Genomic DNA, 54,923 nt, shown 5'->3' with positions numbered 1-54,923 from the left:
CGCTCCGGCGGGATCAGGTGCCCGATATTGAACTCGAAGGTCTTGCGCTTCTTGTTGAGCACCTCGTGGAACACGGTCATGTCGCGCAGTTCCGTCGAATATTTAGACAGCCAGTAGAAGAGACCCGAGTTGCGGGCCGACATATGCACCGGCAGGACCGGAAGATTGTAGCGCCGCGCCAGGCCGACGGCGGACTGTTTCCACGGCCGTTCGTTGAGCTTGCCATTGGCCCAGTAGGCGATGCGGCCCGACGGGAACAGCACGGTCGCCTTGCCTTCCTCGACCGCCCGGTTGGTCAGCCGCAGCGTCTCGCGCGCCTTCAGGTTGCTCTTGTACTCCTCGCGCCACTCGACCGGAATGAGCATCTCGACATAGCGCGGGTTGACCCTTAGCGCGTCCCGGTTGGCGAAAATCATCATATCCGGCCGCCGGTCCTTCAAAAGATCGAACACGGCAACACCGTCCGCGATACCGGTCGGATGGTTGCAGACCAGCACGAATCCGCCGCTTTCCGGAATGCGGTCCTTGTTGCGGACGTGCAGCTCGAGATTAAGCAAATTGCTCGCATACTCCATCGCATCGTAACCGGGCAGGTTGGCAATGGCGTCGGCGAACGCGATCGCCTGCCGGTAGTGCAGCACCGTGTGCAGCAGCGGCCGCATGATCGGCCACAGCGGGTTCTTGACGATCTTCTGGCCGCGCTCAGCGATCAGCTCATCGACGACATGACCGGGCTGCCCGTAGGACACGAGCGCGATGCGGTCAGCGAGATCGTCGAAATTCATCAGCTGAAAGCGTTTCTGGGCCATATACTATCCCCGCAACGATGTAGAGTCTCTATTGCAGTCAAATGTGTACTCACCATGACAGGAGCCGCCCCGCATCCATTCACCTGCTGAGTTAACAGTAGCATAACCGAGGTGCGCGACAATGCCACTGCTATCAACTGGTGGTCACGTAATGCTTTTGGTTACCACCTTCAAGCGGCGATTGCATGTCCGCGCCGGCACCTTGCCGGCCGTGCACAAAATATGGTTCACGACGGGTCATGAAGGACGAACAATTTTTGATTGCCGCGCGGCCGGATCTGGCCGAGCAACTGCAGGCCTGGGCGGCAAACCTCAGGCAGGAGCGGCGCCTTTCGGCGCACACGCTGGACGCCTATCTGCGTGATGTCCGCCAGTTCCTGACCTTTCTGACCGGACATCTGGCCGGCGCACCGGGGCTCGCGGATATCGGCGATCTCCGGCCCGCTGACATGCGTGCTTTTCTGGCCCATCGCCGCCGCGACGGCGCCGGGGCCCGCACCCTTGGCCGAAGTCTTGCCGGAATCCGCTCTTTCCTGCGGTTTCTGGAAAGGCGCGGCCTCGCCAATGCCGCCGGAATCCAGGCGATGCGGGCACCAAGGCAACCGAAATCCCTGCCGAAGCCGCTGACCGACAATCAGGCGGTCGCGGTGACGAAAAGCGGCGAACAGTTGGCCGAGGAGCCATGGGTCGCTGCCCGCAACGCCGCGGTCCTGTCGCTGCTCTACGGCTGCGGTCTGCGCATATCGGAAGCGCTGGCGCTTAACCCACAGGATTTCAACGGAAATCCGGCATCTTTGTACATTGCCGGCAAGGGCGGCAAGACCCGCATGGTGCCGCTCATTCCCGCCGCCACGGCGGCCGTCCGGCAGTATCAAGACCTCTGCCCATGGGATCTGGAAGCGGGCGAACCCCTGTTTCGCGGCGTGCGCGGGGGCCGGCTTCAGCCGGCGATCATCCAGAAGGAAATGCGCAGGCTGCGCTCGGCGCTCGGCCTTCCCGACACCGCGACGCCGCATGCGCTGCGGCATTCCTTTGCGACCCATCTCCTGGCCGGCGGCGGCGACCTGCGCTCCATCCAGGAACTGCTCGGCCATGCCAGCCTGTCGACCACCCAGATCTATACCGGCGTTGACACGGCGCGCCTGCTCGAAGCCTACCAGAAGTCCCATCCGAGGGTTTGAACGGCTTTCTCCGCGTCCGGCCGCGGAATATAGTGGTCTCCTAGGATTCGCGCCCGCACCCGGAGCCGCGCTGCTGCACCATGGGAGGACAAAGCCATGTCGCAAAATACCACACCCGCCGTAGACCTCGCCGAGGCCGAAGCTGAAGTCGACCTGCCCGAGATCGGGTCGCGCGAGCGCTACGACGCGATGATGCAGGTGATGCGAAACCGGGTCACGGTGCGCAAATTCGATACTTCGTTCACCGTTCCCGAAGACCATTACGACCTGATCCTGGAGGCCGCCCGGCACGCGCCGTCCGGCGCCAATGCGCAGCCCTGGCACTATGTGATCGTGCGCGACCAGGCCGTCAAGGACGAGATCACCGACTATTTCGTTTCCGAGCAGCGCTTTCGGGCCAAGGCGAAAATGAAGTTTCCGACGCCGGATTATCGCGGCCTGGCGACGGCGCCCGGCTTCATCGTGGTGTGCTCCGACATGCGATGGGTCAACGCCTTTCCGGTGCTGAACGACGACAGCGAACTCGACCGCATGTACAAGGAGAACGCCGAACGCATCCTCCTGCAATCGGTCGCGGCATCGACCATGTCGGCCCATCTGGCCGCCGCGGCGCTCGGCTACAATGTCTGGTGGGTCACCGCGATCGGCCAGGAAAACGCGCAAAAGGCCATGAAGCCGCTCTTGGGAATACCCGAACAGCTCTCGGTGCTCGACATCTTCCTGTTCGGCCCGCCGGCGCAAAAACCCTACAAGCGCTGGCGAAAGCCGCTCGACGAGATCGCCAACCGCGACCGTTTCGATCCGCGCCACTTCATGACCGACGAGGAACTCGACGACTGGATCCGCAACCGCCGCCACCGGGTCATGTACAAGGACGCCTCGAAAATCGATTGACTAGACCGGTCGTCTAGCGCCCGTGCCACGCCCTCAGCGGGTCTTTAACGACCGCCTTGGAGGGCGGAGATACACGGCGCCAAGGATTTGTTAACCCAATGCCGCCAATCGGCGAGGCTGAAAGGCCCCGTTAACCGTTTGGCACGCAATGCGCGGCTAATGTGGCGGCAACCCTGTCTTCGCGTGGAAACGGCCATGACATTCATCTCACCGCCGCTGGTCCGTATGCCGGCGGTCCGCTTCAACTGGGCCCTCGCGGCGGCCATCGCGCTGCATCTTTTGCTCGTGCTGTCCTTTGTCGCCGCCCTTCTGGCGGCCACCGGCCGCGCCGAGGCGCAGGAAATCGCCTGCCGGGGAGACAACCTGGTGGAGGCCCTGGCCCGCGACAATCCGGAGCTTCTTGCCGGAATTCGCGAAAAGGCGGCGGAAATTCCCAATGGAAACAGCCTCCTGTGGCGCATCGAGCGCGACGGGAGCGCACCGTCATGGCTGTTCGGAACCATGCACGCCACCGATCCCCGGGTGCTTGAGATGTCCGAGGCGGCGCGCGCGGCATTCGACAGCGCCGGCACCGTGGTCGTCGAATCGTCGGAGATCACCGATCTCGAGGGTGCCATGGCATCGCTGATGACGGATCCGAGCCTGACCATGCTCGATGCCGGAACGACGCTTCAGAGCCTTCTCGAGGAAGCGGATCTCGCCGAGGTGGAGGCTGTGCTCAAGGAGCGCGGCGTTCCGATCACCTTTGTGTCGCGCATGCAGCCCTGGATGGTCTTCAGCCTCATATCGGTGCCCGAATGCGAACTGGCCCGCCGGGCACAAGGCGTGTCCTTCCTCGACAAGCAACTGGCGGACGACGCGCTGCACGGCGGCAAGACGCTCGCCGGCCTGGAAACGCTGAAGGAACAGCTCTCCGTGCTGTCGGAGCTTCCGCTCGACGTCCAGGCGCAATTGCTGGCCGACACGGCGACGCTGGGCGACCTGCTGGAGGACGTGACGGCGACCATGACGGAACTTTATCTCGACGGCCAGATCGGCATGATCATGCCGCTCGTCGAGGCGACCACCATAGAGTCGGGCGCGGCCGAGACCGGCGCCTACGCGGAATTCGAAAAGAATCTCGTCCTGAAGCGCAACCACACCATGGCCGAACGCGTGCTGCCCATGCTTGAGGAAGGCAACGCGTTCGTCGCCGTGGGAGCGCTGCACCTTCCCGGCGACGAGGGCCTGGTCAAACTGCTGCGCGAGCGCGGATACACCGTCACCGCCGTCCGCTGACGCCGGCGTCCCTACATGTGAATGGGCTTGTCGAAGGCGGCGAGCGCCGCCTCCTTGACCGCTTCCGACATTGTCGGGTGGGCATGGCAGGTGCGGCCGAGATCCTCGGCGCTGCCGCCGAACTCCATCAGGACGGCCGCCTCGTGGATCATCTCGCCGGCGCCGAAGCCGAGGATATGCACGCCGAGCACCCGGTCGTTCGCCTTGTCGGAAAGCACCTTGACGAAACCGTTCGGCTGCAGCATGGCGCGGGCGCGGCCGTTGGCCGAGAACGGGAACTTGCCGACCTTGTAAGCAACGCCCTCCGCCTTGAGCTCCTCTTCCGTCTTGCCGACCGAGGCGACCTCTGGCTGCGTGTAGACGACGCCCGGAATAACGCCGTAGTTCACGTGCCCCGCCTGTCCGGCCATGATCTCGGCGACCGCGACGCCCTCGTCCTCGGCTTTGTGGGCAAGCATCGGCCCTGCGACGACGTCGCCGATAGCGTAGATTCCCGAGATATTGGTGCGGAAATGCTCGTCGATGATCACCCGCCCCGCCTCGTCGACGATCACGCCAGCCCTTTCCAGGCCGAGGCCTTCGGTATAGGGCTTGCGGCCCGTCGCCACCAGCACGACATCGGCGCTGACGGTCTCGGCGTCGCCGCCCTTCACCGGCTCGAACGTCACCTTGGCCGAGCGGCTGGTCGCCTTGACGTCGGTCACCTTGCAGCCGAGCTTGAAGGTCAGCCCCTGCTTGCCGAGCATGCGCTGGAACTGCTTGGAGACCTCGCCGTCCATCGAGCCGAGAATCTTGTCGAGGAACTCGATGACCGTGACTTCCGAGCCGAGCCGGGCCCAGACCGAACCGAGTTCAAGCCCGATGACCCCGCCGCCGACGACAACCAGGTGTTTCGGGACCTTCGGCAATTCCAGCGCACCGGTGGATGAGACGATGATCTTCTCGTCGAATTTCACATCCACGCCGGGTATGCCCGCGACGTCCGACCCCGTGGCGATGACGATGTTCTTCGTGTCGAGTTCGACGCTGTCGCCCTTGCTGTCGGTGACCGAGACCTTGCCCTTGCCGACGATCTTGCCGGTTCCCGTATAGACGTCGATCTTGTTCTTCTTCATCAGGAAAGCGACGCCGTCGACATTCGACTTCACTGTCGCGTCCTTGTGCGCCATCATCTTTTCCAGATTGAGCTTCGGTTTTCCCGTATCGATGCCGAGCTCGGGAAAGGCATGACCGGCCTCCGAGAACATCTCAGAGGCGTGAAGCATTGCCTTGGACGGGATGCAGCCGATATTTAGGCAGGTGCCCCCGAGCGTATCGCGTTTTTCGACGACGGCCGTCTTCAGGCCCAGTTGCGCCGCCTTGATCGCGCACACATAGCCCCCCGGACCGGTCCCGACCACGATGACATCGTATGGTTCAGCCATCAGACTTTCCTTTTCATCCCCGTTTGCCGCCTATTCGAGGCAGGCCAGTAGCGTTAGTTTCTCGATCTCGTCGGCCGGCAACCCGGCCGTCAGGTCCGGCGTCCATTCGTTGAGCGCCGCAGAAAGGCCGTCGAGCTGCAGATAGCCCGCGGCCGGCTGGTCCGCAGCCGGTAGGTCGCCGGTATTGCCGTCCACGTCGACGGTCCGGACCGGGCCTTGCCATATCGTGCAGGCATCGAGTTCGGCGCCGGTTACGTCGCCCTCGGGACAATCGTCAAGGATGACGCCGGCCATGCCGCCTTCTTCCTCCGCCGGATAGACAAACCCGTTGAACCGCCCGTCCCTGCCCTCGACGACCACGCTGAAGCTCAGATCGGCCGATCCGGAAAACTCCAACAGCATGCGCTGGTCCGTCGTCCCGTAACCCGCAAGCGCCTGCGGACAGGTGCGTCCGCTTGTCCCCTCCGTCCAGCCCGGGGCAGCGGTCAGCACGACCGCCGCCAGGACCATCGGTTGGAGGAGAAGGTGGTTCATCTTGCTCTAGAGGTCCAGGACAAGCCGTTCCGGATCCTCCAGGCTTTCCTTGACCCGCACGAGGAACGTCACCGCCTCCTTGCCGTCGACGATCCGGTGATCATAGGAAAGCGCGAGATACATCATCGGCCGGATAACCACCTGGCCGCCGAGCGCGACCGGCCTTTCCTGGATCTTGTGCATGCCCAGGATGCCCGATTGCGGCGCGTTGAGGATCGGCGACGACATCAGCGATCCGTAGACGCCGCCGTTGGAGATGGTGAAGGTGCCGCCCTGCATGTCGGCCATGTTGAGCTCGCCGTTGCGGGCCGCAAGGCCCAGCCGCCCGATTTCCTGTTCGATCCCGGCGATCGACCGCCGGTCCGCGTCGCGCACGACCGGAACCACCAGCCCCTTGTCGGTGCCGACCGCGACGCCGACATGGCAGAAGTTCTTGTAGATGATCTCGGTGCCGTCGATCTCGGCATTGACGGCGGGGATTTCCTTCAGCGCGTGGCACACGGCCTTGGTGAAGAAACCCATGAAACCGAGCTTGACGCCGTGCTTCTTCTCGAACAGTTCCTTGTATTTCTTGCGCAGCTCCATCACCGCGGTCATGTCCACCTCGTTATAGGTGGTCAGCATCGCGGCCGTGTTCTGCGCGTCTTTGAGCCGGCGGGCGATCGTCTGGCGCAGCCGGGTCATCTTGACCCGCTCCTCGCGCGCCTCGTCCTCGCTGCTCGACGGCGCCCGTGCGCTCGCCGGTGCCGGCTCGGCGATCCCCTTGGCCAGGGCGTCGATGACATCGCCCTTCAGAACCTGGCCGCGCTTGCCGCTTCCCGCGACCTGATCGACGGAAATGCTTTTCTCCGCCATCATCTTGGCAGCTGAGGGCGCCGGCGGCATGTCGGTGTCCTTCGGCGCGGCGGGAGCCGGTGCGGGTTCGGCCGGCGTGGCGTTTGCGGCCGGTGCGGCCGCGGCAGCTTCCGCCGGCGCGGCGCTGGCTGCGGGCGCCGCCGCGCCTTCGCCCTCGGCGATCTGACCGAGCAGCGCATCCACTTCGACCGTGTCGCCCTCGTTGGCGACGATTTCCGAAAGCGTGCCGGCGGCGGGCGCCGGCACCTCGATCGTCACCTTGTCGGTTTCCAGTTCGACCAGCGGCTCGTCCGTGGCGATTGCATCGCCGACCTTCTTGAACCAGGTTCCGATCGTCGCCTCGGTAACGGATTCCCCGAGGGTGGGAACGCGAATTTCTGTGGCCATTTTATTCAGTTTCCATTTGTCGTTTCAGGACAGGATTCGAGAGCATTCATCAGCCGAGCGCGTCTTCAAGGAAGGCGTCAAGCTGTGCCTTGTGTTTCGACTGGAGGCCCGTCGCGGGCGACGCGGCGGCCGGCCGGCCGGTGTAGCGCACGCGCTGGTACTTGGCGTCGATATGCGCCAGAACCCATTCCAGATACGGGTCGATGAAGCCCCAGGCACCCATATTTTTGGGCTCTTCCTGGCACCACACCATCTCGGCGTCGCGGAAGCGCGACAATTCGTTGATCAGCGCCTTGGCCGGGAACGGGTAGAGCTGCTCGAGCCGCAGCAGGTAGACGTCGTCCGTGCCGCGCTGCTCCCGCTCCTCGTAAAGATCGTAGTAGACCTTGCCGCTGCACATCACGACGCGCCGGATCTTGTTGTCCTTCTGCAGCTTGATGGCCTGGTCCTTGCGCACCTCGGCATCGTCCCACAAGAGTCGGTGGAAGGAGCTGTCGCCGGCCATTTCGGATAGCTGCGAGATCGCCCGCTTGTGGCGCAGCAGCGATTTCGGGGTCATCAGGATCAGCGGTTTCCTGAAATTGCGCTTCATCTGCCGGCGCAGGATGTGGAAGTAGTTCGCCGGCGTCGTGCAATTCGCCACCTGCATGTTGTCTTCCGCGCACAGCTGCAGGAAACGCTCCAGACGGGCGGAGGAATGCTCGGGCCCCTGGCCCTCGTATCCGTGGGGAAGCAGGCATACGAGGCCCGACATGCGCAGCCATTTGCGCTCGCCCGAGGAGATGAACTGGTCGAAGACCACCTGCGCTCCGTTGGCGAAATCGCCGAACTGCGCCTCCCAGAGCGTCAGCGCGTTCGGTTCGGAAAGCGAATAGCCGTATTCGAACCCGAGCACCGCCTCTTCCGAGAGCATCGAGTTGATCACCTCGTAGAGCGCCTGGCCCTTGCCGAGATTGTTGAGCGGAATGTAGCGCTCCTCGTCCGTCTGGCTGTAAAGCACCGAGTGACGCTGCGAGAAGGTTCCGCGCTCGCAGTCCTGTCCGGACAGGCGCACCGAATGGCCCTCGAGCAGCAGCGAGCCGAAGGCCAGCGCCTCGCCGGTGGCCCAGTCGATGCCGTCGCCGGTATCGATCATCTTGGACCGGTGATCCATGAAGCGCTGGACCGTGCGATGCACGGCAAATCCTTCCGGGACGGTCGACAGCTTGCGCCCCATCTCCTTGAGGTTCTTCACCGTCAGGGCGGTCTTGCCGCGCCGCTGTTCGTCCTGGTTGTCAGCGACCCGCATACCCGACCACACACCGTCCAGCCAGTCGGCCTTGTTGGGCTTGTAGGAATTGCCGGCCTCGAACTCCTGCTCCAGGAAGGCGCGCCAGTCGGCTTTCATCTTTTCGACGTCGCCAAGGCCGAGCAGGCCCTCATTGACCAGCTTCTGCCCGTAGATCTGCAGGGTTGTCTCGTGCGAGCGGATCTTCTTGTACATGATCGGCTGCGTGAACGCCGGCTCGTCGCCCTCGTTGTGGCCGAAGCGGCGGTAGCAGAACATGTCGAGCACCACCGGCTTGTGGAAGGTCATGCGGAATTCGGTGGCCACCTTGGCGGCATAGACCACGGCCTCCGGATCGTCGCCGTTGACGTGGAAGATCGGCGCCTCGATCATCTTGGCGACATCGGACGGGTAGGGCGACGAACGTGAGAAGCGCGGATTGGTGGTGAAGCCGATCTGGTTGTTGACGATGACATGCACCGTGCCGGCGACCCGGTGGCCGCGCAGTCCGGAAAGGCCCAGACATTCGGCAACCACCCCTTGCCCGGCAAAGGCCGCGTCGCCGTGCAGCAGCAGCGGCAGAACCCGCACCCGCTCGCTCAGCGGCACGATCTCTCCGCGCGGATGGCCGGCCAGCAGATCCTGCTTGGCGCGCGCCTTGCCCATGACCACCGGATTGACGATCTCGAGATGCGACGGGTTCGCCGTCAGCGACAGGTGCACCATATTGCCGTCGAATTCGCGGTCCGACGACGTGCCCAGATGGTATTTGACGTCACCGGATCCCTCGACGTCGTCGGGCGTGAAGGAGCCGCCCTTGAACTCGTTGAAGATCGCCCGGTGGGATTTTCCCATGACCTGCGAAAGCACGTTCAGGCGGCCCCGGTGCGACATGCCCAGGACGATTTCCTTGAGGCCCATCTGGCCACCGCGCTTGATGATCTGCTCGAGCGCCGGGATCAGCGACTCGCCGCCGTCGAGGCCGAACCGTTTCGTGCCTTTGTACTTGACGTCGATGAACTGCTCGAAGCCCTCCGCCTCGACCAGTTTCTGCAGGATCGCGATCTTGCCGCGCGGCGTGAACTCGACACCCTTGTCGGGGCCCTCGATGCGTTTCTGGATCCACCCTTTCTCTTCGGGGTTGGAGATATGCATGAACTCCACGCCGATCGTCGAGCAGTAGGTCCGCTTGAGGATGTCAAGCATCTCGTTGATGGTCGCGTATTTGAGGCCGAGCACGTTGTCGAGGAAGATGCGCCGGTCGAAATCGGCTTCCGTGAAGCCGTAATTCTCCGGCGACAGCTCGTTGTAGTCCTCCTTTTCCTCGGCAATGCCGAGCGGATCGAGCTTGGCGTGCAGATGGCCGCGCATGCGGTAGGCGCGGATCATCATGATGGCGCGCACCGAGTCGCGCGTGGCCTGCTGCACCTCGTCATGGGAAAGGACCGTGGCGCCGTTGGCGGATTCGTCCTTTATCCGGGATTCGAAGTGTTGCTCGACGGCACCCCAGTCGCCGTCGAGTGCCGACACCAGCTCGCCGTTCTCTGTGACCGGCCAGTTGTCGCGCTTCCAGGACGCGCCCTGCGCCGCCTTGCGCACATCGTCGGCATCGTCCTTGAGGGCGGCGAAGAAGCTCTGCCACTCTGGCGGCACGGACGATGGATCGTCCTCATACCGCGCGTAGAGTTCCTCGATGTAGGATGCGTTGCTGCCGTAAAGAAATGAAGTTGCCTGGAAGGTTTCGTTGGCTTCCTGTCTTGCCATCTGCCCTTTGCGAGGTATCCCCGCCTCCTTGGTACGTTGCGGCACTGCCGCCCGGCGTTGTGTACCCGTTACGGGTACGGCACGTTTCCACCCAAAGATCAAATATGCAGTGTGGGCCTTTGACTGTGTAGTCCCGCCTTGCATATTCGCCGGCTCCCGCCGCCATTGCGGTTCGGGAACACCGGAATTGCGCCGCTTTCGGCGCTTCGTTAGCCGGACACTTTTGTGTGTTCCGGGCCGTTGAAGGGCGGCACCGCGATGCCGCCCTTCGTCAATCTCAACCGTTCAGCAATCCGACCAGAGTCTTGCCGAGCTGGGCCGGCGATGGCGACACGCGGATGCCCGCCTCCTCCATCGCGGCGATCTTGTCCTCCGCACCGCCCTTGCCGCCGGAAATCACCGCGCCGGCATGGCCCATGGTGCGTCCGGGCGGCGCCGTGCGTCCGGCGATGAAACCGACCGTCGGCTTGGAGCGCCCTTTCTTCGCCTCGTCGGCGAGGAACTGTGCCGCCTCCTCTTCCGCCGAGCCGCCGATTTCGCCGATCATGATGATCGACTTGGTTTCCTCGTCGGCAAGGAACATCTCCAGGACGTCGATGAACTCGGTTCCCTTGACCGGATCGCCGCCGATGCCGACGGCGGTGGTCTGGCCGAGACCCTCGTTCGTGGTCTGGAACACCGCCTCGTAGGTAAGCGTTCCCGACCGGGACACGACGCCCACCGAGCCCTTCTTGAAGATATTGCCCGGCATGATGCCGATCTTGCATTCTTCCGGTGTCAAAACGCCGGGGCAGTTTGGGCCGAGCAGCCGCGAAGAGGATTTCTCCAGCCGCCGCTTGACCTTGACCATGTCGGAGACCGGAATGCCCTCGGTGATGCAGACGATCAGCGGGATCTCCGCGTCGATCGCCTCGATGATCGCCGCCCCGGCGCCGGCCGGCGGAACATAGACCACCGACGCGTCGGCGCCGGTGCGCTCCTTGCCTTCGGCGACGGAGGCGAAGATCGGCAGGTCGACGGTGCCGTCGCCGACGTTGCCGGTCCAGACCTGGCCGCCCTTCTTCGGGTGAATGCCGCCGACCATCTTGGTGCCGTAATAGGCCAGCGCCTGCTCGGTATGGAAGGTGCCGGTCTTTCCGGTCAGGCCCTGGACAAGGACCTTGGTGTCTTTGTTGACGAGAATCGACATGGATCAGGCCCCCTTCACCGCTTTGACGATTTTCTGGGCGGCGTCGTCCAGATCGTCCGCGGCAATGACGTTGAGGCCGCTTTCATTGATGATCCTCTTGCCCTTCTCCACGTTGGTGCCCTCCAGGCGCACCACCAGCGGCACCTTGAGGCCCACTTCCTTGACCGCCGCGACGACGCCCTCGGCGATCGTGTCGCAGCGCATGATGCCGCCGAAGATGTTGACGAGGATGCCCTCGACCGCCGGATCGGCGGTGATGATCTTGAAGGCCGCGGTGACCTTTTCCTTGGAGGCGCCGCCGCCGACATCGAGGAAGTTCGCCGGTTCGGCGCCGTAGAGCTTGATGATGTCCATCGTTGCCATGGCAAGACCGGCGCCGTTGACCATGCAGCCGATATTGCCGTCGAGCGCCACATAGGCGAGATCGAACTTGGAGGCCTCGATTTCCTTCGCATCCTCCTCGGTCGTATCGCGCAGCGCGATGATGTCATCGTGGCGGAAAAGCGCGTTGCCGTCGAAGGAGACCTTGGCGTCGAGAACCCGCAGCCGGCCGTTTTTCATGACGATCAGCGGATTGACCTCGAGAAGGCTCATGTCCTTTTCGACAAAGGCCTTGTAGAGGACCGGAAACAGCGCCATGCCGTCGGTGCGCGCCTCGCCGGAAAGCTCCAGCGCGTCGCAAAGCCGCGCCGCGTCGGCCTCGGTGACGCCCGTATCCGGGTCGATCGGCAGGGTCAGGATCTTGTCCGGCGTCTCTTCCGCAACCGCCTCGATATCGACGCCGCCTTCCGTGGAGACGACGAAGGCCGGGCGGCCGACCGTCCGGTCGACGAGAATGGAGAGATAAAGTTCGCGGTCGATGTCCGCGCCGTCCTCGATATAGAGCCGGTTGACCTGCTTGCCCTGCGCGCCGGTCTGCTTGGTGACCAGCGTGTTGCCGAGCATCTCGGAAGCATGGGAAACGACCTCGTCGGCCGAGCGGGCGAGCCGCACGCCGCCCTGGGCATCGGCCGGCAGTTCCTTGAACTTGCCCTTGCCGCGGCCGCCGGCATGGATCTGGGTCTTGACCACGTAGAGCGGTCCGGGGAGCTTGGCCGCTGCATTTGCCGCCTCGTCGGCGGAGAAGATCGGCACGCCCTCGGCGACCGGTGCGCCAAAGCTCTTCAACAGGGCCTTGGCCTGGTATTCATGAATGTTCATGGATGGAAATCCCGTATTTCCGGCTATTTCAGGTTGGGCGCGATGGCGATGCAGGCCTCGCACAGTCCGGCAACGGCACCGACGGATTTGTCGAATGCATCCTTCTCGGACTTGTTGAGGTCGATCTCGATGACGCGCTCGACGCCGCCGGCGCCGATCACGGTCGGCACGCCCACATACATGTCCTTGACGCCGTACTGGCCGGACAGGTACGCGGCGCAGGGCAGCACCCGCTTCTTGTCCTTCAGGAACGCTTCGGCCATCGAGATCGCCGAAGCCGCCGGCGCGTAGTAGGCCGAGCCGGATTTCAGCAGGCCGACAATCTCGGCGCCGCCGTCGCGCGTGCGCTGGATGATTTCCTCAAGCCGTCCCTTCGACACCCAGCCCATCTTGACGAGGTCGGGCAGCGGTATGCCGGCAACCGTCGAGTAGCGGGCCAGGGGCACCATCGAGTCGCCATGGCCGCCGAGAACGAAGGCGGTGACGTCCTCGACCGAGACATCGAACTCGTCGGCCAGGAAGTGGCGGAAGCGCGAACTGTCGAGGACCCCGGCCATGCCGACGACCATGTTCTTCGGCAGACCGGAGAATTTCTGCAGCGCCCAGACCATCGCGTCGAGCGGGTTGGTGATGCAGATGACGAAGGCGTTCGGCGCGTATTTCTTGATGCCGGCGCCAACCTGTTCCATCACTTTCAGGTTGATGCCGAGGAGGTCGTCGCGGCTCATGCCCGGCTTGCGCGGCACACCGGCGGTCACGATGCAGACATTGGCGCCCTCGATCGCGGCGTAGTCATTGGCGCCCGTCAGTTCGGCGTCGAAGCCGTCCACCGGCCCGGATTGGGCGATATCGAGGCCCTTGCCCTGTGGTATGCCCTCTGCGATATCGAACAGGACGACATCGCCCAGTTCCTTCAACGCCGCCAGATGGGCGAGCGTGCCGCCGATCATGCCTGAGCCGATTAATGCGATTTTGTTTCGCGCCATAAAATGACACCTCCGAGATCCGTTTGTCCCCGCGGCAGGCTGCGTCAGCATGCCGCAAACCGGAAAGTTGATTAGACTCCCAGATCGATTTTGGCAACTCAAACTTTCGATATAAGAAAATTCAAACGGTTAGATGCACAAACTCTTACGTAAACGTAAGAGTTTTCGAGGTGCTTTCACATCTGGTTGAGCAAAGTCAGGCGCTTTCGGCGACGTCGGTGACCGCCCGGCTGGCGGCAAGATAGTCGGCGCTCTGCATTTCGAAGAGCCGGGACGCCGTCCTGGCGAACTCGAAACTCTCGGCCCCGCGCTTGCCGACGTACAGATCCTCCGGCGCGGCGGCGGCGGAAACGATCAGCCTCGTGCCCGCATCGTAGAGCATGTCGACGAGATTGATGAAGCGCTTGGCCTCGTTTCGCCGGTCCTCGTCCATGATCGGGACATTTTCCAGAAACACCGTGTGATAGCGATGCGCGATGATGTGGTAGTCGCTCGCCGCGAGCGGCCGCGCGCACAGCTCGTCGAAGGTGAAACGGGCAATACCGCCGGCCTCCAGCGGCACCTCGATCTCGCGGCCCTTGACGCTGATCGTGTGCGGATGAGCGATGTGGCCGACGGTCATTTCGCGCCACGCCTTGGCCATTTCAATCTTCGTCGCGTCGTTGATCGGCGTCAGGTAAACCGGCAGCTGCTTCAGCTTCTCCAGCCGGTAGTCGGTCCGCGCATCGAGGTTGAAGACGTCGACCCGCGACTTCAGGAGATCGATGAAAGGCAGGAAGAGCTGCCGGTTCAATCCGTTGTGGTAGAGGTCGTCCGGCTCCACATTGGAGGTCGCAACAAGGACGCAGCCGCGCTGGAAGAGCTGTTCGAAGAGCCGCGACAGGATCATCGCGTCGGCGATGTCGGTGACCGAGAACTCGTCGAAACACAGGACCCACGCCTCGGCGATAAGCTGGGACGCCACCGGCGGAATCGGATCCTCCTGCTTCGTCTCGCCGCGCTTGAGCGCCTGGCGGTGCGCGTAGATCCGCTCATGCACATCGGCCATGAAATCGTGGAAGTGCACCCGCCTTTTCCGCTGCGCGACGATCAGCTCGTAGAAAAGGTCCATGAGCATCGTCTTGCCGCGACCGACGGCGCCGTGGATGTAAAGTCCCCGGATGGGGGGAAGCTTCTTGTGCCGCCGCGCGAAAAGCCAGCCGAGATGGCTGGACTTGCTGGTCAGCCGCCGCTCGCCGATTTCCGAAAGCACCCGGTCAAGGGCCTTTGCCAGCGACTCCTGCGCAACGTCGCTCTCGATTTCACCGCTGTCGACCAGCGCGCCATAGCGCTCGGAGACGGTGATCCGGTCGGCGATGCTCATAGGGAAGTGTCCACGCGCACGGTGCGGTTTTCGCAGCTTACCTGTTGAGGCTGATCGGCTGGCCTGCCGCCGTCGTTCCGTCAAACCGCTGTTCGCCGGACTTGTAGAGTGCCGCGAACTGGTTGCCGGACGAGTCGTTGAGGATCACCTGCTTGCCCTGCACGTCCCAGGCCGAGATCAGGGCCGCCTGGTCGTTGCAGCCGCGTGAGGCGGCGCGATAGCCGCCGGTCCACTTGGTCAGCGCCAGGAAGACATCGCAGCTGTTGCCGCCGGTCGAGATCGTCCAGCGGCCGACCATCGAATCGCGGGTCACCTCCGGTGCATTCGCGGCAACGGCCTGCAGTTCCTGCTCGCTCGGACCCTGCGTTGTCGGCGCGTCCGGGAAATCGCTTTGCCCGGCCGGTGGCAGCTGCCCGCTCTGGATATCGCCGACCGGAGCCGGAGACAGGGGCGACGGCTGCCCGAACCCGCCGCCGAAACCGGTTCTTTGGCATCCCGCCACAGCGACCGTCGCACACAGCGCGATCACGACTATTCCATTCCGCATCAATTCATCCCCACATGCAAAACCCGGGAATCACCCTTGCCCCATATGTCAACACCTATATCGGGTTGACGGGATTCAATACACAAAGATGGCAAAATTTGTATTAAATTTGCACAAATCTTCCTACGCCGCAAAACCGGCAACGGATCATCGCGCCGATTCCGGGCCGGTTTCTCGCGGGGCCGGCCCGTTGCAACCCACCGCAATTCGGCCCGGCCGATGGCCATCCCGGGCGGTGCAGCCCACACATTAAGAAATGTTAACTTGTCATGGCCGGGCCGCGGTCCGCATGCTTGTGTTTCCTGGATCAACACCACGCCCTGGGGGAAAGCCATGCCGGAAGCAAGCAGTATGCGACGGGCCTTGCGGGGCAGCCTTTCGAACTCCGCGACCGCTGCCGTCTTTCTGGCCGGGGGCCAGGCAGCGCTTTTGGCCGGGGGCCTTCATGCCGCGTCCGCGCATGACCTGCCGCTGGGCGATGACAAGATCACGGACGCGCCGAGGGCCGGCTACGTCTTTTCCTGCCAGCAACGCTTCAACAAGAACACGCCGGGCGCCCATTCATCGGGCGACTGGCTCGGCGCATCCACGTGGAACCCGGAGAAAAAGCCCCATGTCGAGGGATCCGTCACATGGCCGGCGCGGATATCGATTGAACTGGAGGGGGACAGGCGCGTGGTCCGCGCCAACAATCTGCCCACCCATCCGACCGGCGTCTTTCCGATCCGGCGCAGCGATCCGGCCTACCGCTACGACAGGAACAACGGGCGCATCACCGAGCAGGATATCCTGCTGGAACTGCCGGCCGTTCCCGCCGTCGCGGCCGCGCCGAGCTGTGTTCCCATGGGCATGATCGGCTTCTCGCTCACCAACGCGGCACAGTACAACGCGCTCGACGGACGCGGCGACGACGCACCGGCACATGAGATGCAGGACAGCTGCGGCGGCCATCCGCAGGAGAGGGGTCAGTATCACTATCACAACATGACGCCGTGTATCGACGACACGCGGTCCCAGCCCGGCGGCCATTCGGATCTCGTCGGCTATGCCATCGACGGGTTCGGCATGTTCGGAAAGTACGGGCAGGACGGCAAGACGCTGACCAATGCCGACCTGGACGCCTGTCACGGCCACGCGCACGTCATTGACTGGGACGGCCAGCAGCGCAGCCTCTACCACTACCACATGACCGACGAGTATCCCTATTCGATCGGCTGTTTCATGGGAACGCCCGTCAATGTGCCCGGGTCGGTAAGCGGCGCGCCGCAGCGGCCCCGGGAGGGTGCGGGACGGCGACCGCCCGAAAGAAGGGGCGGTCCGGGCGGGCGCGAACAGGTGCTGTCGAAAGCGGCTGCAGAGCTTGGCGTGTCAACCGAAACGCTGCGCAAAGCAGTAGGACCGCCGCCGCCGGACTTCCAGCAGGCATCGCGCCTGCTCGGTATCCCCGCGAACGAAATCAGGCGGGCCCTTGACGCGGCGCGCGGCAGGTAACCCGGTTATTTGGCGATGCCGCTGTGGGCTTCCTCGCCCCACAGGGACTCGATGCGCGCGTCGCGCCGGCATCCGAGCCGGTAAATGCGGTACCGCACCGGGTTCTTCAGATAATAGTCCTGGTGATACTGCTCGGCCGGGTAGAACATCTCGGCCGGGACGATCAGCGTCGCGATTGTCTTTCCGAGCGCCTTCATGGCCTCGGCGCTGGCCGTTTCCGCCTGCATCTTCTGCTGTTCGTCGAGGGTGAATATCGCCGTTGAATAGCTCTCGCCGCGGTCACAGAACTGGCCGTCCGGATCGGTCGGGTCGACGCTGCGGAAGAACACGTCGAGAAGCTGCTGATAGCTGACCTTTTTCGGATCGTAAGTGATCTTGACCGCCTCACGATGCCCGGTCGTCTCCGAGACGACGTCCCGGTAGGAGGGATTGTCCAGATGGCCGCCCGTATAGCCCGAGATCGTCTCGATGACCCCCGGAACATGGTCGAAGTCCGACTCAACGCACCAGAAGCAGCCGCCGGCGAAGATCGCCACTTCGACATCCTCCGGGCGTTCGCCCTGCGCCTGAACCGGTGTCATCGGCGCATAGCCCGCCACCGCCGCGACGGCGGCACCGGCGGCAAGAGCGGCAACGATCAGGACTTTACGCATGGTTTTTTCGCTCCGGTCTGTTCGAATTCCGTTTCCGGCCGCCATAGGCGCAGAAGCCGCGACGGCGCACAAGTCAATCCCGGTCACGAGCACGTGACATTGCAGCGCTGCGTCGCCGCGACCGCCGTGCGCAAAGGATTGTTAGCCGAAAAACATGCCCCCTGTCCAAGCGCCGCAATTGAATGCATAGTCACCGCACAACGCACGGCGGGGAACGGAAATACATGCAGCAACCCAGTCTCAAGCGGGAAATCGGCCCCTTCGGCCTCATCGCCCTGGCCGTCAGTGGGATCATCGGCTCAGGCTGGCTGTTTGCACCCATGCTGTCGGCGCAGCTCGCCGGACCGGCCGCAATCGTCGCCTGGATCATCGGCTCCTTTTCCATGCTGCTTCTCGCCCTGACATTTGCCGAGATTTCGGCCATGTTCCCGCTTCCGGGCGGCATCGCCAGCATCCCGCAGGTCACCCACGGTAACGTCGTCTCCATCGCCATGGGATGGACGGCCTGGCTCGGCTACCTGCTGACCGCGCCGGTGGAGGTGGAGGCGACGCTCCGCTACCTCGGCCGTTACGCGCCGTTCATGTTCGAGGGAACAAGCTACGAAAGCCTGTCCTTTTCCGGATCGGTGGCAACACTGGTGCTGATGGCAATTTTTGTCGTGCTCAACGCTTTCGGCGTCAAGCTCTTCACAGCCATCAACAACGCGGTCACCTGGGTTAAGGTGATCGTGCCCATGGTCATCGCCATCATGTTCATCGCATCCGCTTTCGAGCCGGCCAATTTCACCGCCGCCGGCGGCTTTGCCCCCGATGGCGCCCGCGGGGTTCTGTCGGCCGTGTCATCCGGCGGCGTCATCCTGTCCATGATCGGCTTCCGCCACGCGATCGACATGGCCGGCGAGGTGCGCAATCCCGGCCGCAACGTGCCGCTGTCCCTGATCGTCGCCATGCTGATCTGCCTGATCATCTATTTCGGATTGCAGGTCGCCTTCATCGGCGCGCTGCAGCCCTCAGACCTGTCAGACGGTTGGAAAGGACTGCATTTCAACCACCCGGGCGGACCGCTCGCCTCGATCGCAACCGCCCTCGGCCTGTTGTGGCTTGTCAGCCTGATGAACGCGACGGCGGTCATTTCGCCCTTCGGTTCTGCCCTTGTCGCAGTCGGCGCCAATGCGCGCCTGGTCATGGCGCTCACGGGGTCCGGCTTCATGCCGGCGGTGTTCGCCAAACTGTCCCGCTTCGGGGTTCCGTTCAATGCCCTGTTGCTCAATCTGGCGGTTGGCTGGGTGGCGGTCCTCTTCCTCGATTTCACCGAGCTTGTCGCCGCCCACAGCTCGCTGGTGGTGCTGTCTTTCATCGTCGGTCCGGTCGCCGTCGTGGCGCTGCGTTCGCTTGCCTCCGACTACCGGCGCCCGTTCAGGCTGCCGGCGGTCAAGGCCGTCGGCTACGCGACCTTCATACTAGCGACATTGATCGTCTACTGGAGCGGCTGGCAGACCATCAGGGTTCTCGGCATCGCCATGCTGGTCGGCGCGGTGCTGTTCGCCGTCCGCGCGCGAACCCTGGACCGGGATGAGCTCGACCTGCGCCAGGCGGCCTGGCTCCTGCCCTATTGTCTGGGCATCGGCATCATCTCATGGCTGGGCAGCTTCGGCGGTCTCGGCGTGATACCGGAAGGCTACGACATCCTTGTCTGTGCGGCCTTTTGCGCGGTGATGTACAGGATTGCCCTGCGCTCGGCGTTGACCCAGTACCAGTTCGACGAGCAGGCCGATACGATCCTTGCACGCATCGGCTACGACAAGGCCGTGCTGCGCGACCTGGAAGTGTGACTGCCCGCCGTCAGACGCGGCGCTCGACCATCATCTTCTTGATTTCCGCGATCGCCAGCGCCGGGTTGAGCCCCTTCGGACAGGTCTGCGCGCAGTTCATGATCGTGTGGCAGCGGTAGAGCCGAAACGGGTCTTCCAGTTCGTCGAGCCGCTCGCCGGTCGCCTCGTCGCGGCTGTCGATCAGCCAGCGGTAGGCCTGAAGCAGCACCGCCGGGCCCAGATAACGGTCGCCGTTCCACCAGTAGCTCGGGCACGAGGTCGAGCAGCAGGCGCACAGGATGCATTCGTAGAGCCCGTCCAGCTTGAGGCGATCCTCATGCGACTGCAGCCATTCGGTCTCCGGCGCCGGCGTGGTGGTCTTCAGCCACGGCTCGATGGACCGGTGCTGGGCGTAGAAATTGTTGAGGTCCGGCACCAGGTCCTTGACGACCGGCAGGTGCGGCAGCGGGTAGATCTTCACCGTCCCGTCGATCTCGTCCATGCCCTTCGTGCAGGCGAGCGTGTTCGTGCCGTCGATGTTCATGGCGCAGGAGCCGCAGATCCCCTCCCGGCAGGAACGGCGCAGGGTCAGTGTCGGATCGACCTTGTTCTTGATCCACAAGAGGCCGTCGAGGACCATCGGGCCGCAGTCGTCGAGATCGACATGGTAGGTGTCGATGGACGGGTTCTTGCCGTCGTCCGGCGACCAGCGGTAGATGCGGAATTCGCGCAGGTTGGTCGCACCCTCCGGCTTCGGCCAGGTCTTGCCGCCGGTAATCTGGGAGTTCTTTGGAAGTGTGAATTCAACCATCTTGCAAGAATCTCCTCAGTAGACGCGCTTCTTCGGCGCGATCCGGGCAAGCGCGATGCCGCCTTCTTCTTCGCTGGTCAGTGTCTCGGTATGCACCGGCCGGTATTCGAGCCGGACCTTGCCCTTTCCGTCGATCCAGCCGAGCGTATGGACACGCCATTTCTTGTCGTCCCGGTCCGGGAAGTCCTCATGCGCGTGGGCGCCGCGGCTTTCCTTGCGCGCCTCGGCGCCGTGGACGGTCAGCAGTGCGCAGTCAGCCAGATTGTCGAGCTCCAGGGTCTCGACCAGGTCCGAGTTCCAGATCATCGACCGGTCGGTTACGTGCACGTCGCCGAGCTGCTTGTAGATCTCGTCGAGGCGCCGGCAGCCCTGTTTCAGTGTTTCCTCGGTCCGGAAGACTGCGGCATCCTCCTGCATGGCATGTTGCATCCGGTCGCGCAGCTCGGCGGTGGGGATCGAACCGTTGGCGTGCCGGCGCCCGTCGAAGCGGTCCATGATCCTGTCGAGGCAGGCCTGCGGAACGGGCGGGATCTCCTCGTCCCTGTCGACCACTTCGCCGGCCTTGATCGCTGCCGCCCTGCCGAACACGACGAGGTCGATCAGCGAATTGGAGCCGAGCCGGTTGGCGCCGTGAACGGAAGCACAGCCGGCCTCGCCGACGGCCATCAGACCGGGCTGGATCCGGTCGGGATCGTCCTTTGTCGGGTTCAGCGCCTCGCCGTGATAATTGGTCGGTATGCCGCCCATGTTGTAGTGGACCGTCGGCAGCACCGGAATGGGATCGCGGGTCACGTCGACGCCGGCGAAGATCTTGGCCGATTCGGAAATGCCCGGCAGCCGCTCGGCGAGAACGGCGGGATCGAGATGATCCAGATGCAGGAAGATGTGATCCTTCTTCTTGCCGACGCCGCGTCCCTCGCGGATCTCCATCGTCATGCAGCGCGAGACGACATCGCGGGAAGCCAGGTCCTTGGCCGACGGTGCATAGCGCTCCATGAAGCGCTCGCCCTCGGAATTGACCAGATAGCCGCCCTCGCCACGCGCACCCTCGGTGATCAGCGTGCCGGCGCCGTAGATGCCGGTCGGGTGAAACTGCACGAACTCCATGTCCTGCAGAGGCAGCCCGGCGCGGATGACCATGCCGTTGCCGTCGCCCGTGCAGGTATGCGCCGACGTTGCGGAGAAATAGGCGCGGCCGTAGCCGCCGGTCGCCAGCACCACCATCTTGGCGCGGAATACGTGGATGACGCCGTCGTCGAGGTTCCAGGCGACGACACCCGTGCACACGCCATCGTCGCTCATCAAAAGGTCAATGGCGAAATACTCGATAAAGAACTGGGCGTGATGGCGCAGCGACTGGCCGTAGAGTGTGTGCAGGATCGCATGGCCGGTGCGGTCCGCGGCGGCGCAGGTGCGCTGAACGGGCGGGCCCTCGCCGAATTCCTGCATGTGGCCGCCGAACGGGCGCTGGTAGATCTTGCCTTCCTCGGTGCGCGAGAACGGCACGCCGTAGTGCTCAAGCTCGTAGACCGCGGCCGGTGCCTGGCGGGCCAGATATTCCATGGCGTCGTTGTCGCCGAGCCAGTCCGAGCCCTTGATGGTGTCGTACATGTGCCACTGCCAGTGGTCGGGCGTCATGTTCTGAAGGCTGGCCGCGATGCCGCCCTGTGCCGCCACCGTGTGCGAGCGCGTCGGAAAAACCTTGGTTATGCAGGCTGTGCGAAGGCCCTGCTCCGCCATGCCGAGCGTGGCGCGCAGGCCGGCACCGCCGGCGCCGACGACGACGACATCGAAGCTGTGTTCGGTGAACTGGTAGGCCGGTTGCGTGTTGTTCGCCATCGCGGGGTCAGCCTCCAAATCCGAGTTTCAGGACCGCGAACAGCGACAACGCGCCGACGACGATCGTAAAAAAGCTGTTGAGCATCAATAGGACGATCTTGGCGCCCTCGCCGTGCACGTAGTCCTCGATGATGACCTGCATGCCGAGGCGCATGTGGATGAGGCACGACAGGACCGCCAGCCCCATCAGCACCGCGATCAGCGGATTGCCCAGCGCGCCGGCGACGGTCTCGTAGGACTCGCCCTGATAGACGAGGATGAAGAAGATGAAGAAGACGATCAGCGGGATATTGGCGACCGAGGTCAGGCGCTGTCGCCAGAAATGATCGGTACCCTCTTTTGCCGAGCCCAGCCCGCGAACCCTGGAGAGCGGTGTGCGCAAATCCATGACAAGGCTTCCTTTATGCGATGATGAGGGCGATCGCCCACAGAATGATCGTCAGCGACACCGAAAGAACCAGCGTCGCCCAGGCCATCCTGGTCGTGACATGCTTGTCCAGCGCGCGCCCCGTGTCCCAGATCAGATGGCGGATGCCGCCCAGCATGTGATGCACCAGCGCCCAGGTATATCCGAACAGGATGAGGCGCCCGATGATCGATCCGAAGATGGCGTTGGTGAACTCGAAATAGGACGGTCCGGCGGCGGCCGCGATCAGCCACCAGGCGACCAGGATCGTGCCGAAATAGAGCGCCGCGCCGGTGATGCGGTGAACGATCGACATCACCATGGTCGGGATCGGACGATAGATGCTCAGATGCGGGGAAAGCGGTCTGTTCTGTGAGGCGTTGGCCATGGGGCCTCCGAATTGAAATCAGTATCTAGAGCAACCTTGCGGCCGAAAGGCCGCGCCAATTCTGGATGTTAATAGTGTCTTTGCGGCGGTGCGTCAAAGCGTGCCCGCGGCCGCCGCATGACCCAGACTCCGGCTAAGTTGTTTTAGAACGCTTCCAAATCGATTGAAAGCAGTCAATAGTCTAAAATCCGCCGTCCTGAGGGTGCCGCAAAATTATTTTGCGTTGCGGCAATGAACGCGCTTTTCAGCGCTCGAAATGAATGACGAAAGCGGCCCAGTCTCCGGTCGCGGCCAGGCTCTCATAGAGCTTTTTTCCCTCGTCGGGCTGGCGCGGCGCATTGAGGACAAGCTTGCTCCAGCCGCGCGATTCGCCGTCTTCGGAGAGCACGTCGATCATCGCCTTGGCGATGCCCTTGCGGCGCTGCTCGTGGTGCACGTAAAGGTGATCCACCTGGCCGAACCGCCTGCCGGTGACCGGGTCCGGCAGGTCGTAGAACACGATGAAACCGACGAGTTCGCCGTCGAGCCGCGCACCCAGAAGCTGCGCCACGCGATCCTGCAGCAGCGTTTCGGCATAGAATTCATCCGGTCTCCTGGGCGCCCCGCGCTTGAGCGACTGCGCGTAGGCGGCAATCAGCGGCGCCAGCTCACGCGCATCCTTCAGGCGCAGCAGATCGATCTCGATTTTCGGTTCGCCGGTCATGGTGCCTATTCTTCCTTCGCATGCAATGTCGGTCGCCGACTCTTGTAGCCGGGATCACCGCGCGCGTCACCCGCCCGTCCCGCTCCGGCCCTCGCGTTAACCTTAACAAAATGTTTATTTGCGGCTTTATGGTAAACGGAACACGAAATCTCTAGATTAAACAGCAGGATATCCGCGGCCGGTCGAATGAATCGACAGGGCGGGCGATCCTGATTCGTTAACGAAGCGAGCACAGTTATGCCAAACCGTGTAATTAAGTACCTGGCAATCGCCGCCGCAATGACTGCGCCGGTATTGGCCGCAGCACCCGCACTTTCCGACGACGGTCTGCCGACCCGCATCAAGGGCCTCGGCACCTACTCCGGCGCCATCTCGGCGCGTCAGTTCAAGGGCAACGGCATCTATTTCTACGTCGACAACGGCCGGCAGTATTATGCCCCGCCGGAGCCGAAGAAGAAGGCGCTGCCGCGTCCCGGCGCCAAGATCATCGATGTCGGTGAAGCGCAGTCCGCGATGGACTGCGACGAGAAGACGAAGATCTGCATCATCCGGCCGTGAGGCGCATTCGCCGGGCGGTCTAGCCCGACGATCGCGCGCTGAAGCTGATGCCCGACAGTTCGGCGGAATCTCCGACGGAACGCACGCAGTTCCTGCCCTCGCGCTTGGCCCTGTACAGGGCCTTGTCGGCGCGCATGTAAGCGGCCTCGACCGGTTCGTCGCCGCCAATCTGCGTGACGCCGAAACTGGCCGTAAAACGAATGTTCGCGTCGAGCTCGGGATAGCTCGTCGATGAAAACGCCACCCGTAGCCATTCGGCGAAGAGGCGCGCCGCACGGGCGTCGGAATTGTGCAGGTAAACGCAGAACTCCTCGCCGCCGACCCGGCCGCAAATATCCCCGTCCCGCGCTCCCGCCCGCACCAGCCTGCCGAAGGCGGCGATCACGCGGTCGCCGACATAGTGGCCGTGCTGGTCGTTGATCGATTTGAAACGGTCCAGATCGCAAATGATCAGCGAGGCCGGCGCAACGCTTTCCGAGAGCTTGCGCGCGCGGTTGACGGCGGCCTGGAACCCGTTTCGATTGAACAGGCCGGACAGGCCGTCGGTTTCCGATTGCCCCTTCATGTCTTTCAGGAGCCGCGTCGCCAGGCGCAGCATCAAGAGGTTCGCAAGGCCGATCATCACCAGCGTGTTGTTCACCTGCACGGCAACGGCACCGCCGCCCGGCGCAAAAGCCTCGATCAGCGGACGCGACGCGAAATTCAGCGTGGCGAGCACAAGAACGGTGGCGAAGACGCGGTCGCGCCTGCCGCGTTTGCTGCTCAGCAGAATGTAGATCCCGACCGCCTGCGCGCCCGCCAGAAGCAGCGCCGTTGTCGACGAGGCGAGGACGGTGCCGGCAAACGTCGTGCCGACGACGAAATTGACGACCATCGTTGCGACGAGGACGGCATCGATCAGCCGCCACGGCACCCGGCTGCCGAAATAGGCGGCAATGCCGACATTCAGGCAACTGATCGCCATGGCGCTGAGGGCGAAGGGAATGAAACCGGAGACAGGCTGTGCAAAGGCCAGCGGAGCGGCGACCGAGGCGACGCCGTGCAGCATCAGGGCAACAAAGGTGAGCATCCACCAGAAGGCAGCCTTGAGGCTCCGATCGTAGAGGTATTCCGCCGCAATTCCGCAAATGACCGCGGCGGCAAGCCCGATATTGACTGCATGAATGTAAGACACGCGTGCCCAGTCCCCCTTAGACTACGGAGTAACAGACAGGACCTAATTTGAAGTAAACAGCTGAATACGCACGCGATACGTGTAGGGGCGAAAACCGTTGAAAAACGGGCGAAACAAAGATTCGCCCGCTAATTGTTCGGTTGGTGGTTTACGAATGGTTACCAGTCGCGAATATCGACGAACCGACCCGCCACGGCGGCGGCGGCGGCCATCGCCGGCGACACCAGATGGGTCCTGCCCCGGTATCCCTGCCGGCCCTCGAAATTGCGGTTCGAGGTCGATGCACAGCGTTCGCCCGGCTTCAGCCGGTCATCGTTCATCGCCAGGCACATCGAACAGCCCGGCTCGCGCCACTCGAAACCGGCATCGATGAAGACCTTGTGGAGGCCCTCTTGTTCCGCCTGGGTTTTGACCAGGCCGGAACCCGGCACCACCATGGCATTGACGCGTTCGCTGACCCGGTGGCCGCGCAGGATGGCCGCGGCGGCGCGCAGGTCCTCGATGCGCCCGTTGGTGCACGATCCGATGAAGACGCGGTCGATCTCGATATCGGTTATCTTCGTTCCCGCATCGAGGCCCATATAGTCGAGCGCCCGCCACTTGGAGGCGCGCTTGGTCTCGTCCTCGATCTCGTCGGGGTTCGGCACATGGCCGGTGACCGAGACGACATCTTCCGGCGACGAGCCCCAGGACACGATGGGCGGCAGGTGCTGCGCATCGAGCACGACCGTACGGTCGAACTGCGCCCCCTCGTCCGTCTGCAGCGTGCGCCAGTGCTCCACCGCCTTTTCCCAGTGGTCGCCTTTCGGCGCCATCGGACGGTTTTTCAGGTAGTCGAAGGCCTTGTCGTCCGGCGCGATCAGGCCGGCGCGCGCACCGCCCTCGATGGTCATGTTGCAGACCGTCATGCGCCCTTCCATGGAAAGGTCGGTGATCGCCTGGCCGCCATATTCGATGACGTGGCCGGTGCCGCCCGCCGTGCCGATCTCGCCGATGATGGCGAGGATGATGTCCTTGGCGGTGACGCCTTCGGGTGCCGCATTGTCGACGCGCACCAGCATGTTCCTGGCCTTCTTCTGGATCAGCGTCTGCGTGGCGAGCACGTGCTCCACCTCGGAGGTTCCGATGCCGTGGGCAAGCGCCCCGAAGGCGCCGTGCGTGGAGGTGTGGCTGTCGCCGCACACAATGGTCGTGCCCGGCAACGTGAATCCCTGTTCCGGCCCGACGATATGCACGATGCCCTGGCGCACATCGGCTTCGTGGAAATACTCGACGCCGAATTCGGCGGCATTCCTGGCCAGCGCCTCGACCTGGATGCGGCTTTCCTCGTTCTTGATGCCTTCCTTGCGGTCCGGCGTCGTCGGCACGTTGTGGTCGACCACGGCAAGGGTGCGCTGCGGATGGCGCACGCTGCGGCCGGCGTCGCGCAGTCCCTCGAAGGCCTGCGGGCTGGTAACCTCGTGGACGAGGTGGCGGTCGATATAGAGCAGGCAGGTTCCGTCCTCCTGCTCGTTGACGACATGCTCGTCCCATATCTTGTCGTAAAGTGTTCTTGGCTCAGTCATGAATCTTGTCCGAATGAAACGGTTGTGTTGTGCGGCGGGCGAGGGCGGGCAGTCAGAGGCAGCCGTCGGAGTGCCGCAGGCGCGCAAAGAACCGTCCCGGCAGCCGCTTGTGATCGTGCACCGGCAGATAGGCCGTCGACGTCCGGTGGCGGACGCGGCCGAGATAATTCATGCCGGCGATGATCATGTTTTCCGTCATTGGAACCGTTCTTATCAAGCTTTTTGCCGTGCGGCAATCAGGCTGGCTCATCAACATTTCCGGCCTGCCGCAGACGCCGCTCCAGCGCCCGCAATGCCAGCGAAAGCCCCACCGTCAGAAGCAGGTACAGGTAGGCGACGATGGAATAGGTCTCGAAGAAGCGGAACGAGCCGGACGCGTAGACCTTGCCCATCTGCGTGAGATCGGCGACGCCGAGCACCGAGACGAGCGAGGAGTCCTTGACCATGGCGACGAAATCGTTGCCGAGCGGCGGCAATATGGTGCGCAGCGCCTGCGGCATGATGATCAGCCGGAAACGCTGCCAGCGGCTCAATCCAAGCGCCTGAGCCGCCTCGATCTGGCCCTCGTCGACCGCCAGGATCCCGGCGCGGAAGACCTCCGCTATGAAGGCCGAGTAGCCGATCGTCAGCGAAATGATCGCCCGCCACATCAACGAGATGTCGCGCACCTTCAGCTCCGATATCAGGCCTGCCTCCTGCAGCGGCGTCGTCAGGAAGTTCCAGGCATGGACAAAGCCCGGCGCGCCGACGAAGGCGATGTAGAAAAGCAGCACAAGGATCGGCACGCCGCGGATGATCTCGACATAGAATCGCGCCACCTGCCGAAGCACGATGGACTGGGACAGGCCCATGACGGCGATCAGCAGGCCGAGCGCCGAGGCCAGCGCAAAGCCCACCAGCGTCACGAAGATGGTGATCCACACGCCCTTCGAAACGATCCTGAGGACTTCGGAATAAAGGTCGTTCGTGACGATGACGACCGCGATGATGACGGCGATCGTCCCCGCGGCAACGAGCCAGTAGGGAAAATCCTTGTCGCTGGAGGTCCTGCCTGTCGCCATGGGTGCCGGTCAGTTAACGGGCGGGTCCGTTGCCCCGCCCGTTGGAGTGGTCGGAATTTGCGGGCTTACTTGCCAAGCTCGTATTCGAGGAACCACTTGGTGTTCAGGGCGTCGATCGTGCCGTCGGATTTCATATCGGCGATCGCCGCGTTGATCGGTCCGACAAGGTCCGAGCCCTTCGGGAAGATGAAGCCGAAATCCTCGGTGCCAAGCGGATCGCCCACCAGTTTCAGCGCGCCGTCGGAGGCCTTGACGTAACCCTTTCCGGCCGTCCCGTCCGTCAGCACCAGATCGACATCGCCGGCCCGCAGCGCCTGGACCTGTGCGCCGAAAGTCTCGAACAGCTTGATGCGCGGGTTCTGCTCGTTGCCGTCCAGCACGTCATAGACCGCGACGTAAAACGGCGTGGTTCCCGATTGCGCGCCGACGAGACCCTCCTCGAACGCGGCAAAACTCTTCGCGTCGCTGAACCGTTCCTCGTCGCCGCGCACCAGCATGAACATCTCGGAGCGCATGTAAGGCTCGGAAAAATCGACCTTCTCCTTGCGCTCTTCCTTGATCGTAATACCGGTCATGCCGACATCGTACTGGGCGTCGGAGACCGCCTGGATCATCGCGTCCCAGCTGGTGTTCTGGTATTCCACCTTCATGTTGAGCCGCTTGGCGATCTCGTCCATGGCGTCATATTCCCAGCCGATCTGGTTGCCGTTTTTCGGATCGATGAACTGCAATGGCGGATAGGCGTTTTCGGTGACGACAGTGACGGATTTGCCGCCGAGGTCGGGCAGATCGGCCGCGGTTGCGGCAAAGGGTGCGATCGAGACCGCGAGCGCCGCGGCAATAACCGATTTGACTAGTGACATGAAAAGCTCCCTGTGTTCGCCCGGCTTGGTTATGGCTGCGCCGGCGGAATGGGAGAATGTCACAGTTGAACCGGCCAAGACAAGACGCGCCGTTGCGGTTGCGGCCGTTTCGCGGCAACCGCTATGGTGGCCGCAGGGACAACAATTCGGGGGTTTTCATGCTGACTGCGTACAGGTTCGAAGACGGGCAGATCACCACATCCGCGGACATGGCGACAGCGGCGGCCGGCGGCGGGCCGTTCTGGATCGACCTTTGCGACCCCGATGCCGGGGAGCGTACCCTGGCCGAAACGGCCACGGGCCTCGAGATCCCGACGCGCGAGGAAATGATCGAGATCGAATCCTCGAGCCGCCTGTACCAGGAGGGCGACACGCTGTTCATGACGGCGACCCTGCCCTACGCCGGTTCGAAAGCCACGCCGGAGGCGACCGCCGTCACATTTGCCATCAATGCACGGCAGATGATCACCGTGCGTCATGGCGAGCCACTGTCCATCGAACTCTTCCGGCAGCGGCTTTTGAAGGACACCGCCATCGGCACATCGCCCGCGCATGCGCTCATGGCATTGCTCGATGTCATCGTCGACCGCCTGGCGGACCTCATCGAGCACGCTGCCGGCGAGGTGGACAGGATGTCGACGACCATCTTCCACGAGGGCATCAGCGCCCGCAAGAGCGGCGACTACAAGAACGCCATCAAGAAGGTGGGCAGCACCGGCATCATGATCGCCAAGGTCCACGAGAGCATCGCGACGCTGTCCCGGCTCGTCTATTTCCTGAGCCAGGGCGCGGCGGTCGCGGGGCTGAGCAAGGAGCAGCGCGCCCAGCTGAAGGGCCTCGGCCGGGACCTGCGGTCGATCCGCGAGCACGGCGCCGCGCTCGACAACAAACTGAATTTCCTGCTCGATGCGACGGTGGGCCTGGTCAATCTCGAGCAGAACCAGATCATCAAGATCTTTTCCGTCGTCGCGGTCGTCTTCATGCCGCCCACCCTGATCGCCTCTGTCTACGGCATGAACTTCGCCGACATGCCGGAGCTTGGCTGGACGCTGGGCTACGAGTTCTCCGTCGTGCTGATGCTCGCCTCGGCGCTCGCCACCTGGGGCTTCTTCCGCATCAAGAAGCTGCTTTAGTGGCGATCAGCCGTCGGCCCATTCCCGGTCGAGCCAGTGGTCGAAGTTCTTGCGCCACACCGGCGCGACCAGCGGGTGCCGCGCAACGCGCTCGGTAAGGGCGATGCAGCGCGGAAATTCATCCCGCTTCCGGTGCCACGAAAAGAGCATCGCGCAGTAGATGTCGACCGGCGACATCCGGTCGCCGCAGATAAATTGCGTCTCCGACAACAGGTCCTCGATGAGCTTGAAGGCATCGCCGATGCGGGCGCTCGCCGCCTTGCGCAGGGCCGAGACATCGGCCGACCCGGCGCCGAGATAGCGCTCCGGGTAGACCATGCGCAAAAAGCCCTCATAGACATTCACCGACAGGAACACGGCCCAGCGGTAGAAGGCGGCGCTGTCTTCGACGTAAAGGTTGGGACCTTCGCGCAGGCTGCCGTGCTTCTCGGCCAGGTAGAACAGGATCGCCGCTGTCTCGGTCACGACCGCGCCGTCCGGGCACTCAAGGACCGGTATCTGTCGCCACGGATTCATCGCCGCGGCCCCGTCGGGCAGGTGGGAGCCCGGAGCCGACTCGATCAGTTCGAGCCGGTAGGGGATTTCGGCGAGTTCCAGCACGGCCTCGATGGCAAAGCCGCCGGAACCCAGCCGGTTGTGCAGAACATAAGTCATCATTCGATCCCGTGCTTTGCCGCCGGCAACAATTGTGCTGGCAAGCCGGCTCCAACAAAAAACGCGCGCCGTCGGGGCGCGCGTTTATCAATCTATCCGATGACTTTCAGCGTCAAGCTATTCGGCTTTGTCCTCTGCCGGCGCTTCCGTTGCTTCGGCGGCCTCGGCAGCGGCCTTTGCCGCCGCTTCTTCCGCAGCCTTCTCGGCAGCCAGTGCCTCGGCAGCGGCGACCTTCTCGGCCTCGATGCGGGCCTTTTCGGCGGCCAGTGCCTGACGCTCTGCTTCGTTCAGCTTGCGGGCGCGTACATTGGTGTTCTCGGTGATACGGGCCGACTTGCCGCGGCGATCGCGCAGGTAATAGAGCTTGGCGCGGCGCACCTTGCCCCGGCGCACGACCTCGACAGCCTCGACCATCGGCGAATAGAGCGGGAAGACGCGCTCGACGCCTTCGCCGTAGGAGATCTTGCGGACGGTGAAATTCTCGTTGATGCCGCCGCCCGAGCGGGCGATGCAGACGCCTTCATAGGCCTGCACGCGGGTGCGGCTGCCTTCCGTGACGCGCACCATGACGCGCACCGTGTCGCCCGGCGAGAATTCGGGCAGCTTGCGCTTGGCTTCGATTTTCGCGGCCTGTTCGGCCTCAAGTTCACGGATGATATCCATGGTTCTCGAACCTTTCTTTGTTCTTAAACGGTCAGAGCGCTTGAGGGCCCTTCGGTCACTGCCTCGGAAGCCTGCCGTTTCGGCGCAGCGTATTCACCATTCTTTGCTTGGCGGTGTCGGATAAACCGGCTGGCGGGGCACATACACCAACAGCGCCCGATTGTCATCCCTGCGGCGGCTTTTTTTTGGCGGGCATTAGGTCCGGTCGCCGCTCCTTTGTCAGTTTTTCAGATTCGGCGCGCCGCCAGGCCTCGATTTTGGCGTGATTGCCCGATGTCAGCACATCCGGGATGGCTCGCTCCTCCCAGACCTGCGGCCTGGTGTAGTGGGGGTGCTCGAGGAGGCCGGATTCAAAACTCTCCAGGTTGCCCGATGCCTCGTTGCCCATGACGCCCGGAAGAAGCCGGACGACGGCATCGAGCAGTGTCAGCGCCGCCGGCTCGCCTCCGGATAGGACATAATCGCCGACCGAAACCTCCTCGAGGCCCCGTGCCTCGATCACCCGCTGGTCGACGCCCTCGAAGCGCCCGCACACGAGCACGACGCCGGGCCCGGCCGCCAGTTCGCGCACGCGGTCCTGCGTGAGCGCCGCGCCGCGCGGGCTCATCAACAGGCGCGGGCGTGCATCGTCCGGCGGACTTGCGTGGTCGATGGCATCGGCAAGGACGTCGGGACGCAGCACCATGCCGGCGCCGCCGCCGGCCGGCGTGTCGTCGACGCTACGGTGCCGGTCGCGGGCGAAATCGCGGATCTGGATCGCCTCGAGCGTCCAGTCGCCGCGCTCCATCGCCCGTCCGGCCAGGGATTCGCCGAGATGGCCGGGAAACATCTGCGGATAGAGCGTCAGGACGCTGGCCCGAAACGTCATCGCTTTTCCCTTTCCGCTTTCCCGGCACCCTTGCCGGCGGGGCGGCGACGGCGGCTGCCCGGCCCCTTCTTCTCGCCTGGATCGTCGAGGCCGGCAGCCGCCGGATCGACGGTCAGCAGGCCGGAATCGACATCGATGGCCGGCACCGCCGCTTCCGAAAACGGGATCATCACGGCCGGCCCCTCTTGCGGCTTGATTTCCAGAATGTCACCGGCGCCGAAATTATGCATCGCCGCCACGGTCCCATAGGCCGTTCCACCGGCATCGCGAACCGAAAGGCCGATCAGGTCGCTTTGGAAGAACTCTTCTTCTTCGAGCGATCCGTCCGGCAGGCGGCTGCGCGGGATATGTAGCGCCAGTCCTTTCAGCGCCTCGGCGGCTTCGCGGCTGTCGATGCCTTCGATCCGCATGATGACGACGTTCTTGGCCGGCCGCACCGAGAGCACGGTATAGGACCGGCCGTTCCGGTCGACCAGCGGCCCGTATTCGGTGACCGCCATCGGATCGTCCGTATAGGCTTTGGCCCGCAATTCGCCGCGCACGCCATGCGGCGCGCCGATCTCGGCCATCACTATGAGGTCGTCAGCCTGTGCCATAACCGCCTGCAAACAAAAACGGGCAGCATAATGCCGCCCGCTTAACATAACGCAGCATTCCGCCTATCCAGCGGTTTCTTTTACTTCTTCTTCCGCAGGGGCTTCCTCGGCGGGTGCTTCCTCGGCAGACGCTTCCTCGGCGGATGCTTCGGCAGCCGGTGCCTCTTCAGCAGGCGCTTCCACGGCGGGCGCCTCTTCTGCGGGCGCTTCCTCAGCGGGCGCCTCAGCTGCTGCGGCTTCGGCGTCGGCGGCTTCGGCCGCTGCTTCCTCTTCCTTCGCCTTCAGCTCGTCGAGGCGCTCCTGAGCCTTCTTGCCGAGCTTCGCCTTGATCGGGTTGTTGCGGGCCGGGCGCTTGGCAATGCCTGCCGCATCGAGGAAGCGCAGCACGCGGTCCGTCGGCTGGGCGCCCTGCTCGAGCCAGTGCTTGATGCGCTCTTCATTGAGCTCGACGCGGATGGCGTCCTTGGCCAGCATCGGGTTCCACATGCCGACCCTTTCGATGAAGCGGCCGTCGCGCGGCGCGCGCACATCGGCGATGACGACGTGGTAATAGGGGCGTTTCTTCGACCCGCCGCGGGCCAGACGAATTTTCAGTGCCATTTCGTTTTCCTTTAAAGTCCTGTTTTGTTTCGGGTTCGCCTCAAGGGCTCATTCGGCGCCGGTGCGGTGCCGGATGGCCTCGTGGTGGCGAATGACTTCCTTGATGATGAAGTTGAGGACGGCCTCTGCGAAATCGGAATCGAGATCGGCCTCCTCGGCGAGTTTGCGCAGGCGTTCGACCTGCCGCTGTTCCCGCGCCGGATCGGCGGGCGGCATGTCGAATTCGGCCTTGAGCTTGCCGACAGCCTGCGTGCAGCGGAAGCGTTCAGCCAGAATATGGATCAGCGCGGCATCGAAATTGTCGATCGAGCGGCGCAGTTCATTGAGGCGTTCTTGCGGATCGGTGGTCATGATCGTCACTTTTTCTTGGGCAGGCCGGGAAGGCCGCCGGGAAGTTTCGGACCGCCGAGACCGGGCAGGGCAGGGCCGCCGCCAAGGTCGGGCAGGCCGCCGGGTTTGCCGAGGCCCGCGGCATCCGCCTGTTTCTTCAGCGCCTCGAGCTGCTTGGGGTCGGGCATGCCGCCCATTCCGCCCATGCCGCCGGCCAGGCCGCCCATCATCTTGCCGAGCATGCCGGCCTTCTTGCCCTTGCCGCCCATCGCTTTCATCACGTCCGCCATCTGCCGGTGCATTTTCAAGAGCCTGTTGATCTCGGCCGCGTTGGTGCCGGAGCCGGCGGCGATACGCTTCTTGCGGGAATGTTTGAGGATATCGGGATTGGCCCGCTCCTTCTTCGTCATCGACGAGATGATGGCGAGCTGGCGGCGGAACACCGTGTCGTCGAGGCCGGCGGCGGCGATCTGGTCCTTCATCTTGCCCATGCCGGGCATCAGGCCCATGAAGCCGGACATGCCGCCCATCTTCTGCATCTGCCTGAGCTGGTCGGCGAGATCGTTGAGGTCGAACTTGCCGGCCTTCATGCGGTCGGCCATGACCTGCGCCTTTTCGGCGTCGATGGTCTCGGCCGCCTTCTCGACCAGCGAAACGATATCGCCCATGCCGAGGATACGGTCGGCGATGCGCCGCGGATGGAACTCCTCCAGCGCATCCATCTTCTCGCCGGTGCCGATCAGCTTGATCGGCTTGCCGGTCACGGCGCGCATGGAGAGCGCCGCACCGCCGCGGCCGTCGCCGTCCATGCGGGTGAGCACCAGGCCGGTAATGCCGACGCGCTCGTCGAAATTGCGGGCCAGGTTGACGGCATCCTGGCCGGTCAGCGCATCGGCGACGAGCAGGATTTCGTGTGGGCTCGACTTGGCCTTGATGTCGGCCATCTCGACCATCAGCGGCTCGTCGATATGGGTGCGGCCGGCGGTGTCGAGGATGACGACGTCATGGCCGCCGAGCTTCGCCGCCTGGACGGAGCGTTCGGCGATCTGCGTCGGCGACTGGCCGGCGACGATGGGCAGCGTGTCGATCCCCGTCTGCTCGCCGAGCTGGCGCAACTGCTCCTGGGCTGCGGGCCGGCGCGTGTCGAGCGACGCCATCAGCACTTTCTTCTTGTCGCGCGCGGAAAGCCGCGCGGCGATCTTGCCGGTGGTCGTCGTCTTGCCCGAACCCTGCAGGCCGACCATCATGACGACGACGGGCGCCGGTGCGTTGAGATCGATCGCAACGCCTTCCTCGCCGAGCATGGCGACGAGCTCGTCGTGGACGATCTTGACGACCATCTGGCCGGGCTTGATGGATTTCAGCACTTCCGCGCCGACCGCCTTCTCGCGCACCTTGTCGGTGAAGTCGCGCACCACCTCCAGCGCCACATCGGCCTCGAGTAGCGCCCGGCGCACTTCGCGCAGCGCCGCCGAGACATCCTTTTCGGACAGCGCGCCGCGGCCGGTCAGCCCGTTGAGGATTGAACCCAGGCGATCTTGAAGGCTTTCAAACATCCATCATTCCCTTGCTTCCGGAGACCATCTCCGGAAGATCGTCATCCCTCGCACGAATGACAAGCCCAAAGCACGAAAGCACCCGGGGGCGCATCGCGCTGCCGGGTGTTGGCTTCCGGGATCTCTTTATACCTTCGCGGGTCCCGGTCAGCGGCTCGGAGTTGTCAACTCGTCGCGGAATGCCGCGGATAAACAGCAATGGCCGGAAAAAGTCAAGCCGCATGTGCCGTGGACAGCGGCGGCAAACACCGGATACCCTTGCCCGACAGGAACAGGCCAAGGGGTATGAATATCGGGCCCGGGATGCGCCGATCTGGAAATTAGGGGGTTCAATGTCATCGGAAACGCAATCGGGTCCTGTCGGCGGCCACACGGTGCTGGGCATTGTCACGCTGATGATCACGGCCTTCACGATCGGCACCGATTTTACCGGTGCGCTGCTTCTGGTGCCCTCCATCGAAGCCGACCTGTCCGCCGACATCACCACCACCCAGTGGGTGCTCAACATCTACGCCCTGACCTTTGCCATGTTCATGGTGACCGGCGGGCGGCTGGGCGACACCCATGACCGGCGGCGGGTGCTGCTCATCGGTCTCGCGCTCTTCGTCGCCGCCTCCATCGGCTGCCTCCTGGCACCGGATATCGGATTTCTTATCGCCGCCCGCGCCGTCCAGGGGCTGGGTGCCGGGCTTGTCTGGCCGAGCATCATTGCCCTCGGCGCAACCAACGCGACCGAAGACCAGCGCGGCCTCGTCATGGGGCTGATTCTGGCCGGCGTGACCACCGGCAACGTGATCGGCCCGCTCATCGGCGGCGTCGCTTCCTATTTCGGCGACTGGCGGCTGTTTTTCCTTGCCAATGCCCTGTTCGGCACCGCCGCTGCCGTGCTCGTCTGGCGCCTGCTTTCCAGGCAGCGGCCGCAGGCCGACAACGAGCCGGTCGATTTTGCCGGCATCGCCATTCTGTCGGGGGCCATCCTGGCACTTCTTTTCGCGCTCGACGTCGGCGCCGACTGGGGTTGGGGATCGCTTTCCGTGATCGCACTGCTGTGCGCCAGCGTTGTGCTGTTCCTGGTGTTCCCGTTCGTGGAAGGCCGCGTTGCCGATCCGCTGCTGCCGCCGCAGATGCTCCGCAACCGCGAATTCGTGCTCACGCTGTGGCTCAACGCGCTCATGGTGCCGGCGTTCTTCGTCGCTTTCCTTTACTTCCCGCAGTTCATGCAGAAAACGCTCGGCTGGTCGGTCCTGACGGCCTCGTTCGGCATGATCCCCCTGATGTTGCCGCTGGCGGTGGGATCGATCGTCGCCGGGAACTTCTACAAGCCGTTCGGTCCAAAACGCCTGTTGTTCATCGGCTATGCCCTGGTCTCCCTCGGCTGTGCGACCGTCATTGTCCTGCCAGCCTCATGGGGCTACTACGCGATCCTGCCGGCCATGCTGCTGATCGGCTTCGGCGCCCCGCTCGGGGTCGGCACGTCGGGCACCGCGGTCGTCAGTGCGGTCAAGGCATCGCGCGCCGGTCTGGCCGGCGGCCTGTCCTTCATGCTGCACCTTGCCTATGGCGCGATCGGCGTGGCGGTGGCGACGGCAATCATGTACGGGTCCGGCCTGGCGCGGGTCGAGGCGGCGCTGAAACAGGCCGGCATATCGCTGTCCGCAGCGGATCTTTCGGTGCTGAATGCCGGTTCGGCCAGCGCCGCCGCCGCCAACAACATTTTCGCCCGCTACAGCACGGAGAACGCGGACAAGATCAGGTCGATCCTGAGCGAATCCTTCGCCGCCGGCATGAGTCTCGCCTACTGGCCCGTGCTGTTGTCGGCGGTCATCGGCCTGTTCGTGATTGCCGCCATCGACGAGAGCAAACTGCACGCCATCGACGAATAGCTATCAGGTCGCCAGACGCGAGTTACAGGACCCTGCGCATGATCGGTCGCGTCGGCGAGCGGCGGGCGACCTCGGAAAAGCCGGCCCTTCGAAAGGCGCCGGCGAAACCGGTCCACGCATAGACCGGCGGGTAGCGCGTCTTCGGCGTGTCGATCGGATAGCCCTCGAGGATTTGCGCGCCGCGCTCGCGGGCGAGGTCGCAGGCCCCCAGAAGCAGCCGGGCCGACAGGCCCTTGCGGCGATGGCGCTTGTCGATCAGGAAACAGGCGACGCTCCAGACGGGCTTGTCATCGACCGGTTTCAGCACCCTGGAAGAGGCAAGCCGCGTGAAGGCGGACCGGTCGTCCAGATGAATCCAGCCGACGGGATTGTCCTCAACAAACGCTATCAGTCCGGATATTTGACCTGATTCGAACAGCGCCTTCATCGCCAGCCGGTTGTCCTCGCCCATCTGCGCGTCCATCTGCTTCTTCGGCAGCCGCCACAGCATGCACCAGCACCCGCCGCAGCCGCCCTTGTCGCCCATGACGGCACGGAAACTCTCCCAGTCGGCGGGTCTGATGTCGAAATCCATGGCCGCGATTGTCGGGAAATCGGTGCCGCGTGGCAAGTGACACGTTTGCGCGCGTGACAGGTCTCGAGGGCGGGTACCTCGAGACCCGGATTCAGTCTTCGGCGACGCGGAAGGTGGACAGGTCGAGATCGCCGCTCCAGCGCCAAGCGCCGAGGAACGGCTCGTCCAGGGTGCGCCGCCCATGGAGCACCCAGGACGGATGGTGGATGAGCGCGCCGGGCGCATGGGCGGCGTAATCACCGCCGCCAACGGACCATTCCGCCGTGCCGGCAATGACAAGATAGGTTTCCTCGCCCGCATGGCTGGAGATCGGGTAGTCGGTCCACGCCTCCGAGGCCAGCAGGCCGATCCGCACGCTCTCGGCGGCGACATGTCCGTCCGGTCCAACGAGCTCGGTCGTATAAAGCCGCGCCGACACCGACCGCTCCAGCCCGGTGCCTTCCCAGGATATCCAGTCGAGCAGGTGCCGGCAGGCAAGGACGGACGCGCCGAGCGGCAGCGCGCCGCTGAGGCCGCAGGCCACATCCAGGACCGGGCCGGGATCGGCGCCCGAGACGGTGCGCCGGTAGGGCAGGGCGGGCGCGGCCCGCAAAGCCTTTGCAGCCATGTCGCCGCCCGGCCGTCCTTCCTCGGCAAACGCATCCGCCAGCAGGCTCGTCAGCCGGTCGAAAGCCGCGCGTTCTTCGGGTTCTTTCATCTTGCGCCACACGGTTCAAATCACACGCGTGGCCATCATGGCCGGCAAACCGGCGCCCGGGCAAGTGCCCCCCTGGGCAGTGCCTACTCGGCGGCTTCCGCCGGACGCGCGGCGGCCTCGGCGGCCTGCCGGTTCAGGCTCTCGAAATCCGCATCCGGCCAGAAGCCGGCCATCCAGGTCACGTAATCCTTGATCTTCGCGGGATCGAGATGGAGCGACGGCTTGATGAGGTCGATCTCCGCCTGCTCCTCGATCGGCACGCCGAGGCTGTCGGTCAGCCGGTTGATCATGTTGAACATGGCGCACACCATGCTGATCTCGATGATCTCGCCGTCGGAGAAATGTTCCTTCAGTTCGGCAAAGAGCGCATCGTCCCTGCCCGCCGTGTTGCGCGTCATGGCCTCGGCCCAGCGGATGGCCGCCTTCTCCGCGTCCGACAGGGTCTTTGAATCCAGATAATCGTCCGAACTCATTTCGATGACCTCGTCGTGGGTGATGCCGGCGGCGGCGCCGAGGGCCGTGTTGTGGGCATAGCAATAGTCGCAGCCATTGACGTGGCTGGTCTTGATGACGACGAGTTCCTTGACGCGCCCGGAGATGCGGGTGCCCGGCCACTGACGCTGCGCGGTGGCGTTGATCGGCAGGAAACACATGGCAAGCCACGGCGCACTGGCGATCGTGCGGTAGAACCGGGGCACGCGGCCAAGGAGCGCGGTGACGGAATCGTAGAAAACCTCCAGGTCTCCCGATATGTTCTCCCGTTCGATCATCGGCATGCGCTGCATCGTCTCACCTCCCGTTTCTTGATTGATCGGCCGGACGGCCGGATTCCCGGCAGTCTAAGCGAGAGGCAGAGCGGCAGAAAATCGCATTTGATGATTTCGCTCATCAGTGCCGATGATGACGGCGCGGCGAGGCCATCAAGCCGACCGGTCTAATTCGCGCACCCGTCGAGAAAGGAGCGCTTTACATAATCCGCCGCCTCCCCGGACGTAGCCGCACCGGCGTCGACCAGCATCCAGCCGGCGGTGAGCGTGCTGTCGAAGAACGCCGTCAGCCATTCCGCCGGCATGTCCGTCTCGAACTCGCCGTCCGTCATCGCCTGCCGAAACAGGGCCAGCATCTCGCCGCGCATCCGCGCTTCGATCCGCGCCACCTCCGCGTCGCCCTCGACAAGAGACCAGAGGCTGACAAGGAACCTGAAGCGGTCCGCCATCGGCATCAGCACATCGATGATCTTCTCGACGGCCGCCCGTCCGGACAGGTTCTCATTGGGTTCGAGGGCGGTCTCCGTTTCTTCCAGGCAAACCAGCGCCAGTTTGCGGACGAGGGCCTCGCGGGATTCGAAATGCCGGTAGAGCGTCGCCCGGCCGATGCCGGCCGCATCGGCGATTTCGGACATGCCCGCGGACGGGTTTCGTAAAAGCGCGGCAATCCCGGCCTCGATGATCGCCTCTTGCGAGCGGACGAACCGCCGGTCGTTTTTCTGAGACATGTCTGTTCCACATCTTGAAATAAGTTACGAGACACATATGTCTCATAAATTGGCATTGATGGCCGCTTTCTTCAACCCTCGCGATCGGGATCCGGAAAAATGCTCAAGGACCAACCGCTCACGGTCGGAACGCTGATCCGCAAATTCCTCCGGCCGATCAGCCTGACCTGGCTTCTCACCCTATGCGAGACCAGCCTGACGGCGCTGATACCGCTGTTCATGGGCTTCGCGATCGATGGCCTGCTCAAGGGCGATACGGATCCGCTGATCCGGCTGGCGGCGGTGCTCGCCGGGCTGATCGCGATCGGCGTGACAAGGCGCGTCTATGACACCCGCGCCTACGGCACCATCCGCGTTGCCCTTGGAACCGAGTTGATCGGACGCTCCGGCGGCATGCCGGTCTCCCGTCAGAACGCCCGTCTCGGAATGGGCCGCGAACTGGTGGATTTTCTCGAAACCGAGGTGCCGGCGGTGATGAATTCCGTCGTCCAGCTGGTCATTTCACTGGTCATCCTGTTTACCTTCCACCCGTTCCTGTCCTACGCCGCGATGGCCAGCGCGACGCTGATGATCGCCATCTACTTCGCGTTCCACGGACGCTTCTTCCGTTTGAACGGCGAGCACAACCAGCAGACGGAGCAGCAGGTCCGGATCCTCGAGCAGCGCGCGCCCTCGGCCATCCTTTCGCATCTGGACAGGCTGCGCCGGATCGAGATCAGGCTCTCCGACACGGAAGCCTATGTGTACGGCGCCATCTTCCTCGTGCTTCTCGCATTCATCGTCTTTAACCTGTGGTTCGCGGCGACGAACCTTGCGACCAGCGTCGGCACGATCTTCTCGATCATCAGCTATTCGTGGGAGTTCGTCGAATCCGCCCTCGTCCTGCCGGTGACCCTGCAGGGATGGTCGCGTCTGACGGAGATCATGCAGCGCATCAACGCGCCGCAGAAGGCCGCGTGAAGGCCAATGCGCTCACGTGCTCTTTACCGGCGCAGGCTTGGATGGCGCTGTGTCCGCAAGCTATAGTCCCGCCCGGATCAGGTTTCATCGGATGGTTTGCAGGGGGACAGGATGACGGACAGCCAATCATTCCCGCAGGCACAGGCGCACGGCGATCTCGTCGAGGTCTTTCCGGGCATCCACTTCGTCACCGGCACGGTTGCCATCAGCGGGCCGGTGCCGGCGCGGTTCAGCCGCAACATGACGGTCCTCGTTGAGGACGGCGACGTGACGCTGGTCAACACGATCCGGCTGGGCGAGGCCGGCCTCAAGGCGCTCGAAGGCCTCGGCCGGGTCAAGCATGTCCTCCGGCTCGCCGGATTTCACGGCATGGACGATCCCTTCTACAAGGACCGCTACCAGGCAAAGGTCTGGTCGGTCGACGCGCCCTATATCGCCGGTTTCGACGGCAAGGGCGAAGCCTATTTTTCGCCGGACGTCGTCCTTGATGACGATACCGCCCTGCCCGTGAAGGACGCCCGGCTCGCCCTGTTCAAGTCCGCCAGCACCGGCGAGGGCCTGCTGCTGATCGAGCGCGAGGGCGGCATTGTCGTTTCCGGCGACTGCCTGCAGAACTGGGCAAGGACCAACCGTTACTTCAACCTGCCGGCGCGCCTGCTGATGCGGCTGATGGGCTTTATCAAGCCGCACAATATCGGCCCCGGCTGGTTGAAGGCGGCAAAGCCCGATCCGGCGGAGGTCCGCAGGATCCTGTCCGAGCTCGATTTCGAGCACGTCCTGCCGGCCCACGGCGACCCGGTGACCGGCAATGCCAAGCAGCTCTACGCGCCCGTTATCGCAAAGCTGTAGCCGCCATTCGATGTCAAACTGCGCCCTTCGTTGACGGCCGCTGCCGGCAACGGAACGCCGGTTTCTAACTGCCCTCCAGCAGCGACCGCAGCCGGGTATCGAGCAGCACGTCCCAGCCCTCCTCGTGACGGTCACGCAAAGCGTCCTTTCCGTCCCGCCAGCCGGAATGAACAAGGTCGCAGCGCGTTTCCCGTGCCACCTCGATCAGCTCGATCTCGAGCAGGGTCTCGGTATAGGGCTCGTCGATCACCCAGGTATAGGCAAGCCGGGCGCGGCCTTTTTCGGGCGGCTGCAGCTCCATGACCTCGCAGCGCACCGGCGCTCCCGAGCCGATGCCCGGCGGGCAGTCCATGGTGAATGCATGGCCGGGCTTGGCAACGAAGGTGTTGGGCATCAGCCACTGGGCGATCTTGTCGCTTTCGGTGAGATAGGCCCAGACATCGTCGATCAGCGCGGCGATGGTGATGCTGCGATGGATATGCGCCATCAGCTCTTCCGTTTCCTGGCTTTGACGTCGGCCTCGACGGCCTGTTTGAGGTTTTCAAGGCGCTCGTCCCAGAAGCGGCCGTATTTCTGCACCCAGTCGTGGACCTCGCGCAGCGGCGCCGCATTCAACCGGTGCACGCGGGTGCGGCCGACATTGGTGATCGTGACCAGCCCGCTTTCCTCCAGGATGCGCAGGTGCTTGGCGACGGCCGGGCGGGAAATGTCGAACCGGCTGGCAAGCTCGCCCGCCGTCCTTTCGCCCTCTGCGAGGCAGTCGATCAGCGCCCGCCGACGGTCATCGGCAATGACGGAGTAGATGTTTTGCAGGCGATAGGTCATCGGCATCCCGGTCCGTGTGGTCCGGATTGGTTCTAGACCGCATTGACCAGGATGAACACCACGCAAATCAGCATCGAGGCAGCCGTCAGCAGCGCGCCCGCGCCCCGCGCGACCTTGTTCTCGTCCTTGGCGGCGATGCCGAACGGATGGGCGATGCGCCCCACCAGCAGGGTTCCGCCGATGACGTTGAGCAACAGGACGGACGCGCCCGATGCCTCGACGATCGCCATCAGGATCAGCCCCATCGGCGCGTTCTCGGTGAAATTGCCGTGCCGGCGGATCCATTCTGCAAGCTGGACGTTCTCGCCATGCAGCATTGGAATGTCCGTTTGTGCCCGCAGGATGCTGACCCGGGTGCTTAGAAAGATCATCACGATCGCCAGCAGGCTGGCATAGATGCCGGTGATTTCGAAGGGCATGGGTGCGTTCCCTGTTCGATGGGTTCCTTGGACTTACGGGGCGAGGTTGCGGCGAAAGCCGTCCCAGTAGAGCGTGTTCCAGTGGGTGTTGACGATCGAACTCAGCGGGCCGACTTCCTCGGTCTGGTCGGGATTGGGTATGCGTACCTTGAAATCCGGCACATTGACCTGAACGAGCTCAATCTGCGCACCGCGCAGCGTGTCCCTGAAAGTCAGCACCAGCGTCGAATCGGGCGCCCCGCGCCCCTCGACGGTCATATCCGCCGGATCGACCGCCGATACCCAGCCGAAATTCCACCACGCCATGGTTATGGAGTGGACGCCCTCGGCATTGGATATGTCGAGGACCCGGGCCTTCAGCGCGCACATGTCGGGCTGGAAACAGAACGCGTCGAGCGTTCCGCCCGCCTGTGCCCGCTCGCTCTCGGCACCGTCCGGCGCCCGGTAGCTGGCCGGAAGTCCGGTCACCGCCTTGTGGCCGTCGCTGGTCGCATAAAGCTCGTACAGCGCGTCCGCGCTGGCGCCCGGAAAATGGATCGTCTGGCTGAGCGTCGCCGCGCCGGCGCCGTGGCCGAGCAGCAGCAGTCCGGATATCGCGATTGCGGTTCTGAGCATGGTCGATCTCCCGGTTTGAGAAAAGCTGGCTGTATTTATGTAACCTACAGATTACATGTCAAGGAGTTTCTGACCGCCTTCGCCCCGGAAAGGCTGCCGCAATACGCGCGGGCCCAGAACATGTTTGTCACACATGTGCACTACTAATTTTCGTGGGCGAAGTTGTACTTTTGATAATGAAGTTATAGTCTTCGGCGGTCTGGGCGGTGGATCGAGGATTATTGCGTAGAGGACGGGGACCTGGATGAGTAGCAATGCCGCGCGCGCCTTTTATGGCCAGGGCAGATCGGGGGATGCCGCGCATCCCAAGCTTCACAACACACTGACCGGAATCAGCTCCTTCGAGGCACCGGCGACCGGAGAGCGTTTTGTCGTGGTGCGCGAAGCCGAGTTCAACGCCATGCACGAGGCACTGATCCTCGCCGAATCGATGGCGGCGCAGTCGATCTTCGAAGCGACCGTCGATCCGGCCACCCACGAGGTCGTGCGCAGCAAGGGTCACAACGGCAGCGCCGTCACGCAAGCGCGCGAGTTTCGCCGCATCAGCCTGCGTCAGCTCGCTGCCCGGACCGGCCTCGACGAAACCTATATTGCCGGCATCGAGGACGGGTCCAGGCGGCCGACCCTGACGGCGATCTGCAAGATCGCCAAGGTGCTGAACGTCACCGTGGACGAACTGGTCACGGACTGAGGGCGGTTCCTTTGGCCGACATCAAACGCTTCAAGGACATGGTCGCCGAGGCCAACGAAATCGTTGATCGGGTGACCGCCGAGAAAGCCGTGTCGCTCCATGGTGACGCGGACGTGCTGTTCGTTGATCTGCGCGATGTGCGCGAATTGCAGCGCGACGGCCTCATTCCCGGTGCCTTTCACTGCCCCCGCGGCATGCTTGAATTCTGGATCGACCCTGAAAGCCCCTACGCCAAGGAAGAGTTCCAGTCGGGAAAGCGCTTCGTGTTCTACTGCGCATCCGGCTGGCGGTCGGCTCTTTCGGCCAGGACGGCGGTGGAAATGGGCCTCTCCGGCGTCAGTCACATCGAATCCGGTTTTACCGGGTGGAAAGACGCCGGCGGCCCGATCGAAGACAAAAACAAGTAAACCCTGCAGGGAATATTCGGCTTACATTTCGCGCAATGGTTTCAAATCTTCGATGAGCCACCGTAAAATCTGATGAATTAACTGCCGTTTAACGCTGTTAGGCAAAAATTTTCTTGCCGGAATATCCAGGTACCACGCCTAGAAATGCATGATGCGCGATTTCGGACGGCCCACGGGCATGTGGAAGTCATACTCCGAAAGAAAAGCGCTCCATAATGCTGATTTCACGCAAGCTGCCGCTTGCAGCTGCACTGCTGACCATCGTCGCCATCGGTGCCTCCAGTGTCGCTGCACTTGTCATAAGCTCCAATACGCTGGAGCGGAAAGCCTATGAAAAGCTGGAGGCCGTCGCCGACGGCCGCCGCAACCAGGTCGAGACCTACCTGAAGACGGTTGAGAAGGACCTGAACACGCTCGTCAGGGACCCGGAGGTCAGCAACGCCTTCAGCGCCTTCAAGTTCGGCTGGAACTATATGGAAGGCGACGCCGTTACCGAGCTTCAGAAACGCTATATCGACGACAATCCGCATCCGGTCGGTCAGAAACACCTTCTCGATACGGCCGATGTCGACGGTTATGACAGCATCCACAAGAAGTACCACGACAAGCTGCGCCAGTTCATCCTCGACAACGGCTACTACGACCTGTTCCTCATCGATGAAAAGGGCAATGTCGTCTACACGGTATTCAAGGAGCGCGACTACGCGACCAACCTGGTGAACGGCCAGTGGAAGGACACCGATCTCGCCAATGTTTACAGGGAGGTGATGGAAGCCGGACCCACCGATCAGTTCGTGCTCAAGGATTTCATGCCCTACGGCCCGTCCAACGACGCGCCGGCGGCGTTCATCGGAATGCCTGTCACCGTCGGCAAGGATGTTGCCGGAGTCGTTGTGCTGCAGATGCCGAACGACATCATCGCCAACATCATGAACAACACCACCGGCCTCGGTGCATCCGGCGAAACGATCCTGATCCGCAATGACGGATTCCTGATCTCCGATTCTACAAAGACGGAAGAGAATGAAGCGCTCGCCACACGGATCGATACGCCCATGATCGCCTCCGCAACACGCGACAAAATGGAGACCGGGACCATATCCGGCTATCGCGGCATCGATGCCATCGCGGCCTTCGCGCCGGTCGATTTCGGCGGATCCGGCTGGGTGGTCGGTGCCGTCATCGACCGCTCGGAAGCGCTTGCGGGCGTTACATCGCTGCGCAACATCGTGCTGCTCATTGCACTTGCCCTGCTGGGCGCAGCGATGGCGGCGGCTATTTTGTTCTCCCGTTCCATCACGCGGCCCATATCGGATGTGGTCAACAACATGTCCGAACTCGCCAATGGCAACACGGACCTTGAGCTGAAAGGCGAGGCCCGCAAGGACGAGATCGGCGAGATGGTGCGTTCCGTTGCCGTGTTCCGGGACGCCGCTATCGAGAAGGAGAACCTCGAGCGCGAAGCGGAGGAAAACCGTTCGCTGAGCGACCGCGAACGCGCCGAGCGCGAGGCGGCCAAGGCCGAGGAAGCCCGCCGGATGCAGGAGGCGGTCGATGCCCTCGCAAGCGGCCTGACGCGCCTGTCGGAAGGCGATCTGACGGTCAGCCTCGACACGCCGTTCATGGAGGCATTGGAGCGCCTGAGGATCGATTTCAACGCCTCCGTTGAAAAACTCAACGGAACGCTTTGCGATATCCGCGAAAGCACCGGCTCCATAGACAACAACTCCATGGAGATCCGCTCGGCGGCCGACGATCTGTCGCGGCGCACGGAGCAGCAGGCCGCCTCTCTCGAGGAATCCTCCGCCGCGCTTGAAGAGATCACGTCGGCGGTGAAGGGAACGTCCGAGCGGGCCGGGGAGGCGGCCCAGATGGCCGGAGCCGCGCAGACCGACGCCGAAAAGTCGAGCGCCGTCGTCGCCGAGGCGGTCTCGGCCATGGAAGGCATCGAATCCGCCTCCGGCGAAATCTCCAACATCATCAACGTGATCGACGAGATCGCCTTCCAGACCAACCTCCTGGCCCTGAATGCGGGCGTCGAGGCGGCACGGGCCGGTGAGGCCGGAAAGGGCTTTGCCGTCGTTGCCCAGGAGGTGCGCGAACTCGCGCAGCGGGCCGCCACCGCCGCGCAGGAGATCAAGGAACTGATCACCAAATCGGGCGAGCAGGTCGGCAACGGCGTGAAGATGGTCAAGGCGACCGGCGACGCGCTGACGCAGATCTCCGAGCATGTCACCAATGTCAACAACGCCATCAGCGCCATTGCAACGGCGGCGAACGAGCAGCTCACCGGCATCGAGGAGGTCAATGCCGCCGTCACGCAGATGGACCAGATGACCCAGCAGAACGCGGCGATGGTCGAGGAAACAACCGCCGTTACCCATCAGCTGGCCGAGGACGTCGGCGGGCTTTCCAGCCGCATCGGCGAATTCCGCCTTTCCGGAGAACCGCCCGCCGCGCCGTTGAAGGAGGCGGATGAGACGTCCGGGCATGTCCCCTCGCCGGCCCGCAGGATGGTGAAAGCCGTCAGCAGCGCGCTCGGTTTCGACGGCAACGCGGCCACATCCCCAGATGACGACGAGAACTGGGACGAATTCTAGCGAAAGTCAGGTGCCGGTCCGCGTCCTCTCCGTTGAAACCGGAGGGGGCGCACCGGCACCCGTTTCCCCGCCGTCGGAGGTGTGGCCGGCGGTTGAAAGGGTCAGCACCGCTATTTCCTGCGGCTCCGCAACGCCTTCGAGCATGTCGGTCCGGACTTCCGCCACAAGGTCGCCGATGTAACCCTTCTCCAGCGCTTCGCGATAGGTATGGGCGGACGCGATCATCCGCGATCCCAGCACCTTGTTGTGTTTTTCCAGCTTCGCCGAGTGGTTGACGGCCGAGCCGATAACGGTGATCTCCAGCCGGTTTTCCTGGCCGACCGCTCCGAACGCCACCGGGCCGGAGGCGACGCCGATTCCGATGCCGTTCTCGCTGATGGCCTTGAGCGCCGGTTCTTCTTTTGGCCACCGCTCCGCATCGCGCAGGATCATTTCGGCCGCTTCCATGGCCCGTTTCGAGGCCGCGGCCCGGTCGCCGTCGAAACTGAAGGTCGCCATGATGCCGTCGCCCATGAACTTGTCGATCACGCCGCCGCATTGCTGAACGATGGGGACGACCCGGCCGTGGTAGCGCGACAGGGTCAGCATCACGTCCGAGGCATTCATGCCCGCAGCTATGCGCGTGAAACCGCGAATGTCGACGAACAGGATCGCCGCTTCACGGTTCTCGCCCTTTCCGGCTTCCAGGCGGTCGGCGCTCTGGCGGATGCCGCTTGCGATGCTGGTGTCGAAAAAGCGCGACAGGTCGCTGGCGGCCTGCTCCTCGGTCACGGCGCTGACCAGCAGGTTCTTCGATGCGTTGACCACCAGCGTCAGGACGCCCGTCACGAACAGGATCGACAGGATCTTGTCGATCTCGGCGCCGATGAGGATTGAATTCGACGTCAGGTATTCCACGTAGGAGCGGGTCAGCATGTTGTCGCCGGAATCGATGCGCGTCACGTAAACGATCATCGCTGCCCAGCCGGCCGCGGCGACGAAACCGGCCGCAATTACGAAACGGGCTTCGAAGCGAAGCGCGCGGATGGCGATGAATATGAAAACGTAGAGCAGCGTCGGCGCCTTCAGGATGAACGATGCCGGCTGCATGTACTGGATATGGAAGCTGACCATCAGGCTGTAGAGCAGTCCGAAGTCGAACAGGATCGAGCCGTAGACCGACCAGTGCGGCAGCTTCTGGCGAATGGACCAGATCAAGCCGATCACGCTGACGACCAGATAGGCGCCAAGCACGTACGGAACCGGCGAAAACGCCTCGTCGGGGCTGGTCTTCGGGCTGATGAAGTAGATCGCGGAGAACATGAGCACGATCGTCAACTGGATGAGGCGCGCCATGATCTCGTTGGCGCGTTCGCGTTCATCCAGCGCCACGCGAACGCGTTCGGGCAGCTGATCGAGCCGCGTTCCGCGGCGAAACTGTCTGGTGACCAATTCTAATGCAGCCAATGCGCATCTCCACTGGAGCGGTGACAATGTGCCTTTGAAGACACACTGTTAAGAAAAGCCAAGTAAATAATAACAGTTAAGGCACCCGCAATGGATCAATTCACTTGAACCCGACGTGATCGCCGGTTGATACTTTGCGAAACCTGCGACGGACCGGGAAAAGGCCCATGAAAATTAATGACTATGAAAATCAGCCGCTGGAGGAATGGCAGCCGGGCGTGACCACAAGAATGCGGTGTTCGCTTCTGACCGGCTGCAGGCAGTTGTGCATATTCGATCAGTGGTGCCTTCCGGGAAAGGGAGCGCCCACCCATGTCCATGCCGTCGAGAAGGTTATCAGCGTCGTCGAGGGCACCGCTGAAATCTGGGTCGGTGACGAGACCGAGACGGTCCCGGCGGGACGATCGGTCGTCATACCGGCCGGCACCAAGCACGGCTTCGCCAATCGCGGAACCGGTACGCTCTATCTCCAGCTGGCGCTCGCCGCGCCGATCTACGAGGCGACCTACGAGGACGACGCGGAACTCGGCTGGCGTTGGGCGCCGCGTTAGAGCAATTCCGGGGCAGGCCCGGTCAGCCTGCCAGCGCCAATGCGCCCTTTGAGGCCTTGTTGAAGGCCTGCTTGAGATCCTCGATAAGATCGTCCGCGTGTTCCAGCCCCACCGACAGCCTGATAAGCCCTTCCGTGACGCCGGCCGAATCCCGCGCCTCGAGCGGCACACCTGAATGGGTTGTCGATGCCGGGTGACAGACCAGCGATTCCGTTCCCCCAAGACTGACGGCCAGTTTGAATAGCCGCAACTCGTTGAGAATGCGGAAGGCCATGGCGCGGTCGTCATCGATGACGAAAGAGAAGGTCGAGCCCGGGCCGGTGCACTGGTTTTCATAGACCGATCGTTCCTTCTGGCTGGCCGAGTAGAGCGGGTGCAGGACCGTGCAGGGAATGATCGTGTTGCCGGCCAGCCATTCAGCGACACGTGTCGCCGAATCGGCCGCCCTTTCCATTCTCAGCGTCAGGGTTTCCATCGATCGTGCAAGCATCCACGATGAATGCGGGTCGAGCTGGAAACCGTAGGCGCTCCGCGTCAGTCGGATCGCGTTCAGCAGCGTCCTGGTACCGGTGATGCCGCCGGCGATCAGGTCGCTGTGCCCGCCGACATATTTTGTCAGTGAATAGACGCACAGGTCGATCCCGAGGTCGATCGGCTTCTGGAACACCGGGCCGAGCATGGTGTTGTCGCAGACGATGACCGGCTTGTGTCCGGAAATCTGCGACCACCGGTCAACGACCCGCCGCGCCATGGCAAGATCGATCATGGCATTTGTCGGGTTTGCCGGCGTCTCCAGATAAAGGATCTTCACCGGTCCGTGCCGTGCCGCCTTTTCGAGCGTGTAGATGAGCGCCCCTTCCGAAAGACCGTCGACAAACGGGATCGGCTTGATCCCCCAGCCCGGCAGCAACTTTCCGATCAGCGACTCGGTTCCGCCGTAAAGCGGTGTGTAGTGGGCGATGGAGTCGCCGGGACGAAGCAGCGTCAAAAAGACAGCGCTGATCGCCGCCATGCCGGACGATGTCAGAAGCGCTGCCTCGGCGCCGTCGAACAGCGCCAGTCGGTCTTCCACGATTTCGGTATTGGGGTGATTGAAGCGGCTGTAGACAAGGCCGCCCGCGCCGCCATCGTCGGGCGCCGGTTTCCGTCCGGCCACCACATCGAAGAACGCCGCGCCCTCCTCCGCCGACTGGAAGGCAAAAGTCGAGGTCAGGAAAACCGGCGGCTTGACCGCCCCTTCGGACATGGACGGCTCGTAGCCGAAGGACATCATCTGCGTTGACGGGTGAAGCATGTGGCCGCCGAGATGGGTGCGGCGGAAGGATTTTGATCCGGGCATGGCGACATCTCCTCTTGGTGAGAAGTTTACGCTGTTCGCATTGGCCAAATCTCTCCTATTTTGCTACCATACAGCACAAAATTAGAGGTTTTCAGCTAAAATGCTCGACAAAACGGATAAAATGATTATCGCCACGCTGACCGAGGACGGGCGGGCCAGCGTCGAATCGGTCGCCCAGGCGGTCGGCCTTTCGCCGACACCGACGCGCCGCCGTATAAGGCAACTGGAGGAAGCCGGGATCATTCGCGGCATCCGGGCCGAGATCGACGCGGACAAATGCGGGCTGGAACTGGCGATCTACGTCTTTATCAAGCTGCTCAACCGCGACCGGGCGACGATCTCGCAATTCGAAGCGCGGATCATGAGCCTGCCGGAAATCCAGCGCTGCGACCTGATCACGGGGCCGCACGACTATATCCTTACGCTGCGCCTTGCAGGCATGAAGGATTACAACCGCTATCTGCGCGATGTGCTTGCCGAGCTGCCGGGCATCTCCGGCATCGAGACCTCCATCGTCATCGGCAAGGTCAAGGACCGCCCGCACCTGCCGCTGGACGCCGTCTGACAGCCGGCGTCAAGCTCCGCGAGGCCCGACTTGAAACTCGCCCTCGGCCGCTTATCTCAGGATAATGGAGCAGAAGAACGAACAATTGCCATCGCCTCGCGCCTCGCGCGGCGACAGCAAGAACCGCGTCAATAAATACTATTCAGGCCCCGTTTCGGACCATTTCGACGGCACTTTTTTCTTCAATCCCGGCGGCAGGCCGCCCAACGGGCTGCGCGATCTTCTCAAGTGGCAGTTCGGCGAAAAACGCAACCGTTGGCCGGCCCGTTTCGACAGCCCGTTTTCCGGCGCGGCGCCGGTTTCCGGCGTCGATGGCGACGACCTGCGGGTCACCATGGTCGGCCATGCCACCATGCTGATCCAGGTCGCGGGCCTGAACATCCTGACCGATCCGGTGTGGGCGCAGCGCGTTTCCCCGCTTTCCTTCGTCGGGCCGAAACGCGTCAACGCGCCCGGCATCGCCTTCGACCGGTTGCCGGATATCGATCTGGTATTGCTGACCCATAACCACTACGACCATCTCGATATCGAAACCCTCAAACGGCTGCACAAACACCACAAGCCGCTCGTGGTCACGCCACTCGGGAATGACAAAATCGTGCACGAGGCCGTGAAGGGCATGCAGATAAGGACCGGCGACTGGGGCGACAGTTTCGAGGTTGCCGGCGGGGTGCGGATTCACATCGAACCGTGCCATCACTGGTCGGCGCGCGGCAGCCGCGACCGGCGCATGGCCCTCTGGGGCGCCTTCATCCTCGAAACGCCGGCAGGCCGCATCTACCACGTCGGAGACACCGGCTTTCACGGCGGCGTCAACTACCGGGCGGCTTTCCGGAAATTCGGCGGCTTTCGTCTCGCCATATTGCCGATCGGTGCCTTCGAGCCGCGCTGGTTCATGAAGGACCATCATCAGAACCCGCGGGAAGCCGTCGAGGGCTTCGAGATCTGCGCAGCCGACCACGCGGTCGGACATCACTGGGGAACCTTCCCGCTGACCAACGAGGCGATCGACGAGCCGCTCGCTGCGCTGAAGGAGGCGCTGCGGCAGAAAAGCATCGATCCGGCCCGCTTCCGGCCGCTGCGGCCCGGCGAGAGCTGGGACGTGCCGGCAGACGCGGAACAGTCGGCAGGCGCTGGTGAAAACGCCGCATCTGGTAATTTATAGGAACTTCGGCCATATACGCTTTTTAGGAAAGTAGGCCGATGGCGGACATGGTTCCATTTGCGAAGATGAACGGGCTGGGTAATCAGATCCTGGTGGTCGACATGCGCGGCCGCCCGGACGCCGTCACGCCCGCGGCCGCCATTGCCCTGGCCGCCGATCAACGCACCGCTTTCGACCAGATCATGGCGATCCACGATCCGCGCGTCCACAACACGGACAACTATATCGACATTCTCAATTCCGACGGCTCGAAGGCTCAGGCCTGCGGCAATGGCACCCGCTGCGTCGTCCAGGCGCTCAGCGCCGAGACCGGCAGGAAGGCCTTCACCTTCCAGACGGTGGCCGGCATCCTGAACGCCCGCGAGAACGACGATGAATCGATCACCGTCGACATGGGAAAGCCGGAGTTCCACTGGGAGAAGATTCCGCTCGGCGAAGAATTCCGCGACACCCGCATGATCGAACTGCAGGTCGGCCCGATCGACGCGCCGGTGCTGCACTCGCCGTCCGCCGTCTCCATGGGCAACCCGCACGTCGTCTTCTGGGTGGACGACGATGTCTGGTCCTATGACCTCGACCGTTTCGGGCCGCTTCTGGAGAACCATCCGATTTTCCCCGAGCGCGCCAATATCTCGATCGCACGCGTCCGCACCAGGACCGAGCTTGACCTGCGCACCTGGGAGCGCGGCGCCGGCCTGACGCAGGCCTGCGGCTCGGCGGCCTGCGCCGCCGCGGTTTCCGCCGCCCGCACAAGGCGAACGGAGCGCCAGGTGACGGTCAACGTGCCGGGCGGCCCGCTGCTGATCGACTGGAGCGAGGAAACGAACCGCGTCACCATGACCGGCCCCGCCGAATGGGAATTCTCCGGCACCCTCGACCCGCAGACCGGCGCCTGGCTGCCGGATGCGAAAAACGGCACACCGGAGAGGGAGAGCGTCTCGTGAGCGGCGTCGACCTGATCACGTTCGGCTGCCGGCTGAACACCTATGAATCGGAGGTGATGCGGCGCGAGGCCGGCAAGGCCGGACTGAACAATGCGGTCATCGTCAACACCTGCGCTGTAACCGGCGAAGCGGTGCGTCAGGCCAAGCAGGCGATCCGCCGCGCCCGGCGCGAGAACCCCCATGCCCGCATCATCGTCACCGGCTGCGCGGCGCAGACCGAGGCCGCGACCTTCGCCGCGATGGACGAGGTCGACGCGGTGCTCGGCAACGAGGAAAAGCTGAAGAGCGCGAGCTACCGCCGCCTGCCCGATTTCGGCGTTTCGGCCGAAGAAAAGATCCGCGTCAACGACATCATGAGCGTCAAGGCAACGGCGCCGCAGATGGTCGACGCCATCGAGGGTCGCGCCCGCGCCTTCGTCCAGGTCCAGAACGGCTGCGACCACCGGTGCACCTTCTGCATTATCCCCTATGGCCGCGGCAACTCCCGCTCGGTGCCCATGGGCGCCGTCGTCGAACAGGTCAAGCGGCTCGTCGGCAACGGCTACCGTGAGGTTGTCATTACCGGCGTCGATGCCACAAGCTACGGCGCCGATCTGCCCGGCCGGCCTACGCTGGGGCTGCTTGCCCGCAACATCCTCGATCAGGTGCCCGATCTCGAGCGCCTGCGCCTGTCCTCGATCGACTCCATCGAGGCGGACGAACACCTCATGCGGCTCATCGCCGAGGAACGGCGTTTCATGCCCTATCTGCATCTTTCGCTGCAGCACGGCGACGACATGATCCTGAAGCGCATGAAGCGGCGGCACCTGCGCGACCAGGCGGTCGGCTTCTGCGAGGACGCGCGGCGTCTGCGGCCGGACATCGCGCTGGGCGCCGATCTCATCGCCGGTTTCCCGACCGAGACCGACGCAATGTTCGACAACGCCCTGTCGCTGATCGATGATTGCGGCCTCGCGTTCCTGCATGTCTTTCCGTTCTCGCCGCGCGAGGGAACGCCGGCGGCCCGCATGCCGCAGCTCGACCGCGGCCTCGTCAAGCAGCGCGCGGCGCGCTTGCGTGAAAAGGGCCGCCAAGCCTATACCGCACACCTGGAAAGACTGGTCGGCACCGGCCAGCGCGTCCTGATCGAGCGCGAGGGGCTGGGCCGGACGGAGAATTTCACGCTTGTCGCAGCGGTGACGGGAGCGCCCGGCACCATCGTCCCGGCAACCATCACAGGCCACGACGGCGACCGGCTCACCGCCGGCGCGGCGGGCGATCAACCCTCATCCCGGGCGGCGGCCTGAGAGCGAAACAGAGCGGCGGCATATGGCACTCGGCTTCATCAAGAAGGTCTTTTCCTTCGGCAAGAAAAAAACCGTCGTGACGACGGAAGACGGCGAGGCCGAGGTCCAGGTTGCCGAAGCGGAGGCCGTTGAGGCGCCGGTTGAGACCGCTGCCGAACCGGCCGTGGAAATCGAGAAGCAACAGGCGGCTGAACCGGTAGCACAGGCACCT

55 protein-coding genes and 2 pseudogenes (1 of these 57 only partly in view) are annotated in these 54,923 nt (G+C 63.5%); 19 read left to right on the top strand and 38 right to left on the bottom strand.

Going from position 1 to position 54,923, the window contains the following annotated elements:
* Positions 1–809: the 5' portion of a 1-acyl-sn-glycerol-3-phosphate acyltransferase gene (locus E4M07_RS10325; RefSeq protein ID WP_246660404.1), read on the bottom strand. The gene continues 100 nt to the left of window position 1, outside the view; 809 of the gene's 909 nt are visible here — the first part of the coding sequence; its start codon is at positions 807–809; its stop codon lies beyond the left edge, outside the window.
* A gap of 239 nt (positions 810–1,048) precedes the next feature.
* Here E4M07_RS10325 and E4M07_RS10320 point away from each other — a divergent pair, with 239 nt between their 5' ends.
* The 3 genes from E4M07_RS10320 to E4M07_RS10310 all read left to right on the top strand — a co-directional run bounded on the left by E4M07_RS10320 (position 1,049) and on the right by E4M07_RS10310 (position 4,162).
* Positions 1,049–1,990 (top strand): tyrosine recombinase XerC, encoded by a 942-nt coding sequence (locus E4M07_RS10320; RefSeq protein WP_136658215.1) that lies wholly within the window; start codon positions 1,049–1,051, stop codon positions 1,988–1,990.
* Positions 1,991–2,086: 96 nt separating this feature from the next.
* A complete protein-coding gene (locus tag E4M07_RS10315) occupies positions 2,087–2,884 on the top strand; it encodes a nitroreductase family protein (RefSeq protein ID WP_136658214.1) in 798 nt (265 codons plus the stop codon).
* Positions 2,885–3,079: 195 nt separating this feature from the next.
* On the top strand, positions 3,080–4,162 hold the full coding sequence (locus tag E4M07_RS10310; RefSeq protein ID WP_169054158.1) for a TraB/GumN family protein: 1,083 nt from the start codon (positions 3,080–3,082) through the stop codon (positions 4,160–4,162).
* An 11-nt stretch (positions 4,163–4,173) separates the two neighbouring features.
* Here the strand turns inward: E4M07_RS10310 and lpdA are convergent, their stop codons facing one another.
* From lpdA to E4M07_RS10265, 9 genes are all read right to left on the bottom strand, one after another.
* Positions 4,174–5,586: a dihydrolipoyl dehydrogenase gene (lpdA, locus tag E4M07_RS10305; protein ID WP_136658212.1), complete on the bottom strand. Its 1,413-nt coding sequence runs from the start codon at positions 5,584–5,586 to the stop codon at positions 4,174–4,176.
* Positions 5,587–5,616: 30 nt separating this feature from the next.
* Positions 5,617–6,120, bottom strand: coding sequence for a hypothetical protein (locus E4M07_RS10300; protein ID WP_136658211.1), 504 nt, complete (start codon positions 6,118–6,120; stop codon positions 5,617–5,619).
* A 6-nt stretch (positions 6,121–6,126) separates the two neighbouring features.
* Complete coding sequence (odhB, locus tag E4M07_RS10295; protein ID WP_136658210.1) at positions 6,127–7,362, bottom strand: 2-oxoglutarate dehydrogenase complex dihydrolipoyllysine-residue succinyltransferase; 1,236 nt, start codon at positions 7,360–7,362, stop codon at positions 6,127–6,129.
* 49 nt (positions 7,363–7,411) lie between these two features.
* Positions 7,412–10,393: a 2-oxoglutarate dehydrogenase E1 component gene (locus E4M07_RS10290; protein ID WP_136658209.1), complete on the bottom strand. Its 2,982-nt coding sequence runs from the start codon at positions 10,391–10,393 to the stop codon at positions 7,412–7,414.
* A gap of 277 nt (positions 10,394–10,670) precedes the next feature.
* Positions 10,671–11,582 (bottom strand): succinate--CoA ligase subunit alpha, encoded by a 912-nt coding sequence (gene sucD / locus E4M07_RS10285; RefSeq protein ID WP_136658208.1) that lies wholly within the window; start codon positions 11,580–11,582, stop codon positions 10,671–10,673.
* Between the two features lie 3 nt (positions 11,583–11,585).
* Complete coding sequence (gene sucC / locus E4M07_RS10280; RefSeq protein WP_136658207.1) at positions 11,586–12,782, bottom strand: ADP-forming succinate--CoA ligase subunit beta; 1,197 nt, start codon at positions 12,780–12,782, stop codon at positions 11,586–11,588.
* Between the two features lie 23 nt (positions 12,783–12,805).
* A complete protein-coding gene (gene mdh / locus E4M07_RS10275) occupies positions 12,806–13,768 on the bottom strand; it encodes a malate dehydrogenase (protein WP_136658206.1) in 963 nt (320 codons plus the stop codon).
* A 196-nt stretch (positions 13,769–13,964) separates the two neighbouring features.
* A complete protein-coding gene (gene zapE, locus E4M07_RS10270; protein ID WP_136658205.1) occupies positions 13,965–15,131 on the bottom strand; it encodes a cell division protein ZapE in 1,167 nt (388 codons plus the stop codon).
* Positions 15,132–15,168: 37 nt separating this feature from the next.
* Entirely contained in the window at positions 15,169–15,678 is a 510-nt protein-coding gene (locus tag E4M07_RS10265) for a protease inhibitor Inh/omp19 family protein (RefSeq protein ID WP_136658204.1), read from the bottom strand.
* A gap of 333 nt (positions 15,679–16,011) precedes the next feature.
* On the opposite strand from E4M07_RS10265, the gene E4M07_RS10260 reads away from it, so the two are divergent.
* Positions 16,012–17,169: a YHYH protein gene (locus E4M07_RS10260; RefSeq protein WP_206057213.1), complete on the top strand. Its 1,158-nt coding sequence runs from the start codon at positions 16,012–16,014 to the stop codon at positions 17,167–17,169.
* A gap of 5 nt (positions 17,170–17,174) precedes the next feature.
* On the opposite strand, the gene msrA is transcribed toward E4M07_RS10260, so the two are convergent.
* On the bottom strand, positions 17,175–17,822 hold the full coding sequence (gene msrA / locus E4M07_RS10255; protein ID WP_136658203.1) for a peptide-methionine (S)-S-oxide reductase MsrA: 648 nt from the start codon (positions 17,820–17,822) through the stop codon (positions 17,175–17,177).
* Between the two features lie 224 nt (positions 17,823–18,046).
* Between msrA and E4M07_RS10250 the strand changes: the two genes are divergently transcribed.
* Positions 18,047–19,654, top strand: coding sequence for an APC family permease (locus E4M07_RS10250; RefSeq protein ID WP_136658202.1), 1,608 nt, complete (start codon positions 18,047–18,049; stop codon positions 19,652–19,654).
* 10 nt (positions 19,655–19,664) lie between these two features.
* Here the strand turns inward: E4M07_RS10250 and E4M07_RS10245 are convergent, their stop codons facing one another.
* From E4M07_RS10245 to E4M07_RS10225, 5 genes are all read right to left on the bottom strand, one after another.
* On the bottom strand, positions 19,665–20,444 hold the full coding sequence (locus E4M07_RS10245; RefSeq protein ID WP_136658201.1) for a succinate dehydrogenase iron-sulfur subunit: 780 nt from the start codon (positions 20,442–20,444) through the stop codon (positions 19,665–19,667).
* A gap of 15 nt (positions 20,445–20,459) precedes the next feature.
* Complete coding sequence (sdhA, locus tag E4M07_RS10240; RefSeq protein WP_136658200.1) at positions 20,460–22,283, bottom strand: succinate dehydrogenase flavoprotein subunit; 1,824 nt, start codon at positions 22,281–22,283, stop codon at positions 20,460–20,462.
* Positions 22,284–22,290: 7 nt separating this feature from the next.
* Positions 22,291–22,671, bottom strand: coding sequence for a succinate dehydrogenase, hydrophobic membrane anchor protein (gene sdhD / locus E4M07_RS10235; protein WP_136658199.1), 381 nt, complete (start codon positions 22,669–22,671; stop codon positions 22,291–22,293).
* A gap of 13 nt (positions 22,672–22,684) precedes the next feature.
* On the bottom strand, positions 22,685–23,077 hold the full coding sequence (sdhC, locus tag E4M07_RS10230) for a succinate dehydrogenase, cytochrome b556 subunit (protein WP_136658198.1): 393 nt from the start codon (positions 23,075–23,077) through the stop codon (positions 22,685–22,687).
* 244 nt (positions 23,078–23,321) lie between these two features.
* The gene (locus E4M07_RS10225) at positions 23,322–23,780 is read right to left on the bottom strand and encodes a GNAT family N-acetyltransferase (protein WP_136658197.1); all 459 of its coding nucleotides are present in this window, start codon (positions 23,778–23,780) and stop codon (positions 23,322–23,324) included.
* Between the two features lie 237 nt (positions 23,781–24,017).
* Between E4M07_RS10225 and E4M07_RS10220 the strand changes: the two genes are divergently transcribed.
* The gene (locus tag E4M07_RS10220) at positions 24,018–24,338 is read left to right on the top strand and encodes a hypothetical protein (protein WP_136658196.1); all 321 of its coding nucleotides are present in this window, start codon (positions 24,018–24,020) and stop codon (positions 24,336–24,338) included.
* A gap of 19 nt (positions 24,339–24,357) precedes the next feature.
* On the opposite strand, the gene E4M07_RS10215 is transcribed toward E4M07_RS10220, so the two are convergent.
* The 5 genes from E4M07_RS10215 to E4M07_RS10200 form a co-directional block, all read right to left on the bottom strand.
* On the bottom strand, positions 24,358–25,512 hold the full coding sequence (locus tag E4M07_RS10215; protein ID WP_136658195.1) for a GGDEF domain-containing protein: 1,155 nt from the start codon (positions 25,510–25,512) through the stop codon (positions 24,358–24,360).
* 158 nt (positions 25,513–25,670) lie between these two features.
* The gene (gene leuC / locus E4M07_RS10210) at positions 25,671–27,077 is read right to left on the bottom strand and encodes a 3-isopropylmalate dehydratase large subunit (protein ID WP_136658194.1); all 1,407 of its coding nucleotides are present in this window, start codon (positions 27,075–27,077) and stop codon (positions 25,671–25,673) included.
* Positions 27,078–27,129: 52 nt separating this feature from the next.
* Positions 27,130–27,276 (bottom strand): hypothetical protein, encoded by a 147-nt coding sequence (locus tag E4M07_RS29065; RefSeq protein WP_169054157.1) that lies wholly within the window; start codon positions 27,274–27,276, stop codon positions 27,130–27,132.
* Between the two features lie 37 nt (positions 27,277–27,313).
* A complete protein-coding gene (locus E4M07_RS10205) occupies positions 27,314–28,138 on the bottom strand; it encodes an amino acid ABC transporter permease (protein WP_136658193.1) in 825 nt (274 codons plus the stop codon).
* A 65-nt stretch (positions 28,139–28,203) separates the two neighbouring features.
* The gene (locus tag E4M07_RS10200) at positions 28,204–29,001 is read right to left on the bottom strand and encodes a transporter substrate-binding domain-containing protein (RefSeq protein WP_136658192.1); all 798 of its coding nucleotides are present in this window, start codon (positions 28,999–29,001) and stop codon (positions 28,204–28,206) included.
* Positions 29,002–29,159: 158 nt separating this feature from the next.
* Between E4M07_RS10200 and E4M07_RS10195 the strand changes: the two genes are divergently transcribed.
* The gene (locus tag E4M07_RS10195; protein WP_206057212.1) at positions 29,160–30,134 is read left to right on the top strand and encodes a magnesium transporter CorA family protein; all 975 of its coding nucleotides are present in this window, start codon (positions 29,160–29,162) and stop codon (positions 30,132–30,134) included.
* 6 nt (positions 30,135–30,140) lie between these two features.
* Here the strand turns inward: E4M07_RS10195 and E4M07_RS10190 are convergent, their stop codons facing one another.
* The 7 genes and pseudogenes from E4M07_RS10190 to ffh form a co-directional block, all read right to left on the bottom strand.
* Entirely contained in the window at positions 30,141–30,788 is a 648-nt protein-coding gene (locus E4M07_RS10190; RefSeq protein WP_169054156.1) for a glutathione S-transferase family protein, read from the bottom strand.
* 117 nt (positions 30,789–30,905) lie between these two features.
* A complete protein-coding gene (rplS, locus tag E4M07_RS10185) occupies positions 30,906–31,451 on the bottom strand; it encodes a 50S ribosomal protein L19 (protein WP_136658190.1) in 546 nt (181 codons plus the stop codon).
* A 163-nt stretch (positions 31,452–31,614) separates the two neighbouring features.
* A complete protein-coding gene (gene trmD / locus E4M07_RS10180) occupies positions 31,615–32,319 on the bottom strand; it encodes a tRNA (guanosine(37)-N1)-methyltransferase TrmD (protein ID WP_136658189.1) in 705 nt (234 codons plus the stop codon).
* Positions 32,316–32,915: a ribosome maturation factor RimM gene (rimM, locus tag E4M07_RS10175; protein ID WP_136658188.1), complete on the bottom strand. Its 600-nt coding sequence runs from the start codon at positions 32,913–32,915 to the stop codon at positions 32,316–32,318. The genes trmD and rimM overlap by 4 nt, the downstream gene beginning before the upstream one ends.
* Positions 32,916–33,110: 195 nt before the next feature.
* Positions 33,111–33,515: pseudogene (gene rpsP / locus E4M07_RS10170) on the bottom strand (30S ribosomal protein S16); the annotation flags it as partial.
* Positions 33,516–33,563: 48 nt separating this feature from the next.
* Positions 33,564–33,866, bottom strand: a complete 303-nt coding sequence (locus E4M07_RS10165; RefSeq protein ID WP_136658186.1) for a chorismate mutase — start codon at positions 33,864–33,866, stop codon at positions 33,564–33,566.
* A 5-nt stretch (positions 33,867–33,871) separates the two neighbouring features.
* Positions 33,872–35,401 (bottom strand): signal recognition particle protein, encoded by a 1,530-nt coding sequence (gene ffh, locus E4M07_RS10160; protein WP_136658185.1) that lies wholly within the window; start codon positions 35,399–35,401, stop codon positions 33,872–33,874.
* 332 nt (positions 35,402–35,733) lie between these two features.
* On the opposite strand from ffh, the gene E4M07_RS10150 reads away from it, so the two are divergent.
* The gene (locus tag E4M07_RS10150) at positions 35,734–37,284 is read left to right on the top strand and encodes an MFS transporter (protein ID WP_136658184.1); all 1,551 of its coding nucleotides are present in this window, start codon (positions 35,734–35,736) and stop codon (positions 37,282–37,284) included.
* 22 nt (positions 37,285–37,306) lie between these two features.
* Here E4M07_RS10150 and E4M07_RS10145 read toward each other — a convergent pair whose 3' ends face one another.
* From E4M07_RS10145 to E4M07_RS10130, 4 genes are all read right to left on the bottom strand, one after another.
* A complete protein-coding gene (locus E4M07_RS10145) occupies positions 37,307–37,894 on the bottom strand; it encodes a GNAT family N-acetyltransferase (RefSeq protein WP_246660403.1) in 588 nt (195 codons plus the stop codon).
* Positions 37,895–37,949: 55 nt separating this feature from the next.
* Positions 37,950–38,555, bottom strand: a complete 606-nt coding sequence (locus E4M07_RS10140) for a dimethylsulfonioproprionate lyase family protein (RefSeq protein ID WP_136658183.1) — start codon at positions 38,553–38,555, stop codon at positions 37,950–37,952.
* Positions 38,556–38,638: 83 nt separating this feature from the next.
* The gene (locus E4M07_RS10135; protein WP_136658182.1) at positions 38,639–39,340 is read right to left on the bottom strand and encodes a carboxymuconolactone decarboxylase family protein; all 702 of its coding nucleotides are present in this window, start codon (positions 39,338–39,340) and stop codon (positions 38,639–38,641) included.
* Positions 39,341–39,489: 149 nt separating this feature from the next.
* Entirely contained in the window at positions 39,490–40,050 is a 561-nt protein-coding gene (locus tag E4M07_RS10130) for a TetR/AcrR family transcriptional regulator (protein WP_136658181.1), read from the bottom strand.
* Between the two features lie 99 nt (positions 40,051–40,149).
* Here E4M07_RS10130 and E4M07_RS10125 point away from each other — a divergent pair, with 99 nt between their 5' ends.
* Together E4M07_RS10125 and E4M07_RS10120 are read left to right on the top strand one after the other, a co-directional pair.
* Positions 40,150–41,010: an ABC transporter six-transmembrane domain-containing protein gene (locus tag E4M07_RS10125; RefSeq protein WP_136658180.1), complete on the top strand. Its 861-nt coding sequence runs from the start codon at positions 40,150–40,152 to the stop codon at positions 41,008–41,010.
* Between the two features lie 111 nt (positions 41,011–41,121).
* A complete protein-coding gene (locus E4M07_RS10120; RefSeq protein ID WP_136658179.1) occupies positions 41,122–41,859 on the top strand; it encodes a hypothetical protein in 738 nt (245 codons plus the stop codon).
* A gap of 64 nt (positions 41,860–41,923) precedes the next feature.
* Here E4M07_RS10120 and E4M07_RS10115 read toward each other — a convergent pair whose 3' ends face one another.
* Genes E4M07_RS10115 through E4M07_RS10100 form a run of 4 tightly spaced genes read right to left on the bottom strand, consistent with a single transcriptional unit; the run spans position 41,924 to position 43,718 of the window.
* Positions 41,924–42,346, bottom strand: coding sequence for an SRPBCC domain-containing protein (locus E4M07_RS10115; protein WP_136658178.1), 423 nt, complete (start codon positions 42,344–42,346; stop codon positions 41,924–41,926).
* Positions 42,346–42,684 carry a metalloregulator ArsR/SmtB family transcription factor gene (locus E4M07_RS10110; protein WP_136658177.1) on the bottom strand — a complete coding sequence of 113 codons (339 nt, stop codon included), beginning with the start codon at positions 42,682–42,684 and terminating at the stop codon, positions 42,346–42,348. The genes E4M07_RS10115 and E4M07_RS10110 overlap by 1 nt, the downstream gene beginning before the upstream one ends.
* Before the next feature lie 32 nt (positions 42,685–42,716).
* Positions 42,717–43,103, bottom strand: a complete 387-nt coding sequence (locus tag E4M07_RS10105; RefSeq protein ID WP_136658176.1) for an MAPEG family protein — start codon at positions 43,101–43,103, stop codon at positions 42,717–42,719.
* A gap of 33 nt (positions 43,104–43,136) precedes the next feature.
* A complete protein-coding gene (locus tag E4M07_RS10100) occupies positions 43,137–43,718 on the bottom strand; it encodes a hypothetical protein (protein WP_136658175.1) in 582 nt (193 codons plus the stop codon).
* Positions 43,719–43,962: 244 nt separating this feature from the next.
* Between E4M07_RS10100 and E4M07_RS10095 the strand changes: the two genes are divergently transcribed.
* The 3 genes from E4M07_RS10095 to E4M07_RS10085 all read left to right on the top strand — a co-directional run bounded on the left by E4M07_RS10095 (position 43,963) and on the right by E4M07_RS10085 (position 47,416).
* A complete protein-coding gene (locus E4M07_RS10095; protein WP_136658174.1) occupies positions 43,963–44,409 on the top strand; it encodes a helix-turn-helix transcriptional regulator in 447 nt (148 codons plus the stop codon).
* A gap of 38 nt (positions 44,410–44,447) precedes the next feature.
* The gene (locus E4M07_RS10090; RefSeq protein ID WP_169054182.1) at positions 44,448–44,816 is read left to right on the top strand and encodes a rhodanese-like domain-containing protein; all 369 of its coding nucleotides are present in this window, start codon (positions 44,448–44,450) and stop codon (positions 44,814–44,816) included.
* A gap of 215 nt (positions 44,817–45,031) precedes the next feature.
* A complete protein-coding gene (locus E4M07_RS10085) occupies positions 45,032–47,416 on the top strand; it encodes a methyl-accepting chemotaxis protein (protein WP_136658173.1) in 2,385 nt (794 codons plus the stop codon).
* Between the two features lie 6 nt (positions 47,417–47,422).
* Here the strand turns inward: E4M07_RS10085 and E4M07_RS10080 are convergent, their stop codons facing one another.
* Positions 47,423–48,862, bottom strand: a complete 1,440-nt coding sequence (locus E4M07_RS10080) for an adenylate/guanylate cyclase domain-containing protein (RefSeq protein WP_206057211.1) — start codon at positions 48,860–48,862, stop codon at positions 47,423–47,425.
* A gap of 167 nt (positions 48,863–49,029) precedes the next feature.
* On the opposite strand from E4M07_RS10080, the gene E4M07_RS10075 reads away from it, so the two are divergent.
* Positions 49,030–49,413: a cupin domain-containing protein gene (locus tag E4M07_RS10075; RefSeq protein WP_136658172.1), complete on the top strand. Its 384-nt coding sequence runs from the start codon at positions 49,030–49,032 to the stop codon at positions 49,411–49,413.
* Positions 49,414–49,435: 22 nt separating this feature from the next.
* Here E4M07_RS10075 and E4M07_RS10070 read toward each other — a convergent pair whose 3' ends face one another.
* Positions 49,436–50,752 (bottom strand): cystathionine gamma-synthase family protein, encoded by a 1,317-nt coding sequence (locus tag E4M07_RS10070; protein ID WP_136658171.1) that lies wholly within the window; start codon positions 50,750–50,752, stop codon positions 49,436–49,438.
* A gap of 100 nt (positions 50,753–50,852) precedes the next feature.
* Between E4M07_RS10070 and E4M07_RS10065 the strand changes: the two genes are divergently transcribed.
* From E4M07_RS10065 to E4M07_RS29060, 5 genes and pseudogenes are all read left to right on the top strand, one after another.
* The gene (locus E4M07_RS10065; RefSeq protein ID WP_136658170.1) at positions 50,853–51,317 is read left to right on the top strand and encodes an Lrp/AsnC family transcriptional regulator; all 465 of its coding nucleotides are present in this window, start codon (positions 50,853–50,855) and stop codon (positions 51,315–51,317) included.
* 64 nt (positions 51,318–51,381) lie between these two features.
* On the top strand, positions 51,382–52,482 hold the full coding sequence (locus E4M07_RS10060) for an MBL fold metallo-hydrolase (protein ID WP_136658169.1): 1,101 nt from the start codon (positions 51,382–51,384) through the stop codon (positions 52,480–52,482).
* 38 nt (positions 52,483–52,520) lie between these two features.
* Positions 52,521–53,426, top strand: a complete 906-nt coding sequence (gene dapF / locus E4M07_RS10055) for a diaminopimelate epimerase (RefSeq protein ID WP_136658168.1) — start codon at positions 52,521–52,523, stop codon at positions 53,424–53,426.
* The gene (gene mtaB / locus E4M07_RS10050) at positions 53,423–54,712 is read left to right on the top strand and encodes a tRNA (N(6)-L-threonylcarbamoyladenosine(37)-C(2))-methylthiotransferase MtaB (protein ID WP_136658167.1); all 1,290 of its coding nucleotides are present in this window, start codon (positions 53,423–53,425) and stop codon (positions 54,710–54,712) included. The genes dapF and mtaB overlap by 4 nt, the downstream gene beginning before the upstream one ends.
* Positions 54,713–54,734: 22 nt before the next feature.
* Positions 54,735–54,923: pseudogene (locus tag E4M07_RS29060) on the top strand (signal recognition particle-docking protein FtsY); the annotation flags it as partial.

The sequence above is a fragment of the Nitratireductor sp. XY-223 genome (assembly GCF_004959855.1).
Classification (GTDB): Bacteria; Pseudomonadota; Alphaproteobacteria; order Rhizobiales; family Rhizobiaceae; genus Hoeflea_A.
Note: the sequence above shows the minus strand (reverse complement) of the source record. Positions and strands in the feature narration are given on the sequence as shown.

What these genes read in the sequence shown, in the direction of transcription:
- rimM (WP_136658188.1), bottom strand. Translation starts at nt 32,915, where the DNA reads ATGGCACAGGCTGACGACCTCATAGTGATGGCCGAGATCGGCGCGCCG.
- E4M07_RS10190 (WP_169054156.1), bottom strand. Translation starts at nt 30,788, where the DNA reads ATGACTTATGTTCTGCACAACCGGCTGGGTTCCGGCGGCTTTGCCATC.
- E4M07_RS10085 (WP_136658173.1), top strand. Translation starts at nt 45,032, where the DNA reads ATGCTGATTTCACGCAAGCTGCCGCTTGCAGCTGCACTGCTGACCATC.
- rplS (WP_136658190.1), bottom strand. Translation starts at nt 31,451, where the DNA reads ATGGATATCATCCGTGAACTTGAGGCCGAACAGGCCGCGAAAATCGAA.
- mdh (WP_136658206.1), bottom strand. Translation starts at nt 13,768, where the DNA reads ATGGCGCGAAACAAAATCGCATTAATCGGCTCAGGCATGATCGGCGGC.
- E4M07_RS10115 (WP_136658178.1), bottom strand. Translation starts at nt 42,346, where the DNA reads ATGGCGCATATCCATCGCAGCATCACCATCGCCGCGCTGATCGACGAT.
- E4M07_RS10065 (WP_136658170.1), top strand. Translation starts at nt 50,853, where the DNA reads ATGCTCGACAAAACGGATAAAATGATTATCGCCACGCTGACCGAGGAC.
- E4M07_RS10120 (WP_136658179.1), top strand. Translation starts at nt 41,122, where the DNA reads ATGACGGACAGCCAATCATTCCCGCAGGCACAGGCGCACGGCGATCTC.
- E4M07_RS10220 (WP_136658196.1), top strand. Translation starts at nt 24,018, where the DNA reads ATGCCAAACCGTGTAATTAAGTACCTGGCAATCGCCGCCGCAATGACT.
- E4M07_RS10105 (WP_136658176.1), bottom strand. Translation starts at nt 43,103, where the DNA reads ATGCCCTTCGAAATCACCGGCATCTATGCCAGCCTGCTGGCGATCGTG.
- E4M07_RS10165 (WP_136658186.1), bottom strand. Translation starts at nt 33,866, where the DNA reads ATGACCACCGATCCGCAAGAACGCCTCAATGAACTGCGCCGCTCGATC.
- sdhA (WP_136658200.1), bottom strand. Translation starts at nt 22,283, where the DNA reads ATGGCGAACAACACGCAACCGGCCTACCAGTTCACCGAACACAGCTTC.
- E4M07_RS10315 (WP_136658214.1), top strand. Translation starts at nt 2,087, where the DNA reads ATGTCGCAAAATACCACACCCGCCGTAGACCTCGCCGAGGCCGAAGCT.
- E4M07_RS10260 (WP_206057213.1), top strand. Translation starts at nt 16,012, where the DNA reads ATGCCGGAAGCAAGCAGTATGCGACGGGCCTTGCGGGGCAGCCTTTCG.
- E4M07_RS10075 (WP_136658172.1), top strand. Translation starts at nt 49,030, where the DNA reads ATGAAAATTAATGACTATGAAAATCAGCCGCTGGAGGAATGGCAGCCG.
- sdhC (WP_136658198.1), bottom strand. Translation starts at nt 23,077, where the DNA reads ATGGCCAACGCCTCACAGAACAGACCGCTTTCCCCGCATCTGAGCATC.
- odhB (WP_136658210.1), bottom strand. Translation starts at nt 7,362, where the DNA reads ATGGCCACAGAAATTCGCGTTCCCACCCTCGGGGAATCCGTTACCGAG.
- E4M07_RS10300 (WP_136658211.1), bottom strand. Translation starts at nt 6,120, where the DNA reads ATGAACCACCTTCTCCTCCAACCGATGGTCCTGGCGGCGGTCGTGCTG.
- trmD (WP_136658189.1), bottom strand. Translation starts at nt 32,319, where the DNA reads ATGACGTTTCGGGCCAGCGTCCTGACGCTCTATCCGCAGATGTTTCCC.
- zapE (WP_136658205.1), bottom strand. Translation starts at nt 15,131, where the DNA reads ATGAGCATCGCCGACCGGATCACCGTCTCCGAGCGCTATGGCGCGCTG.
- leuC (WP_136658194.1), bottom strand. Translation starts at nt 27,077, where the DNA reads ATGACTGAGCCAAGAACACTTTACGACAAGATATGGGACGAGCATGTC.
- sdhD (WP_136658199.1), bottom strand. Translation starts at nt 22,671, where the DNA reads ATGGATTTGCGCACACCGCTCTCCAGGGTTCGCGGGCTGGGCTCGGCA.
- E4M07_RS10095 (WP_136658174.1), top strand. Translation starts at nt 43,963, where the DNA reads ATGAGTAGCAATGCCGCGCGCGCCTTTTATGGCCAGGGCAGATCGGGG.
- E4M07_RS10205 (WP_136658193.1), bottom strand. Translation starts at nt 28,138, where the DNA reads ATGGCGACAGGCAGGACCTCCAGCGACAAGGATTTTCCCTACTGGCTC.
- E4M07_RS10140 (WP_136658183.1), bottom strand. Translation starts at nt 38,555, where the DNA reads ATGAAAGAACCCGAAGAACGCGCGGCTTTCGACCGGCTGACGAGCCTG.
- E4M07_RS10320 (WP_136658215.1), top strand. Translation starts at nt 1,049, where the DNA reads ATGAAGGACGAACAATTTTTGATTGCCGCGCGGCCGGATCTGGCCGAG.
- E4M07_RS10110 (WP_136658177.1), bottom strand. Translation starts at nt 42,684, where the DNA reads ATGACCTATCGCCTGCAAAACATCTACTCCGTCATTGCCGATGACCGT.
- E4M07_RS10070 (WP_136658171.1), bottom strand. Translation starts at nt 50,752, where the DNA reads ATGCCCGGATCAAAATCCTTCCGCCGCACCCATCTCGGCGGCCACATG.
- E4M07_RS10225 (WP_136658197.1), bottom strand. Translation starts at nt 23,780, where the DNA reads ATGACCGGCGAACCGAAAATCGAGATCGATCTGCTGCGCCTGAAGGAT.
- E4M07_RS10195 (WP_206057212.1), top strand. Translation starts at nt 29,160, where the DNA reads ATGCTGACTGCGTACAGGTTCGAAGACGGGCAGATCACCACATCCGCG.
- E4M07_RS10090 (WP_169054182.1), top strand. Translation starts at nt 44,448, where the DNA reads ATGGTCGCCGAGGCCAACGAAATCGTTGATCGGGTGACCGCCGAGAAA.
- E4M07_RS10100 (WP_136658175.1), bottom strand. Translation starts at nt 43,718, where the DNA reads ATGCTCAGAACCGCAATCGCGATATCCGGACTGCTGCTGCTCGGCCAC.
- E4M07_RS10060 (WP_136658169.1), top strand. Translation starts at nt 51,382, where the DNA reads ATGGAGCAGAAGAACGAACAATTGCCATCGCCTCGCGCCTCGCGCGGC.
- E4M07_RS10245 (WP_136658201.1), bottom strand. Translation starts at nt 20,444, where the DNA reads ATGGTTGAATTCACACTTCCAAAGAACTCCCAGATTACCGGCGGCAAG.
- msrA (WP_136658203.1), bottom strand. Translation starts at nt 17,822, where the DNA reads ATGCGTAAAGTCCTGATCGTTGCCGCTCTTGCCGCCGGTGCCGCCGTC.
- lpdA (WP_136658212.1), bottom strand. Translation starts at nt 5,586, where the DNA reads ATGGCTGAACCATACGATGTCATCGTGGTCGGGACCGGTCCGGGGGGC.
- E4M07_RS29065 (WP_169054157.1), bottom strand. Translation starts at nt 27,276, where the DNA reads ATGACGGAAAACATGATCATCGCCGGCATGAATTATCTCGGCCGCGTC.
- sucD (WP_136658208.1), bottom strand. Translation starts at nt 11,582, where the DNA reads ATGTCGATTCTCGTCAACAAAGACACCAAGGTCCTTGTCCAGGGCCTG.
- E4M07_RS10200 (WP_136658192.1), bottom strand. Translation starts at nt 29,001, where the DNA reads ATGTCACTAGTCAAATCGGTTATTGCCGCGGCGCTCGCGGTCTCGATC.
- E4M07_RS10135 (WP_136658182.1), bottom strand. Translation starts at nt 39,340, where the DNA reads ATGCAGCGCATGCCGATGATCGAACGGGAGAACATATCGGGAGACCTG.
- E4M07_RS10265 (WP_136658204.1), bottom strand. Translation starts at nt 15,678, where the DNA reads ATGCGGAATGGAATAGTCGTGATCGCGCTGTGTGCGACGGTCGCTGTG.
- sucC (WP_136658207.1), bottom strand. Translation starts at nt 12,782, where the DNA reads ATGAACATTCATGAATACCAGGCCAAGGCCCTGTTGAAGAGCTTTGGC.
- E4M07_RS10310 (WP_169054158.1), top strand. Translation starts at nt 3,080, where the DNA reads ATGACATTCATCTCACCGCCGCTGGTCCGTATGCCGGCGGTCCGCTTC.
- E4M07_RS10250 (WP_136658202.1), top strand. Translation starts at nt 18,047, where the DNA reads ATGCAGCAACCCAGTCTCAAGCGGGAAATCGGCCCCTTCGGCCTCATC.
- E4M07_RS10125 (WP_136658180.1), top strand. Translation starts at nt 40,150, where the DNA reads ATGCTCAAGGACCAACCGCTCACGGTCGGAACGCTGATCCGCAAATTC.
- dapF (WP_136658168.1), top strand. Translation starts at nt 52,521, where the DNA reads ATGGCGGACATGGTTCCATTTGCGAAGATGAACGGGCTGGGTAATCAG.
- E4M07_RS10150 (WP_136658184.1), top strand. Translation starts at nt 35,734, where the DNA reads ATGTCATCGGAAACGCAATCGGGTCCTGTCGGCGGCCACACGGTGCTG.
- ffh (WP_136658185.1), bottom strand. Translation starts at nt 35,401, where the DNA reads ATGTTTGAAAGCCTTCAAGATCGCCTGGGTTCAATCCTCAACGGGCTG.
- E4M07_RS10290 (WP_136658209.1), bottom strand. Translation starts at nt 10,393, where the DNA reads ATGGCAAGACAGGAAGCCAACGAAACCTTCCAGGCAACTTCATTTCTT.
- E4M07_RS10130 (WP_136658181.1), bottom strand. Translation starts at nt 40,050, where the DNA reads ATGTCTCAGAAAAACGACCGGCGGTTCGTCCGCTCGCAAGAGGCGATC.